Origin of the sequence: Streptomyces sp. NPDC049813 (assembly GCF_044465085.1) — a bacterium.
Lineage (GTDB): Bacteria > Actinomycetota > Actinomycetes > Streptomycetales > Streptomycetaceae > Streptomyces.
This window is the reverse complement of record NZ_JBITLI010000005.1, coordinates 288,358-346,028: the sequence shown is the minus strand read 5'-3', so window position 1 is coordinate 346,028 and position 57,671 is coordinate 288,358. Positions and strand designations below refer to the sequence as shown.

44 protein-coding genes and 3 tRNA genes (2 of these 47 only partly in view) are annotated in these 57,671 nt (G+C 72.4%); 27 read left to right on the top strand and 20 right to left on the bottom strand.

The features are described 5' to 3' along the window. The 3 genes in view from ACIBW6_RS14205 to ACIBW6_RS14195 are tightly spaced (each overlapping or abutting the next) and all read left to right on the top strand, a layout consistent with a single transcriptional unit that may run on beyond the window. Positions 1–4,234, top strand: the 3' portion of a protein-coding gene (locus ACIBW6_RS14205) for a putative T7SS-secreted protein (protein ID WP_399059559.1). Its footprint begins 461 nt before the window's first position; the window shows 4,234 of its 4,695 coding nt (coding positions 462–4,695); its start codon lies off the left edge, out of view; its stop codon occupies positions 4,232–4,234. Next, positions 4,155–4,736, top strand: a complete 582-nt coding sequence (locus tag ACIBW6_RS14200; RefSeq protein ID WP_399059558.1) for an Imm50 family immunity protein — start codon at positions 4,155–4,157, stop codon at positions 4,734–4,736. The genes ACIBW6_RS14205 and ACIBW6_RS14200 overlap by 80 nt, the downstream gene beginning before the upstream one ends. Next, positions 4,723–5,085, top strand: a complete 363-nt coding sequence (locus tag ACIBW6_RS14195; RefSeq protein ID WP_399059557.1) for a hypothetical protein — start codon at positions 4,723–4,725, stop codon at positions 5,083–5,085. The genes ACIBW6_RS14200 and ACIBW6_RS14195 overlap by 14 nt, the downstream gene beginning before the upstream one ends. Before the next feature lie 220 nt (positions 5,086–5,305). On the opposite strand, the gene ACIBW6_RS14190 is transcribed toward ACIBW6_RS14195, so the two are convergent. From ACIBW6_RS14190 to ACIBW6_RS14180, 3 genes are all read right to left on the bottom strand, one after another. Further along, a tRNA-Ile gene (locus ACIBW6_RS14190) sits at positions 5,306–5,382 on the bottom strand. 187 nt (positions 5,383–5,569) lie between these two features. Next, positions 5,570–5,642 (bottom strand) — tRNA-Asn (locus ACIBW6_RS14185). A gap of 5 nt (positions 5,643–5,647) precedes the next feature. Further along, positions 5,648–5,720, bottom strand: a tRNA-Asn gene (locus ACIBW6_RS14180). Positions 5,721–5,865: 145 nt separating this feature from the next. Here ACIBW6_RS14180 and ACIBW6_RS14175 point away from each other — a divergent pair. The 4 genes from ACIBW6_RS14175 (at position 5,866) to ACIBW6_RS14160 (ending at position 11,450) form a co-directional block, all read left to right on the top strand. Beyond that, on the top strand, positions 5,866–6,168 hold the full coding sequence (locus tag ACIBW6_RS14175) for a YtxH domain-containing protein (RefSeq protein ID WP_399059556.1): 303 nt from the start codon (positions 5,866–5,868) through the stop codon (positions 6,166–6,168). A 72-nt stretch (positions 6,169–6,240) separates the two neighbouring features. Next, positions 6,241–7,671, top strand: a complete 1,431-nt coding sequence (locus ACIBW6_RS14170; RefSeq protein ID WP_399059555.1) for an FGGY family carbohydrate kinase — start codon at positions 6,241–6,243, stop codon at positions 7,669–7,671. Positions 7,672–7,782: 111 nt separating this feature from the next. After that, positions 7,783–9,522, top strand: coding sequence for an ABC transporter ATP-binding protein (locus ACIBW6_RS14165; RefSeq protein WP_399059554.1), 1,740 nt, complete (start codon positions 7,783–7,785; stop codon positions 9,520–9,522). Next, positions 9,522–11,450 carry an ABC transporter ATP-binding protein gene (locus ACIBW6_RS14160; protein WP_399059553.1) on the top strand — a complete coding sequence of 643 codons (1,929 nt, stop codon included), beginning with the start codon at positions 9,522–9,524 and terminating at the stop codon, positions 11,448–11,450. The genes ACIBW6_RS14165 and ACIBW6_RS14160 overlap by 1 nt, the downstream gene beginning before the upstream one ends. 130 nt (positions 11,451–11,580) lie before the next feature. Here ACIBW6_RS14160 and ACIBW6_RS14155 read toward each other — a convergent pair whose 3' ends face one another. The 5 genes from ACIBW6_RS14155 to ACIBW6_RS14135 form a co-directional block, all read right to left on the bottom strand. After that, complete coding sequence (locus tag ACIBW6_RS14155; protein WP_399059552.1) at positions 11,581–12,855, bottom strand: RNA polymerase sigma factor; 1,275 nt, start codon at positions 12,853–12,855, stop codon at positions 11,581–11,583. A gap of 156 nt (positions 12,856–13,011) precedes the next feature. Then, positions 13,012–14,919, bottom strand: a complete 1,908-nt coding sequence (gene dnaG, locus ACIBW6_RS14150; protein WP_399059551.1) for a DNA primase — start codon at positions 14,917–14,919, stop codon at positions 13,012–13,014. Between the two features lie 68 nt (positions 14,920–14,987). Next, entirely contained in the window at positions 14,988–16,262 is a 1,275-nt protein-coding gene (locus ACIBW6_RS14145) for an NAD(P)/FAD-dependent oxidoreductase (protein ID WP_399059550.1), read from the bottom strand. Between the two features lie 115 nt (positions 16,263–16,377). Then, positions 16,378–17,679 carry a deoxyguanosinetriphosphate triphosphohydrolase gene (locus tag ACIBW6_RS14140; RefSeq protein ID WP_399059549.1) on the bottom strand — a complete coding sequence of 434 codons (1,302 nt, stop codon included), beginning with the start codon at positions 17,677–17,679 and terminating at the stop codon, positions 16,378–16,380. 51 nt (positions 17,680–17,730) lie between these two features. Beyond that, the gene (locus ACIBW6_RS14135; RefSeq protein WP_399059548.1) at positions 17,731–18,585 is read right to left on the bottom strand and encodes a sirohydrochlorin chelatase; all 855 of its coding nucleotides are present in this window, start codon (positions 18,583–18,585) and stop codon (positions 17,731–17,733) included. 282 nt (positions 18,586–18,867) lie between these two features. Here ACIBW6_RS14135 and ACIBW6_RS14130 point away from each other — a divergent pair, with 282 nt between their 5' ends. Together ACIBW6_RS14130 and ACIBW6_RS14125 are read left to right on the top strand one after the other, a co-directional pair. Further along, positions 18,868–19,479 carry a vancomycin high temperature exclusion protein gene (locus ACIBW6_RS14130; RefSeq protein ID WP_399059546.1) on the top strand — a complete coding sequence of 204 codons (612 nt, stop codon included), beginning with the start codon at positions 18,868–18,870 and terminating at the stop codon, positions 19,477–19,479. 430 nt (positions 19,480–19,909) lie between these two features. Then, positions 19,910–22,021, top strand: a complete 2,112-nt coding sequence (locus tag ACIBW6_RS14125) for a molybdopterin oxidoreductase family protein (protein ID WP_399059545.1) — start codon at positions 19,910–19,912, stop codon at positions 22,019–22,021. Positions 22,022–22,045: 24 nt separating this feature from the next. Here the strand turns inward: ACIBW6_RS14125 and ACIBW6_RS14120 are convergent, their stop codons facing one another. Beyond that, positions 22,046–22,831, bottom strand: coding sequence for a sulfite exporter TauE/SafE family protein (locus ACIBW6_RS14120; protein WP_399059543.1), 786 nt, complete (start codon positions 22,829–22,831; stop codon positions 22,046–22,048). Between the two features lie 161 nt (positions 22,832–22,992). Between ACIBW6_RS14120 and ACIBW6_RS14115 the strand changes: the two genes are divergently transcribed. Genes ACIBW6_RS14115 through nirD form a run of 3 tightly spaced genes read left to right on the top strand, consistent with a single transcriptional unit; the run spans position 22,993 to position 27,168 of the window. Further along, a complete protein-coding gene (locus tag ACIBW6_RS14115; RefSeq protein WP_399059542.1) occupies positions 22,993–24,210 on the top strand; it encodes an NAD(P)/FAD-dependent oxidoreductase in 1,218 nt (405 codons plus the stop codon). A gap of 1 nt (position 24,211) precedes the next feature. Continuing rightward, positions 24,212–26,773, top strand: coding sequence for a nitrite reductase large subunit NirB (nirB, locus tag ACIBW6_RS14110; protein ID WP_399059541.1), 2,562 nt, complete (start codon positions 24,212–24,214; stop codon positions 26,771–26,773). Beyond that, the gene (nirD, locus tag ACIBW6_RS14105) at positions 26,770–27,168 is read left to right on the top strand and encodes a nitrite reductase small subunit NirD (RefSeq protein WP_399059540.1); all 399 of its coding nucleotides are present in this window, start codon (positions 26,770–26,772) and stop codon (positions 27,166–27,168) included. Before nirB ends, nirD begins: the two co-directional genes overlap by 4 nt. A gap of 164 nt (positions 27,169–27,332) precedes the next feature. Here nirD and ppdK read toward each other — a convergent pair whose 3' ends face one another. From ppdK to ACIBW6_RS14090, 3 genes are all read right to left on the bottom strand, one after another. Further along, a complete protein-coding gene (gene ppdK / locus ACIBW6_RS14100; protein WP_399059539.1) occupies positions 27,333–30,092 on the bottom strand; it encodes a pyruvate, phosphate dikinase in 2,760 nt (919 codons plus the stop codon). A gap of 649 nt (positions 30,093–30,741) precedes the next feature. Next, positions 30,742–31,881, bottom strand: coding sequence for a tRNA dihydrouridine synthase DusB (gene dusB, locus ACIBW6_RS14095; protein WP_399059538.1), 1,140 nt, complete (start codon positions 31,879–31,881; stop codon positions 30,742–30,744). A gap of 131 nt (positions 31,882–32,012) precedes the next feature. Further along, the gene (locus ACIBW6_RS14090) at positions 32,013–32,894 is read right to left on the bottom strand and encodes a helix-turn-helix transcriptional regulator (protein ID WP_399059537.1); all 882 of its coding nucleotides are present in this window, start codon (positions 32,892–32,894) and stop codon (positions 32,013–32,015) included. Positions 32,895–33,042: 148 nt separating this feature from the next. Between ACIBW6_RS14090 and ACIBW6_RS14085 the strand changes: the two genes are divergently transcribed. Continuing rightward, positions 33,043–34,518, top strand: coding sequence for an MFS transporter (locus tag ACIBW6_RS14085; protein WP_399059536.1), 1,476 nt, complete (start codon positions 33,043–33,045; stop codon positions 34,516–34,518). 12 nt (positions 34,519–34,530) lie between these two features. On the opposite strand, the gene ACIBW6_RS14080 is transcribed toward ACIBW6_RS14085, so the two are convergent. Then, entirely contained in the window at positions 34,531–35,412 is an 882-nt protein-coding gene (locus ACIBW6_RS14080; RefSeq protein ID WP_399059535.1) for a helix-turn-helix transcriptional regulator, read from the bottom strand. A gap of 112 nt (positions 35,413–35,524) precedes the next feature. Here ACIBW6_RS14080 and ACIBW6_RS14075 point away from each other — a divergent pair, with 112 nt between their 5' ends. The 3 genes from ACIBW6_RS14075 to ACIBW6_RS14065 all read left to right on the top strand — a co-directional run bounded on the left by ACIBW6_RS14075 (position 35,525) and on the right by ACIBW6_RS14065 (position 38,750). Further along, a complete protein-coding gene (locus ACIBW6_RS14075; protein WP_399059534.1) occupies positions 35,525–36,955 on the top strand; it encodes an MFS transporter in 1,431 nt (476 codons plus the stop codon). 150 nt (positions 36,956–37,105) lie between these two features. Beyond that, entirely contained in the window at positions 37,106–38,140 is a 1,035-nt protein-coding gene (locus tag ACIBW6_RS14070) for an aldo/keto reductase (protein WP_399059533.1), read from the top strand. A 22-nt stretch (positions 38,141–38,162) separates the two neighbouring features. Then, entirely contained in the window at positions 38,163–38,750 is a 588-nt protein-coding gene (locus ACIBW6_RS14065) for a TetR family transcriptional regulator (protein ID WP_399059532.1), read from the top strand. 190 nt (positions 38,751–38,940) lie between these two features. Here the strand turns inward: ACIBW6_RS14065 and ACIBW6_RS14060 are convergent, their stop codons facing one another. Next, entirely contained in the window at positions 38,941–40,323 is a 1,383-nt protein-coding gene (locus tag ACIBW6_RS14060) for a glycine--tRNA ligase (protein WP_399059531.1), read from the bottom strand. A gap of 169 nt (positions 40,324–40,492) precedes the next feature. Here ACIBW6_RS14060 and ACIBW6_RS14055 point away from each other — a divergent pair, with 169 nt between their 5' ends. The 4 genes from ACIBW6_RS14055 to ACIBW6_RS14040 are packed head-to-tail and all read left to right on the top strand — an operon-like array spanning position 40,493 to position 43,659. Beyond that, complete coding sequence (locus tag ACIBW6_RS14055) at positions 40,493–41,488, top strand: metal ABC transporter substrate-binding protein (RefSeq protein ID WP_399059530.1); 996 nt, start codon at positions 40,493–40,495, stop codon at positions 41,486–41,488. Positions 41,489–41,523: 35 nt separating this feature from the next. Beyond that, a complete protein-coding gene (locus ACIBW6_RS14050) occupies positions 41,524–42,291 on the top strand; it encodes a metal ABC transporter ATP-binding protein (RefSeq protein WP_399059703.1) in 768 nt (255 codons plus the stop codon). Between the two features lie 11 nt (positions 42,292–42,302). Continuing rightward, complete coding sequence (locus ACIBW6_RS14045) at positions 42,303–43,187, top strand: metal ABC transporter permease (RefSeq protein WP_399059529.1); 885 nt, start codon at positions 42,303–42,305, stop codon at positions 43,185–43,187. A 25-nt stretch (positions 43,188–43,212) separates the two neighbouring features. Beyond that, positions 43,213–43,659, top strand: coding sequence for a Fur family transcriptional regulator (locus ACIBW6_RS14040; protein ID WP_399059702.1), 447 nt, complete (start codon positions 43,213–43,215; stop codon positions 43,657–43,659). A gap of 204 nt (positions 43,660–43,863) precedes the next feature. On the opposite strand, the gene ACIBW6_RS14035 is transcribed toward ACIBW6_RS14040, so the two are convergent. From ACIBW6_RS14035 to ACIBW6_RS14020, 4 genes are all read right to left on the bottom strand, one after another. Continuing rightward, complete coding sequence (locus tag ACIBW6_RS14035) at positions 43,864–44,697, bottom strand: isoprenyl transferase (protein ID WP_399059528.1); 834 nt, start codon at positions 44,695–44,697, stop codon at positions 43,864–43,866. A 75-nt stretch (positions 44,698–44,772) separates the two neighbouring features. Next, positions 44,773–45,522, bottom strand: coding sequence for a DNA repair protein RecO (recO, locus tag ACIBW6_RS14030; RefSeq protein ID WP_399059527.1), 750 nt, complete (start codon positions 45,520–45,522; stop codon positions 44,773–44,775). 107 nt (positions 45,523–45,629) lie between these two features. Beyond that, on the bottom strand, positions 45,630–45,845 hold the full coding sequence (locus ACIBW6_RS14025) for a hypothetical protein (RefSeq protein WP_399059525.1): 216 nt from the start codon (positions 45,843–45,845) through the stop codon (positions 45,630–45,632). A 194-nt stretch (positions 45,846–46,039) separates the two neighbouring features. Further along, complete coding sequence (locus ACIBW6_RS14020; protein WP_399059701.1) at positions 46,040–46,783, bottom strand: FadR/GntR family transcriptional regulator; 744 nt, start codon at positions 46,781–46,783, stop codon at positions 46,040–46,042. A gap of 213 nt (positions 46,784–46,996) precedes the next feature. On the opposite strand from ACIBW6_RS14020, the gene ACIBW6_RS14015 reads away from it, so the two are divergent. Genes ACIBW6_RS14015 through ACIBW6_RS14000 form a run of 4 tightly spaced genes read left to right on the top strand, consistent with a single transcriptional unit; the run spans position 46,997 to position 52,667 of the window. Then, a complete protein-coding gene (locus ACIBW6_RS14015; RefSeq protein WP_399059524.1) occupies positions 46,997–48,625 on the top strand; it encodes an ABC transporter substrate-binding protein in 1,629 nt (542 codons plus the stop codon). Positions 48,626–48,664: 39 nt separating this feature from the next. Further along, entirely contained in the window at positions 48,665–49,624 is a 960-nt protein-coding gene (locus ACIBW6_RS14010; RefSeq protein ID WP_399059523.1) for an ABC transporter permease, read from the top strand. Continuing rightward, entirely contained in the window at positions 49,621–51,669 is a 2,049-nt protein-coding gene (locus ACIBW6_RS14005) for a dipeptide/oligopeptide/nickel ABC transporter permease/ATP-binding protein (protein WP_399059522.1), read from the top strand. Before ACIBW6_RS14010 ends, ACIBW6_RS14005 begins: the two co-directional genes overlap by 4 nt. After that, entirely contained in the window at positions 51,666–52,667 is a 1,002-nt protein-coding gene (locus tag ACIBW6_RS14000; RefSeq protein WP_399059521.1) for an oligopeptide/dipeptide ABC transporter ATP-binding protein, read from the top strand. Before ACIBW6_RS14005 ends, ACIBW6_RS14000 begins: the two co-directional genes overlap by 4 nt. 167 nt (positions 52,668–52,834) lie before the next feature. Here ACIBW6_RS14000 and ACIBW6_RS13995 read toward each other — a convergent pair whose 3' ends face one another. Both ACIBW6_RS13995 and leuA read right to left on the bottom strand, forming a co-directional pair. After that, on the bottom strand, positions 52,835–53,512 hold the full coding sequence (locus ACIBW6_RS13995) for a TerB family tellurite resistance protein (protein WP_399059519.1): 678 nt from the start codon (positions 53,510–53,512) through the stop codon (positions 52,835–52,837). Between the two features lie 207 nt (positions 53,513–53,719). Next, positions 53,720–55,441 carry a 2-isopropylmalate synthase gene (gene leuA, locus ACIBW6_RS13990; RefSeq protein ID WP_399059518.1) on the bottom strand — a complete coding sequence of 574 codons (1,722 nt, stop codon included), beginning with the start codon at positions 55,439–55,441 and terminating at the stop codon, positions 53,720–53,722. A gap of 290 nt (positions 55,442–55,731) precedes the next feature. On the opposite strand from leuA, the gene ACIBW6_RS13985 reads away from it, so the two are divergent. The 3 genes in view from ACIBW6_RS13985 to ACIBW6_RS13975 are tightly spaced (at most 60 nt apart) and all read left to right on the top strand, a layout consistent with a single transcriptional unit that may run on beyond the window. Then, positions 55,732–56,817 (top strand): M4 family metallopeptidase, encoded by a 1,086-nt coding sequence (locus ACIBW6_RS13985; protein ID WP_399059517.1) that lies wholly within the window; start codon positions 55,732–55,734, stop codon positions 56,815–56,817. 53 nt (positions 56,818–56,870) lie between these two features. After that, positions 56,871–57,137, top strand: coding sequence for a protealysin inhibitor emfourin (locus ACIBW6_RS13980; RefSeq protein WP_399059516.1), 267 nt, complete (start codon positions 56,871–56,873; stop codon positions 57,135–57,137). Positions 57,138–57,197: 60 nt separating this feature from the next. Beyond that, positions 57,198–57,671, top strand: the 5' portion of a protein-coding gene (locus ACIBW6_RS13975; protein WP_399059515.1) for a GNAT family N-acetyltransferase. 348 nt of this gene lie beyond the right edge of the window; 474 of the gene's 822 nt are visible here — the first part of the coding sequence; it begins with the start codon at positions 57,198–57,200; the stop codon falls past the right edge of the window.

The window sequence follows — 57,671 nt, the reverse complement described above, 5'->3', positions numbered from 1 at the left end:
GCTGGAGGCGTACGCGGACACCGTCAAGTGGGCGCAGGGCAAGGCGAAGGACGCCGTCGAGCTCTACAAGAAGGGCACGAAGGCCTCCGAGGACGCGGTCTCCGCCTACAACAAAAAGGTCGACGCCTACAACGGCAAGATCAAGGCCAACGAGGATCCCGGCCCGAAACCCGAGCCGTTCCAGGACCCCGGCAAGGCCGACATCAAGAAGGCCCACGAGACCCTCGCCGAGGCCCGCAAGCAGCGCAACACGGCCGCCTCCGACGCCCAGGGCAAGGTCAAGGCCGCCCTCGCGCACGCCCCGGCCGAGCCCCCGCCCCTGGACCGGCTCGGCAACAACCTCGTCGACGGCTACCAGGCCGTCAACACCGAACTCACCCACGTCGTCGGCGGCGCCGTCAAAGGCACCGCGGGCCTGGTCAACTTCGCCCGCGGCCTCAACCCCACCGACCCCTACAACCTCACCCACCCGGCCGCGTACATGCAGAACGTCTCCATGACGCTCTCCGGCCTCGTCTCCACCGCCGCCCACCCCGAACGCATCGTCACCGCCGCCGTCGACGGCTTCAAGAAAGACCCCTCCGAATTCGTCGGCCGCCTCCTGCCCGAACTCATCGGGACGAAGGGCGCGGGCCTTGCGCGGAGCGGGATCCGGCTGGGAGTGCGGAGCACCGAGCGGGCGGCGATCCGCGAGGGCGAGAACGTCGCCCGCAGGACGGCGACGAAGGAACCGCACGCCCACACCGAGGAACCGCCGAAGAAGTACGAGGACGACCCCAGCGACCCCATCGACCTGGTCAGCGGCAGGATGTATCTGCCGCAGACGGATGTGACGCTCCCCGGCACGCTGCCGCTGGTCTTCAGCCGCCGTCTGGAGTCGGGGTCGCGGCTGGGCCGCTGGTTCGGCCCCTCCTGGCTCTCGACGCTCGACCAGCGCCTGGAGATCGACGCCGAAGGCGTCATCTTCGTCACCGAGGACGGACTGCTCCTCACCTATCCGCACCCCGCGCCCGGCGTCCCGACGCTCCCCGCCCACGGGCCGCGCCGCTGGCCGCTGGACCGGGTCGACGAGGGGTACACGGTCACCGACCCGCACACCGGCCGCACCTGGCACTTCGCCGACCGGACGCCGGACCGGGCCGTCCTGGAGCAGACCGACGACCGCAACGGCAACTGGATCGCCTTCGAGCACGCCCCCGACGGCACTCCGCTCGCGCTCACGTCCTCCGGCGGCTACCGCCTCACCCTCACCGTCCAGGACGAGCGGGTCACCGCCCTGTCCCTGGCAGGCGCGGCCCCCGACGGCACGGACCAGCTGATCAAGCGCTACGCCTACTCCGGGTCCGGTGACCTGACCCAGGTGATCGACTCCGCCGGCCGGCCGCTGACGTTCACCTACGACGAGCGCGGCCGCGTCACGTCCTGGACCGACAGCAACGACCGCTCGTACACCTACGCGTACGACGACAAGGACCGCTGCGTCGCCGAGGGCGGCGAAGCCGGTCACATGGCGCTGCGCGTGTCGTACGACGAGGTCGACCCGGAGACCGGCCACCGCGTCACGACGGCCACCACCGGTGAGGGGCACACCCGCCGCTACCTGATCGACGCCGCGGACCAGGTCGTCGCGGAGACCGACCCGCTGGGGCATGTCACCCGCTTCACGCGGGACCGGTTCGGGCGGGTGCTGACGCGGACGGATCCGCTGGGACGCATGACGTCGTGCGCGTACGACGAGACGGGCAACATGGTCTCGGTGACCCGCGCCGACGGCCGCGCGGTGGCGGCGGAGTACGGCTCCTTCAGCCGCCTCACCCGGATCCGTGGCACGGACGGGAACACCACCCGCCACACCTACGACGCCCGCGGCAACCGCCTCACCAGCACGAGCCCGGCGGGGCACACGACGCGCTTCACGCACGACGAGGCGGGCCGCCTCACCTCCGTCACCGACCCGCTCGGCCACGTGACGACGGTCCACTGCGACCGAGCGGGCCTGCCGGTCCGGATCACCGACCCGCTCGGCGCCGTGACCCGCTACGAGCGGGACGCGTTCGGCCGGCCGGCCACGATGACGGACCCCACGGGTCTGACCACCCGCCTGGAATGGACGACCGAGGGCAGGCTCGCCCGCCGCACCTCGCCCGACGGCGCCGTGGAGTCCTGGACGTACGACGGCGAGGGCAACTGCACCACCCACACCGACCCCGTCGGGGGCGTCACCCGCTTCGAGTACACCCACTTCGACCTCCTCACCGCGCGCACCACCCCCGACGGCGTCCGCCACGAGTTCACCCACGACGCCGAACTCCGCCTCACCCGCGTCACCAACCCCCAGGGCCTGACCTGGGACTACGCCTACGACCCGGCCGGCCGCCTCATCTCCGAGACGGACTTCGACGACCGCACCCTCGCCTACGGCTACGACTCCGCGGACCAGCTCGTCCGCCGCACGAACGCGCTCGACGAGACGACCACGTTCGAACGCGACGAACTGGGACGCCCCACCCGCAAGAACGCCGCGGGCCAGGTCACCACCTTCGCCTACGACCTCACCGACCGACTGGCCGACGCGACGGGTCCCGACGGCACCCGCCTGACCATCGTCCGCGACCAGTACGGACGGGTCCGCACCGAGACCGTCGACGACCGCACCCTCACCTACGACCACGACGAACTCGGCCGCCCCACGGGCCGCACCACCCCCACCGGCGCCCGCACCACCTGGAGCTACGACGCGGCAGGCCGCCGGACGGACCTGGTCGTCTCCGGCCGCCAGGTCGACGTCGCCTACGACGGCGCCGGCCGCGAGCTCACTCGCGCAGTGGGCGACTTCCTCACCCTCAGCAACACCTACGACCCCATGGGCCGCCTCGCCACCCAGACAGCGACGGCGGACGGCCGGAACCTGCAACGCCGGGCCTACACCTACCGCGCCGACGGCAATCTCACCGCCCTCGACGACCACCTCGGCGGCCCCCGCACCTTCACTCTGGACCCGGCAGGCCGCGTCACCGCCGTCCACGCCTCCAACTGGACCGAGAGCTACGCCTACGACGCCGCGGGCAACCAGACCACGGCCTCCTGGCCCTCCGCCCACCCCGGCCACGAAGCCACCGGCGAGCGCACCTACACCGGCACCCGCATCACCCGCGCCGGCTCCGTCCGCTACGAACACGACCCGCTCGGCCGCGTCACCCTCCGCCAGAAGACCCGCCTCTCCCGGGGACCCGACACCTGGCGCTACACATGGGGCCCGGAGGACCGCCTGACGCAGGTCACCACCCCCGACGGCACCGTCTGGCGCTACACCTACGACCCCCTCGGCCGCCGCACCTCAAAACGGCGCATGTCCCCGGACGGCACCACGGTGACCGAACTGGTCACCTTCACCTGGGACGGCACCACCCTCTGCGAACAGACCACGGTGGCACCGGAGACCCCGAACCCGGTCACGCTCACCTGGGACCACCGCGGCCTCCACCCCATCACCCAGACCGAACGCGTCACCACGGCCGACGCCCCACAGCGGGAGATCGACTCCCGCTTCTTCGCCATCGTCACCGACCTCATCGGCACCCCACGCGAACTCGTGGGAGAGGACGGCGACCTCGCCTGGCACACCCGCACCACCCTCTGGGGCACCACCACCTGGAACGCCGACGCCACCACCTACACCCCGCTCCGCTTCCCCGGCCAGTACTACGACCCCGAGACCGGGCTCCACTACAACTACTTCCGCCATTACGACCCGGAGACGGCCCGTTACCTCAGCACGGACCCGCTCGGCCTCGCTCCCGCGCCCAACGCCGCGACGTACGTCGCCACCCCGGGCACCTCGTGCGACCCGCTGGGTCTGGCCCCGGACGACTACCTTCACAACAAACCGGTCGGCCGGGACCTGGAGGGCGCGAAACGGGATGCGCTCCGGGACGCCGGAATTCCAGAGGGAACTCCCCCGCTCGAAGTCCGCACGCATGTCCCCGCCACCACTCCGGAATGGCAGGGCGGAAAGCAACTGATGGGCGACGACCACCAGCCGATCTACTACCGCGAGGAGGTGTACGAACACCCCAATGGGAATGACCTGATCGTTTACCAGGACCACTGGTTCGGCCACCAGAAACCGGGAGAGCCCGGATATCAGCCCGCGCATGTCCACGTGCGCCCGTTCGAGAACACCCGCAACGGCCAGGTCCCCGGGTGTGAGGAACACTATTACTATGACCGCTAGCCTCTCCCCCCGGAACAGCGAGGTCCTTGCTCCGCTGTACGGATCCGCCCCCCTGGACCTGAGCGCCGTCCGACTCCGGTCCGTCCACCTCGACTGGCACGGACCCAGCGTGACTCTGCGGCTGGATCTGCCCGCGCCGCCCTTGCCGCTGCCGGAGGACTGGGCAGCCGCGGGCGTCGACACGGTGCAGGGACAGCTCCAGTTCCTCGCCGTGGAGGATCTGGAGCTGGACGCCTGGGAGCCCGGCCCGCCCGTCTCCTTCGAGCTGGAAACACTCAGCGAGAGCCGGCACCGGATTCGGGTCGCGGTGTCCCAGGGCGAGAATTCCGGCTTCCTCCGCTTCAGCGGAAGTGCCGATGTACTCGTCGGCCACGTCAGCGGATTCCAGGCCGGCCCGGAAGGCTCGGACAGCGGGCCACACCAATTCCGCAGCAGACTCGACGCCAGGCTCCACAGCACTGTTCCCGACCCGAGCGAGAAGACCTTCTATGAAAACCTCTGAGGGCGCCGCCGACAGCAATCCGGACATCCCGGCACTGTGCGCGCACGACGTCCTGAGCCAAAGCGACCTCTTCTACGTTCACTTCGACGAACGAGGCCGCTCCGCCACCCTTGGGTTCTCCCGTGTGGACGGCACCGAAGGCGTCGAGTTCTTTCTGCGCTTCCCTGAGGTACGGGATGTGCGGGTGCGGGGCTGGGGCGCCCCGGGCCGCAAGGACGTCCACGTCGACAGAGCAGCTGACGGCACGGTCCAGGTGTCGGCTTCCTCCGACGGATCGTCGCTGCGGTTCCGCGCCGCCGGCGTCGTCCTGTCCCGTGAACGTGACTTCCTGGCAGCGGCGCACGGTTGAGCGACCTCCCCGCGGCGCGGCGAGCCCTGCGAGCGACCAGTCACGGGCTCGCCCCCGCGGAGGACCGGACGACGATCCCGGTCGCCCAGGGTGCCCACGGCACGAAGCCGTGCCGGCCACCACCCCCACGCCGATCGGGTGACAACAGGGCCGCCACCGTTTCCGTGACGGCCCATCAGGTTACGTACGTCCTGGTCGCATCGTTTCTGCGCCACATGACTGGTGGGGCGGGTGGGACTCGAACCCACGGCCGACGGATTATGAGTCCGCTGCTCTAACCGGCTGAGCTACCGCCCCGTTACGGCGCGCCGCGCACAAATGTGCGCGCCGTCTGCCGCAGCATAGCCGCTCATACGATCTCCTGCCTCGAATGGTCCGGCTCTGCACGACCTTGAGGACTCCGCGGGCGCGCACGCGGTTCCACCAGGCAGGGAAGAGACAGGAAAAAGCCCTCCGGAGGGTCTCCGGAGGGCTCGTCCCGCTGCTCTCCCGACTGGACTCGAACCAGTAACCTGCCGGTTAACAGCCGGCTGCTCTGCCAATTGAGCTACAGGAGACCGAGCTCCCCCGACTGGACTCGAACCAGTAACCTGCCGGTTAACAGCCGGCTGCTCTGCCAATTGAGCTACAGGGGATCGATCATTGCTTCGAACGCACCTACCTGGGTACTTGCCAGGCGGCGGGCGCTCGCTGCGACACATACATTAGCGCAAGCAGGGGGGTGCTCCGCCAATCGGTATCCCCTCAGTGATCACGACTAGCTACGGAAGGGTGGCCGTCATGCGCTACCGGCTCACATTCATCGCCGGTCTGGCCCTCGGTTACGTGCTGGGGACGCGCGCCGGGCGCGAGAGGTACGAGAAGCTGAAGAAGACCGCTCGCGAGGTCGCCCAGAACCCCGCCGTGCGCAACACCGCGGAGTCCGCGGCGCAGCAGACCAGGACCTACGCGGGCAAGGCCTTCCAGTCGGTGAGCGAGAAGGTCGAGGGCCGGGTCCCGGAGTCGGTGGCGGGCCGGGTCCGCTCGCTGCGGGAGCGCGGCGGCCCGGCCGAGAGCGACGACTGGGGCACCAGCAACACCTGACGCGGCGGGGCGCACAGGCCGCGGCGCGAGCCGCGGTGCGCGACTCTTCGGCGGTGCGGCAGACTTTCCGTCATGGGGATAGTCGCCGGGCTGGACAGTTCGCCCGATTTCACGCGCATTGTGGTCTGTGACGCCGACACCGGAGCCGTGCTGCGGCAGGGGTACGCCCCGCATCCGCTGGACCCGGTGGAGGGCGGCGGGCGGCCCTCCGACGTCGACCCCCAGGCCTGGCTGCTGTCGCTGGGCGAGGCCGCGGGCGGCGGACTCCTCGAAGGCGTCCAGGCCATCGGGGTCTCCGCGCAGCAGAACGCGCTGGTGCCGCTGGACGCCCAGGGCAACACCGTGCGCCCCGCGCTGGTCGGCGGCGACAAGCGGGCGCAGGCGGCCGCCGCGGACCTGATCGACCGGCTCGGCTCGCGCGAGGCGTGGGCCGAGGCCGTCGGGTGCGTCCCGCAGGCGGCGCAGCCCGTGGCCAAACTGCGGTGGCTGGCGCGGACCGAGCCGGAGCAGGCCCAGCGTGTCGCGGTGCTGCTCCAGGCCCACGACTGGCTGGTCTGGCAGCTCCTCGGCCGGCCCGCGCGGCGCACCACGGACCGCGGCGGGGCCTCCGGCACCGGGTACTGGTCGGCGGCCTCCGGTTCCTGGCGGCCCGATCTCGTGGAGTTGGCGCTGGGCCGGCAGGCCCTCCTGCCGGAGGTGCTCGGCCCGGGCGAGGCGGCCGGGACCACCCCGGAAGGGCTGATCATCTCGGCCGGTACCGGCGAGACCATGGCCGCCGCCTTCGGGCTCGGCGTGCGGGCCGGGGACGCGGTGGTCTCGCTCGGCGCGTCCGGGTCCGTGATGGCCGTGCACCACGAGGCGCTGGCCGACTCCGGCGGCGCCATCACCTCCCTCGCCGACGCGACCGGCCTGCACCTGCCTGTCGTCCATACGTCGAACGCCGTGCGGGCGCTGCGCGGGACGGCCGAGATGCTGGGCCTGGACGGCGGCCTGGAGGAGCTGTCCGAGCTGGCCATGAAGTCGACGCCGGGCGCCCACGGGCTCGTACTCCTGCCGTATCTGGAGGGCGAGCGGACGCCGCAGCTGCCGCACACCGCCGGGACGCTCAGCGGGCTGCGGCGGGAGTCGATGCGGCCGGAGCACCTGGCGCGGGCCGCCTTCGAGGGCATGGTCTGCGGGCTCGCGGACGCCATGGACGTGCTGCGCGGGCGCGGGGTCGAGATCCGGCGGGTCTTCCTGCTCGGGGCCGCCGCCGAGCTGCACGCCGTGCAGGCCGTGGCGCCGATGCTCTTCGGGGCGCAGGTCGTGGTGCCGCAGCCCGCCGACTACGCGGCGATCGGCGCGGCCCGGCAGGCCGCGTGGGCGCTGAGCGGGCAGTTGCCGCAGTGGCAGGGCGCGGCCGCACAGGTCTTCGAGGCGGGTGAGGAGGCACCGGTGGGGCAGGCTGTGCGCCAGCAGTACCGGGCGGTGCGGGAGCAGATCCACCCCGGGGCGTTCTCGTAGCCCGGCCGGTTTTGGGCTGCTCTTGGGTTAATCGGTTGAGGTAACGCGGGTGGAGTGTCGGACGATGAGGGTCCATGCGTCCTGACGACCGCCGACACCGAGAGACCGAGCGTGCTCATACGACTCCTGCGGACCTACCTGGCTCCGTACAAGAAATCCATCGGGCTGCTGGTGCTGCTGCAGTTCCTGCAGACCTGCGCCGCGCTGTACCTGCCCACCTTGAACGCGGACATCATCGACAACGGTGTCGTGGACGGTGACACCGGCTACATCCTGGAGTTCGGCGCCCTGATGCTGGGCGTCACGGTCGTCCAGGTGGTGTGCAACACGGGTGCCGTCTTCTACGGCGCGCGGACCGCCGCCGCGCTCGGCCGTGACGTGCGCGGCGCCGTCTTCGACCGCGTGCAGTCCTTCTCCGCGCGGGAGGTCGGCCAGTTCGGGGCGCCCTCGCTGATCACGCGGACCACGAACGACGTGCAGCAGGTCCAGATGCTGGCCCTGCTCTCCTTCACGCTCATGGTGTCGGCGCCGATCATGTGCGTCGGCGGCGTCGTGATGGCCCTCGGGCTCGACGTGCCGCTGTCGGGGGTGCTGCTCGCAGTGCTGCCCGTGATGGCCGTCGTGCTGTCGCTGATCATCCGCAGGCTGCGGCCGCTGTTCCGGTCGATGCAGGTCAAGCTGGACACCGTGAACCGGGTGCTGCGCGAGCAGATCACCGGCAACCGCGTCATCCGCGCCTTCGTCCGCGACGACTTCGAGAAGGGCCGGTTCGGCGCGGCCAACCAGGACCTGACGGAGACCTCCCTCGCGACCGGCCGGATCATGGCACTGATGTTCCCGTTCGTCATGACGATCGTGAACGTCGCCTCGATCGCCGTCGTCTGGTTCGGTGCCCACCGCATCGACGGCGGCAGCATGCAGATCGGCGACCTGACCGCCTTCCTCGCCTACCTCATGCAGATCGTGATGAGCGTGATGATGGCCACGTTCATGTTCATGCAGGTGCCGCGCGCCGAGGTGTGCGCCGAGCGCATCCAGGAGGTCCTCGACACCTCGTCGAGCGTCGTCCCGCCGGCCCCGGCGAGCGCCGTCCGCGCGCTGCGGCGCCACGGCCACCTGGAGATCCGCGGGGCGGACTTCGGCTACCCGGGCGCCGAGGAGCCCGTGCTGCGCGGTGTCGACCTGGTCGCGCTGCCCGGCGAGACCACCGCGGTCATCGGCTCCACGGGCAGCGGCAAATCGACGCTGCTCGGCCTGGTGCCGCGGCTGTACGACACCACCGCGGGCGTCGTGTACGTCGACGGGGAGGACGTCCGCGGGATCGACCCGGAGCTGATGGCCCGCACCGTCGGACTCGTGCCTCAGAAGCCGTACCTGTTCTCCGGGACCGTCGCCTCGAACCTGCGCTACGGCCGGCCCGACGCCACCGACGAGGAGCTGTGGCACGCGCTGGAGGTCGCGCAGGCCAAGGAGTTCGTCGGCAGGCTGGAGGGCGGGCTCGACGCGCCGATCACCCAGGGCGGCACCAACGTCTCCGGCGGCCAGCGCCAGCGCCTGGCCATCGCGCGCACGCTCGTGCAGCGGCCGGAGATCTACCTCTTCGACGACTCCTTCTCCGCGCTCGACTACGCCACCGACGCCGCGCTGCGCCGTGCGCTCGGCGCAGAGACGGCCGAGGCGACCGTGGTGATCGTGGCGCAGCGGGTCGCGACCATCCGCGACGCCGACCGGATCGTCGTCCTCGACGAGGGCCGGGTCGTCGGCGAGGGCCGCCACCACGAGCTGATGGCCGGCAACGAGACCTACCGGGAGATCGTCCTCTCCCAGCTGACGGAAGCGGAGGCCGCCTGATGAGCGGGCCGATGGCGGCGCGGATGGCGGCCGGTGCGCCCGGTTCGCGCTCGATGGACTTCAAGAACTCCGGCAAGCGGCTGCTCACGCGGCTGGCCGCGCACCGTCCGGCGGTGGCCGCCGTGCTGGTCGCGGTGGTGATCAGCGTCGGCCTGTCGGTGGTGGGGCCGAAGATCCTCGGCCACGCGACCGACCTGCTCTTCGGCGGGATCATCGGCGGGAACCTGCCGGCCGGGCAGACCAAGGAGCAGGTCATCGCGGGCCTGCGGGCCAGGGGTGACGGCGGCATGGCCGACATGCTCGGCGGCGTCGACTTCACCCCTGGCCAGGGCGTCGACTTCGACGCGATCGGGCAGGTGCTGCTGCTGGCCCTCGCGGTCTTCGCGGTGGCCGGTTTCGCGATGATGATCGGCACCCGGCTCGCCAACCGGGTCATCAACCTCGCCGTGGCCCAGCTGCGCAAGGAGATGCAGGCGAAGCTGGCGCGGCTGCCGCTGTCGTACTACGACCGGCAGAAGCGCGGCGAGGTGCTGAGCCGGGCGACCAACGACATCGACAACATCGGGCAGACGCTCCAGCAGACGATGGGGCAGATGCTCAACTCGCTGCTCACCATCGTCGGCGTCCTCGTGATGATGTTCTGGATCTCCTGGCTGCTCGCGCTGGTCGCGCTGGTGACGGTGCCGCTGTCGGTGCTCGTCGCGGCGAAGGTCGGCAAGCGCTCGCAGCCGCAGTTCGTCCAGCAGTGGCGGACCACGGGCGTGCTGAACGCGCACATCGAGGAGATGTACAGCGGCCACAACCTGGTGAAGGTCTTCGGTCGGCAGAAGGAGTCCGCGGAGCAGTTCGCCGAGCAGAACGAGGCGCTGTACGAGGCCTCATTCAAGGCGCAGTTCAACAGCGGCATCATGCAGCCGCTGATGTTCTTCATCTCGAACCTGAACTACGTCCTGGTCGCCGTGGTCGGCGGCCTGCGGGTGGCCTCGGGGTCGCTGTCCATCGGCGACGTGCAGGCGTTCATCCAGTACTCGCGGCAGTTCTCGATGCCGCTCACCCAGGTCGCCTCGATGGCGAACCTGGTGCAGTCGGGCGTCGCCTCGGCCGAGCGGATCTTCGAACTGCTCGACGCCGAGGAGCAGTCGGCGGACCCCGTCCCCGGCGAGAAGCCGGCGGACCTGCGCGGGCACGTCGAGTTCGAGCACGTCGCCTTCCGCTACGAGGAGGACAAGCCGCTCATCGAGGACCTGTCGCTGACCGCGGAGCCGGGCCACACGGTCGCCATCGTCGGGCCGACCGGCGCGGGCAAGACCACGCTGGTCAACCTGCTGCTGCGGTTCTACGAGGTCACCGGCGGGCGGATCACGCTCGACGGGGTCGACATCGCGCGGATGGACCGGGACGACCTGCGGGCCGGGATCGGCATGGTGCTCCAGGACACCTGGCTCTTCGGCGGGTCGATCGCGGAGAACATCGCCTACGGCGCGGCGAAGGACGTCACCCGGGACCAGATCGAGGAGGCGGCGAAGGCGGCCCACGCGGACCGGTTCATCCGGACGCTGCCCGAGGGGTACGACACCGTCATCGACGACGAGGGGACGGGGGTGAGCGCCGGGGAGAAGCAGCTCATCACCATCGCGCGGGCGTTCCTGTCCGACCCGGTGATCCTCGTGCTCGACGAGGCGACCTCCTCCGTCGACACGCGGACCGAGGTGCTGATCCAGAAGGCGATGGCGCGGCTGGCGGCGGGGCGGACCTCGTTCGTCATCGCGCACCGCCTGTCGACGATCCGCGACGCGGACACGATCCTCGTGATGGAGAGCGGGGCCATTGTGGAGCAGGGCTCGCATGATGACCTGGTTGCCGCGGGTGGGGCGTATCAGCGGCTGTACGAGGCTCAGTTCGCTCAGGCCGTCGCTGAGATCGACTAGGCGCCGTAGGGGCGTGGGGTCGTTCGTCGTGTACCGGTCTCGTCGTGGCTGGTCGCGCCCGCGCGGCGGAGCCGCATATCGGCACAGCCCCGCGCCCCTGTCGGCGCGCCCCTTCGGGGCTGCCTCCCTCTCAGTCCAGGTAGCCCCTCAGCTGGTCCGCGAAGGCGTGGTCCCTGAGTTTGTTCAGGGTCTTCGACTCGATCTGGCGGATGCGCTCGCGGGTGACGCCGAAGATGCGGCCGATCTCCTCCAGCGTGCGGGGGCGGCCGTCTGCGAGGCCGTAGCGGAGCTGGACCACCTTGCGCTCGCGCTCGCCGAGGGTGGAGAGCACGGCCTCCAGGTGCTGCCTGAGCAGGAGGAACGCCGCCGACTCGACGGGGCTGGTCGCGTCGCCGTCCTCGATGAGGTCGCCGAGCGCCACGTCGTCCTCCTCGCCGACGGGGGCGTGCAGCGAGACCGGCTCCTGCGCGAGGCGCAGCACCTCGCTGACGCGCTCCTGCGGGAGGTCCAGGTGGGCCGCCACCTCCTGCGGGGTCGGCTCGTACCCGCGCTCCTGGAGCATCCGGCGCTGCACGCGCACGACCCGGTTGATCAGCTCGACGACGTGCACCGGGACCCGTATCGTCCGCGCCTGGTCGGCGAGGGCGCGGCTCATGGCCTGGCGGATCCACCAGGTCGCGTACGTCGAGAACTTGTAGCCGCGGGCGTAGTCGAACTTCTCGACCGCCCGGATGAGACCGAGGTTGCCCTCCTGGACCAGGTCGAGCATGGTCAGGCCGCGGCCCACGTACCGCTTGGCGACCGAGACGACCAGGCGCAGGTTCGCCTCGATGAGGCGGCGCTTGGCCATCCGGCCCATGACCACCAGCCGGTCCAGGTCGAGAGCGAGCCGGGAGTCCAGGTCGCCGGCGCGGGCGAGCTTCTCCTCGGCGAACAGGCCCGCTTCGACGCACCGCGCCAGCTCCACCTCCTCCGCCGCCGTGAGCAGCGGGATGCGGCCGATCTCGCGCAGGTACTGGCGGAACAGGTCGGAGGACGGGCCGCCGGTCTCCGTGCGGGTGCCGCGCACCGGCTCGGGCGGCTCGACCGGCTCGGTCTCGTCCGGTGCCCCGGCCGCGGGGGCGGCCTCGGGGTGGTGTGCCGCCCGGCTCTGCGGCGGGACCGGCGGGTGGGCGCCGCCGTCCGTGTCGCCTTCGGGGTCGGCGAGGGCCTGCGCTGTGCTGTCGCTCTGGCTGAGGGTCTGGGTCTGCACGGGGGCGACCTCCAAGGTGATCGCAGCTGAGGCGTGCGGCAGGGGGGCGGGGACCGCGGCCGCGCCGCTGTCCTTCCCGAACGCGATGAGCGGAACCGCGGGGGCGCCGGACCCGGTGTCCGGGGCCCGGCCGCGGTCCGGGGACTCAGGCACCGGACCCAGTGTGGAGTACGACACAGTGCCGCCACGAGGGGCGTGCGGCGACTTTCTGAGTCCGGTGCGTGACCGCACGGTTACCGAACCGTACGAGTGCCCGCTCTGCCCGGCCCCGAACGGGCCGAAACGGCGCGCGGCAGCGCGGACCGGCTCCTACAGCGCCTGCGCGCCCCGCTCGCGCAGCGCCTGGTCGTACTGCTGGAGCACCCACAACTCGTTCTGCACGGTCGCCAGTTGCGCCGGGTCGCCGCCGGAGCCGAGGCGGGTGAAGGTGCCCTGCACGTCGCGGATGCGACGCTCGACGGCCCGGCGGCGCACGGTGACGAGCTGCTCGCCCGCGTAGGCCTCGTCGACCGTCTTGCGGTGGATGGCCTCGACGGCCAGCTCCGTCACCATCGCCCGCACGGCGTTGTCCGGGGCCGCCTCGCGGACGCGGACGAGGTACTCGTGCGGGTCGTGGACGCCCTGCTCGGCGCCGCCCGCCTCCAGGACGGCCTGGCGCACGGCGGCGTAGGGCGCGGCGGTGAACTCGTCGATCCCGTACGCGTCGAAGGCCGGGGAGACCAGCTGGGGGTACTGGAGGGCCAGCTTGAGCAGTTCGCGCTCGGTCGCGTATACCGGGTTGCGCAGGGTGAGCGCCGGGCCGCCGAAGGCGGGGGCGGGCGCGGCGGGCGCCGGCTCCGGGCGGCCGCGGCCCGCGGGCGCGGGCGCGGGGCCCTTGCCGCCGCGGTCGCGGGCCCAGCGGGCCAGCTGCGCGACGCGCTTGACGACGAACTGGGTGTCGAGGATGCCGAGCATGCCCGCGAGCTGCACGGCGACCTCGTGCTGCGAGGCGCTGTTCTTGATGCGGGCGACGACCGGCGCGGCCTCGTCCAGGGCGGCGGCGCGGCCCGCGGGGGTCTCCAGGTCGTAGCGCCCGACGATCTGGCGCAGCGCGAACTCGAAGAGCGGGGTGCGCGGCTCGACCAGCTCGGCGACGGCCGCGTCGCCCTTGGCCAGGCGCAGGTCGCAGGGGTCCATGTTGTCCGGCGCGATGGCGATGTACGTCTCGGCGGCGAACTTCTGGTCGTCCTCGAAGGCGCGCAGGGCCGCCTTCTGCCCGGCCGCGTCTCCGTCGAAGGTGAAGATCACCCGGGCCGAGCCGTTGTCCATCAGGAGCCGGCGCAGGATCTTGATGTGGTCGCCGCCGAAGGCGGTGCCGCAGGTGGCGATGGCCGTGGTGATCCCGGCCAGGTGGCAGGCCATGACGTCGGTGTACCCCTCGACCACGACCGCGCGGGAGGTCTTGGCGATCTCCTTCTTCGCGAGGTCGATGCCGTAGAGGACCTGTGACTTCTTGTAGATCGGGGTCTCGGGGGTGTTCAGGTACTTCGGGCCGTTGTCGTCCTCGCGCAGGCGGCGGGCGCCGAAGCCGACGACCTCGCCGCCGATGTCGCGGATCGGCCACATCAGGCGGCCGCGGAAGCGGTCGATGGGGCCGCGGCGGCCCTCCTGGGAGAGCCCGGAGAGCGTCAGCTCCTTGTCGCTGAAGCCCTTGCCGCGCAGGAAGCGGGTGAGGTGGTCCCAGCCGGCCGGGCTGTAGCCGACGCCGAAGTGCGCGGCGGCGGCCTGGTCGAAGCCGCGCTCGGCGAGGAAGGCGCGGCCGATCTCGGCTTCCGGGGACTCCAGCTGCTCGGCGTAGAACTGCGCGGCGACCTTGTGCGCCTCGACGAGCCGGATGCGCTCGCCGCGCTGGTGCGAGGGGTTGTACCCGCCCTCCTCGTAGCGCAGGGTGATGCCGGCCTGGCCGGCCAGCCGCTCCACGGCCTCGGAGAAGGTGAGGTGGTCGACCTTCATCACGAACGTGATGGTGTCGCCGCCCTCCTGGCAGCCGAAGCAGTGGAAGAACCCCTTGCTCGGGCTGACCTGGAAGGACGGGGACTTCTCGTCGTGGAAGGGGCACAGCCCCTTCAGGTTCCCGCCGCCCGCGTTGCGCAGTTGCAGGTACTCGGAGACCACGGCGTCGATCGGGACCGCGTCCCGAACCGCCTTCACGTCCTCGTCATTGATCCTGCCTGCCACGCATGAATCCTACGGCCCGCCGCCGACACTCCCGCTCACCCCTCACGTACCCCTCGCCCGCCCCCCGCTCACCCCGGCAGGAGGTCGCCGAGCGGGACCGTCGGGTCGCACAGGCGGTCGGTGCCGGGCCGCGCGCCGGCGCGGATCAGCTGCTGGATCCGGTCCGTGACGTCCCACACGTTCACGTTCATCCCGGCCAGCACCCGGCCGTCCTTCAGCCAGAACGCGATGAACTCGCGCTTGCCCACGTTGCCGCGGAGCACCACCTGGTCGTAGCTTCCGGGGGGCGCCCAGCCCGAGTACTCCAGTCCCAGGTCGTACTGGTCGGAGAAGAAGTAGGGCACGCGGTCGTACGTGAGGTCCTTGCCGAGCATGGCGCGGGCCGCGGCCGGGCCGCCGTTGAGCGCGTTGGCCCAGTGCTCGACGCGCAGGGTGCCGGGCTCCGGCGCGAAGCCCGGGTGCGGGAGCGCCGCCACGTCGCCCGCGGCGTAGATGTCGGGGTCGGAGGTGCGCAGGGAGGCGTCGACGGCGATGCCGCCGCCGTGCTCGCGGGCGGCCAGGGTGAGGCCCGCGGCCTCGGCGAGCGCGGTGCGGGGGGCGGCCCCGATCGCGGCGAGCACGTCGTGCGCCGGGTGCTCCTCGCCGTCGTCGGTGTGGGCGGCGAGGACCATGCCGTCCTGGCCGCTGATCCCGGTGAGCCGGGCGCCGAAGTGGAAGCGGACGCCGTGGTCGCTGTGGAGCTCGGTGAAGATCTGGCCGACCTCGGGGCCGAGCACGGCGTGCAGCGGCGTCGGCGCCGCCTCCACCACCGTCACCTCGGCGCCGTACTCGCGGGCGGCGGCGGCGACCTCCAGGCCGATCCAGCCGGCGCCCGCGACGACGAGGTGGCCGTTGTCCCGGCCGAGCGCGGCCAGCACGTTCTTCAGGCGCTCCGCGTGGGCCAGGCGGCGCAGGTGGTGGACGCCGGCCAGGCCGGTGCCGGGGATGTCGAGCCGGCGCGGTTCGGCGCCGGTGGCCAGCAGCAGCTTGTCGTAGTTGATGGTGGTGGAGTCGCCGAGCCGCACGGTCCGCGCGGCGCGGTCGATCGCGGTCACCGTCTGGCCCAGGTGCAGCTCGACGTCGTTGCTCGCGTACCAGGCCGGATCGTGGACGAAGGCCTTCTCCCGCGCCTCCTTGCCCTGGAGGAACCCCTTCGACAGGGGCGGGCGTTCGTACGGGTGGTCCCGCTCGTCGCCGATCAGGATCACCCGCCCGGTGAAGCCCTCCGCGCGGAGCGTCTCGGCGGCCTTGGCGCCGGCGAGCCCTCCTCCGACGATGACGAACGTCTGGTCCGCGTCGACCACTTGATGCCTCCTCGTTGCGCTGCCGTCATATGCGAGCGTCCCGCACGCAGCGTGATGCGGGAAGGGGGCGTGGCCCGATCAGGGCAGCTTTCTCCTGCGATGTCCGCGAGATCCGTCACGCCCAGTGGTCGGCGACGAGGTGGGCGTGCAGGGACCGGGCGGAGGCGTCGGTGAGGGAGGCGATCTGGTCGACGATGACGCGCTTACGGGTCCGGTCGTCGCCCGCGTCGTCGAACAGGGCCCGGAACTGCGGGTCGAGGCCCTCCGGCGCGCGGGCCGCCAGCGCCTGCGCCAGCTCGGCGACGACGACGCGCTGGTCGGCGCGGAGCCGCTCCTGCTGCGGTCGCTGCATCACGTACCGGTCGGCGACCGCCTTGAGGACGGCGCACTCGTGGCGGGCGGCGCGCGGGACGACGAGCTCGGCGCCGTACCGAGTCAGCCGTCCCGTCCCGTACCGCGCCCGCGTCGCGGTCTCCGCGGCCAGGCAGAACCGGCCGATGAGCTGGCTGGTGGCGTCCTTCAGGCGGGCCTGGGCGACCGCGGTGCCGTCGTAGCCGTGCGGCCACCACTCCTGGTCCAGGAGCCGGTCGAGGGCGGCGGCCAGCTCGGCGGGGTCGGTGTCCTCGGGCACGTACCGGCCGCGGGCGACGGCGAAGATGTCGGCGCGCTCGGGCTCGGCGTGCAGCAGGTTCGGGTCCAGGTGGCCGGCGTGCAGGCCGTCCTCCAGGTCGTGCACGGAGTACGCGACGTCGTCCGACCAGTCCATGACCTGGGCCTCGAAGCAGACCTGGCGGCCGGGTGCCGCGCTGCGCACCCAGTCGAAGACGGGCCGGTCGTCCTCGTAGACACCGAACTTGGCGGAGGCCGGGTCGCTGGGGTGTCCGCCGCGCGGCCACGGGTACTTGGCGGCGGCGTCGAGGGCGGCCCGGGTCAGATTCAGCCCGACGCTGACCAGCTCGCCGCTGTCGGGCGAGCGGATGAACCGCTTGGGCTCGATGCGGGTGAGCAGCCGCAGCGACTGCGCGTTCCCCTCGAACCCGCCGCAGTCCTGCGCCACTTCGTTCAGCGCCTGCTCGCCGTTGTGCCCGAAGGGCGGGTGCCCCATGTCGTGCGCGAGGCAGGCCGTCTCGACGAGGTCGGGGTCGCAGCCGAGGGCCGCGCCCAGCTCCCGGCCGACCTGGGCGCACTCCAGGGAGTGGGTGAGCCGGGTGCGGGGGCTGGCGTCCCAGTGGCGGCTGCGGGTGCCCGGCGTGACGACCTGGGTCTTGCCGGCGAGCCTGCGCAGCGCCGAGGAGTGCAGGACGCGGGCGCGGTCGCGCTGGAACGCGGTGCGGCCCGGACGCTTGTCGGGCTCCGGGGCGAAGCGCTCGACGTCCGCTTCCTCGTACGTGCCGCAGCCTTCGTCCGTGGTCTTCATGCCCTGACAGTAAGGCCCGCCGCCGACAGCGTGGCGCGGGGCCCGGACCGGTCAGGCGGGCGCCAGGCGGCGGACGGGCGGCGCCGGGGCGCGCAGGGCGCTGTCGTAGCGGTGCAGGACGAGCCGGGCCAGGCCGGGGTGGGCGCCGAGCGGGGCCGCGACGAGCCCGTCGAACTTGGTGGCGGCCTCGGTGGCGAAGCGGCCCGGCGCGGTGAAGTAGGAGGCGAGCGCCGTGTGGTGGCGGCCCTGGGCGGCGAGGGCGCGGGCCGCCGCCGCGACGCCGGGGCCCGGTCCCGAGGCGTAGGCGGGCAGCACCGGGACGCCGAGGCGCCGGGCGAGGAGGGCCGCCGTGCGGCGGGTGTCGACGGCGGCTTCGGGGTCCCGGGACCCGGAGGCGGCGAGGACGACCCCGGTACGGCGCCGCTCGCGCTCGCCCGGCGCGTCGGGCAGGCCCGCCTCGCGGAGCCGGTCGTGCAGGGCGGCCACCAGCAGCGGGTGCGGGCCGAGCGGTCCGGTGACCCGGGTGCGCAGGTGCCCGGCGGCCTCGGCGGCGGCGGGCAGGTCGTGCTTGACGTGGTACCCGCGGGAGAGCAGCAGCGGCACCAGGACGGCCTCTCCGCCGGCGGGCAGGTCGGCCAGGACCTCCGGGAGCAGCGGTTCATTCAGTTCGATGTGGCCGAGGCGGACGGCGAGGCGCGGCCGTCGGGCGCGCAGCAGCCGCACCAGGGCGCGGACCGTGGCCAGGGCGCGCGGGTCCCGGCTGCCGTGCGCGACGAGCAGGAGCGCGGGGGGCTGCGAGCCGGGTCCGGACCGGGCGCCGGGCAGGTCGCCGCTCGTTTCGCTGATCATGGTGAGGTTCCCGCCGTCCTTGCCGCGTGGGTCGAGGTGTGCCGACGCGTCGGTCATGCGGCGATCCTGCCGCCCGGGCGTTGCCGGGCTGTTGCGCGGGGGTCACGACGGGTTGCGCGCGCTTCACGGCGGGCGGGGGCGCGGGGTGAGCGGCGCGGGTGGCGGGCGGCGGCCCGGACGCACGGGGGCGAACCGTTTCACCCCGTACGGCGTCTCCCTCCTGCGAAGACCGTCCGTCATCGCTGCCGACGTCCACCGGGGGTTCCCGTGCGCCTACGCCTGTCCCGCCCGCGCTGGTCCCGTACGCGCCGGGGCCGGCGGCGGGCGGTGCAGTGCTTCATGGCCGTCTGCGTGCTGGCGCTGTCCCCCTCCACGTGGCTGTTCGTGTCGACCGGCGACCGGCTGCGGTCGGTGGCCGACGTACCGCGCACGGACGTGGCGGTGGTGTTCGGGGCGGGCCTGTGGCAGGGCGAGCCGTCGCCCTATCTGGCGCACCGGCTGGACGCGGCGGCCGCGCTGTACCGCGCGGGCCGGGTCCGTGCCGTGCTCGTCACGGGGGACAACAGCCGCACCGACTACGACGAGCCGGACGCGATGCGGAGCTATCTGACCCGGCACGGGGTGCCGGGGCGGGCGGTGGTCAGCGATTATGCGGGCTTCGACACCTGGGACTCGTGCGTCCGCGCCAAGAAGGTCTTCGGGGTGGACCGGGCGGTCCTGCTCAGCCAGGGCTTCCACATCCGCCGGGCGGTGGCGCTGTGCGAGGCGGCGGGCGTACGCGCGTACGGGGTCGGGGTCGCCGAGCGGCACGACGTGACCTGGTACGCGGGCGGGGCGCGGGAGGTGCTGGCGGCGGGCAAGGCGGCGCTCGACGCGCTGGTCCGCCCCGACCCGCACTTCCTGGGCCCTCGGGAGGACGGCGTCCGCCGGGCGCTGACCGCACCCCGCTGACGTCACGGCGACCCGAACGGCGCCGGCCGCACCCCGCTGACCCCGCCGCGTCCCGGCCCCCGCGATCAGATACGCCGCTCACGCACAGCGGGTGACAGCCCGGAACCAGCCCCTTGCCCGAACAGGGGACCCCGATGCGGTCGCCGCGGCCCGCGCCCCGGGCAGTCGTACGTCTGCACGCACGTTGTGGATGGTCGCGCAGTTCCCCGCGCCCCTGAGACGCGCACTGCGTGCGCCGTCTCATCGGCGCCCATGGGGCTGTGGTGAAGCCGGGACCCCGGGACGGCTCCGCCGGCCCTGCCACGACCGCCCGGCGTCCGCCTGGCGCCGCCGACCTCACAGCGGTCCGCGGCGCAGTGCGAGATGTGCGTACCGGCCGTGTAACCGGCGCCGCCCGCGCCGCGTAACACGAGCCGCGCACCCTGGCGCCATGCCCACGCACGCCGCGCACCCGGCCACCGGACCCACCCACTCGCACTGCCCGTACTGCGCGTTGCAGTGCGGGATGACGCTGACGCCAAACGCGGCGGGCGCGGGTGTGACGGTCGCGGGGCGGGCGGACTTCCCGGTGAACCGGGGGGCGTTGTGCGGCAAGGGCCAGAGCGCGGCCCAGGTCCTGAGCGCGGGGGCCCGCCTGACGACTCCCCTGGTCCGCTCGGCCGCGGGCCGGCTGGAGCCGGCCGGCTGGGACGAGGCGCTGGAGGCGGTCGCGGCGGGCCTGGCCCGCACCCGGGCGGCCCACGGCGCGGACGCGTGCGCGGTCTTCGGCGGCGGCGGGCTCACCAACGAGAAGGCGTACGCCCTGGGCAAGTTCGCCCGCACCGTCCTCGGCACGTCGCAGATCGACTACAACGGCCGCTTCTGCATGTCGTCGGCGGCCGCGGCGGGCCTGCGGGCGTTCGGCCTCGACCGGGGCCTGCCCTTCCCGCTGGAGGACATCCCGCGCACCGGCTGCGTCGTCCTGGTCGGCTCGAACCCGGCCGAGACGATGCCGCCGGCGCTGCGCTACTTCGCGGAGCTGAAGGCCAACGGCGGCACGCTGATCGTCGTCGACCCCCGCCGCACCCGCACCGCCGACCTCGCCGACCTGCACCTGGCGCCGCGCCCCGGCACCGACCTGGCACTCGCCCTCGGCATGCTGCACCTGGTGGTGGCCGAAGGCCGGGTCGACGAGGAGTACGTGCGCGAGCGCACCGCGGGCTGGGAGCCGGCCCGGTCCGCGGCGATGGCGCACTGGCCGGAGTACGTGGAGCGGGTCACCGGTGTCCCGCTCCCCCACCTGCGCGAGGCGGTGCGCCTGTTCACCGCTGCCGGCCACGCGATGGTGCTGACGGCCCGCGGCCCCGAGCAGCAGTCGAAGGGCACCGACACGGTGGGCGCCTGGATCAACCTGGCGCTGGCCACCGGCCGCCCGGGCCGCCCGCTCTCCGGGTACGGCTGTCTGACCGGCCAGGGCAACGGGCAGGGGGGCCGCGAACACGGCCAGAAGGCCGACCAGTTGCCGGGCTACCGCAAGCTGACGGACCCGGCGGCCCGCGCCCACGTGGCGGAGGTCTGGGGCGTGCCGCCCGCCTCCCTGCCCGGCCCGGGCCGCTCGGCGTACGAACTCCTGGACGCGCTCGGCGACGACGTCCACGCCCTGCTGGTCATGGGGTCGAACCCGGTGGTGTCGGCCCCCCGGGCGGCGCACATCGAGGGCCGGCTGCGCGCGCTCGGCTTCCTGGCGGTGGCGGACGTGGTCCTGTCCGAGACGGCCGAACTGGCGGACGTGGTGCTGCCCGTGACGCAGTGGGCGGAGGAGACCGGCACGACGACGAACCTGGAGGGCCGGGTCCTGCTGCGCCGCCGCGCGCTGGCGCCGCCGCCCGGCGTCCGCTCCGACCTGGACGTGCTCCGCGACCTGACGGCCCGCCTGGCACCGGAGCGGGAGAAGGGCTTCCCGACCGACCCGCAGGAGGTCTTCGACGAACTGCGCCGGGCGTCGGCGGGCGGCCCCGCGGACTACGCGGGCATCTCCTACGCCCGCCTGGAGCGGGACGAGGCGCTGCACTGGCCCTGCCCGGAGCCCGGGCACCCCGGCACTCCCCGCCTCTTCCTCGACCGGTTCGCCACCGAGGACGGCCGCGCCCGCTTCGTCCCGGTGACGCACCGCCCGGCGGCGGAGGAACCCGACGCGCAGTACCCGCTCCACCTGACGACGGGCCGGGTCGTGGCGCAGTACCAGTCGGGGGCGCAGACCCGCCGCGTGGCCGAGCTGAACAAGGCGGCCCCGGGCCCGTTCGTGGAGCTCCACCCGCGGCTGGCCGCGCGCCTGGGCATCGCGGAGGGCGAGACGGTGACGGTCACCTCCCGGCGCGGCGAGGCCAGCGCCCCGGCCCGCCTGACGCCGGCGATCCGGCAGGACACGGTCTTCATGCCGTTCCACTGGCCGGGCCGGGGCCGGGCCAACACGCTGACGAACCCGGCCCTGGACCCGACGTCGGGGATGCCCGAGTTCAAGGTGTGCGCGGTCCGCCTGGAGCGCGCGCAGCCGCGGGACTGACGCGTCCGGGCCGCCGCACCCGGCTCAGGCCACCCACTGCTCGTACGCCATCTTCACCACCAGCGCGCAGACCACGGTGAGCAGCACGATCCGGACGAACCCGGCCCCGCGCTTGAGGGCGGTGCGGGCGCCGACCATGCCGCCCGCGAGGTTGAAGACGGCCATGAGCCCGGCGAGCTGCCAGTACACGGTGCCCTTCATGGCGAACATGGCGAGGGCGCCGGCGTTCGTGCAGCAGTTGACGATCTTCGCGGTGGCGGAGGCCGTGACCAGGTCGAAGTGGAGCAGCGCGGTCAGCGCGAGGACCAGGAAGGTGCCGGTGCCGGGTCCGATCAGACCGTCGTAGAAGCCGATGCCGAGCCCCGCGAGAGCGATCGCGGCGAGGATCCGGCGCGGCGGGACGGGCCCGGCCGCGGGGGCGGTGCCGAAGGCCGGGCGGAAGATCACGAACGCGCCGACGGCGACGAGCACCACCATCACGACCGGCTTGAGGACGTCCGTGCTCAGCCCGGCGGCGAGCAGCGCACCGCCGGTCGAGCCCGCGAGCGCGGCGAGGCCGATGCGCACGGCGAGGCGGACGTCGACGGGGGCCTTGCGGGCGTAGGTGACGGCGGCGCCGGTGGTGCCGACGATGGCGACGGCCTTGTTCGTGCCGAGCGCGTAGGGGCCCGCGCTCGCGGAGTTCGGCAGGCCGAGCAGGAGCGCGGGCAGCAGCAGGAGACCCCCGCCGCCCACCACCGCGTCGACCCAGCCGGCCGCGAGGGCGGCGACGCAGAGCACGACGACGGTGGTCAGGGATATGTCAGGCATGGGGCTGACCTTATGAGCCGCTCCGGCTCCCGCTGAAAGCGGCCCGGGGGGGGCGTCGGTCCGGCCCTCACATCCGCGCGGCGGCGCCGCTGAGCCCACCGTTCCTCCCGGGAAACCGACGGGACGCCACCGGGTAACACCCGCCCCGCAGGCTACGGAGCATGAATCGCGTCGTCGTCATCGGAACCGGCCTGGCCGGCACCCGCGTCGCCCGCCGGCTGGGCGAGCACGCGGTGCTGATCGGGGAGGAGCCGCACGCCCCGTACAACCGGGTGCTGCTCGCCGAGGTCCTGGCCGGCAGCTACGGCCCCGACGTCATCGAGCTGCCCGCGACCCCGGGGCCCCGGCTGCGCACCCGGGCCGTCCGCGTCGACCGCGCCCGGCGTCTCGTGCAGTGCGAGAGCGGCGCCGAGGTCCCCTACGACACCCTGGTCCTGGCCACCGGCTCGAACCCGGTGCTGCCGCCGCTGCGCGGCCTGTTCCAGCCGGGCGCCACCCAACTGCCCGGCGGCGTCCACGCGTTCCGCACGATGGACGACTGCCTGGCGCTGTCGCGGGCGGTGGCGCCGGGCACCCGGGCGGTCGTCGTCGGCGGGGGCCTGCTCGGCGTCTCGGCGGCCCGCGCGCTCGCCCGGCGCGGCGCACAGGTCGTCCTCGTCCAGCAGGCCGAACGGCTCATGGAGCGGCAACTGGACCCCGCCTCCTCGCGGTTGGTGGCGGGACATCTGACCTCGCTCGGGGTGGAGATCCACACCGAGTGCCGGGTGCGGGCCGTCGGGGTGGTCGACGGCCGGGTACGGCGCGTGGAACTCCACGACGGCTACGTGCTCGGCACCGACGTCACCGTCCTCGCCTGCGGCGCCCGGCCCCGGACGGGACTGGCGCAGGCCGCGGGACTCGCGGTGCGGCGGGGCGTCGTCGTCGACGACGAGCTGCGCACCACCGACCCGCGCGTCCACGCCGTCGGCGACTGCGCCGAGCACGCCGGCGCCGTCTACGGGCTCGCCACCCCGGCCCTGGAACAGGCGGACGCGCTGGCCGACCTGCTCACCGCGGCCGGGAGCGCGAATCCGGCGCGGTACACCGGGACCCGCACCCTGACCCGGCTGACGCTCCCGCACGCGGCGGACCCGCTCGACCTCGCCGCGTTCGGCGAGACGGAGCCGCTGCCCGGCGACGACGTGGTCCAGCTCGCGGACGCGACGCGCGGCACGTACCGCAGGGTCGTCGTGCGCGGCGACCGGCTGGTCGGCGGGGTGCTGGTCGGCGCGCTCGGCGGCGTCGGCGCGCTCGCGCACGCCTGGGAATCGAACGAAGCGCTGCCTGCCGACGACGGCGCGCCGCTGCTCCACCTGCTCACCCACGACGGAGGCCTCTGACATGGCGACCTCGAAGCCCACGCCCGACCCCGCTCGGCCCACGCTCGTCCTCGTCGGCCACGGCATGGTCGGCCAGCGCTTCCTCGAAGCGGCGGCCGAGCGCGGCCTGACCGCCACGCACCGTGTGGTCGTGCTGTGCGAGGAGCCACGGCCCGCCTACGACCGCGTCCACCTCACCTCGTACTTCTCGGGCACGACGCCCGAGGAACTGTCCATGACGGACCCGGAGTTCATCGACAGGCACGGCATCGAGCTGCACCTGGGCGACCCGGCGGTGGCGGTCGACCGCGCGGCCCGCACCGTGCGCGCCCGCTCCGGCCGCACCGTCTCCTACGACGCGCTGGTGCTGGCCACGGGCTCGTACCCGTTCGTGCCGCCGGTCCCCGGCAAGGACACGACGGGCTGCTTCGTCTACCGCACCATCGAGGACCTGTACGCGATCGAGGAGTACGCGAAGAACCACGCGTCCGTCGGCGCGGTGGTCGGCGGCGGGCTGCTCGGCCTGGAGGCGGCGGGCGCGCTCCAGGGCCTCGGCCTCACGACGCACATCGTGGAGTTCGCGCCGCGCCTGATGCCCGTCCAGGTCGACGAGGGCGGCGGCGCCGCGCTGCTGCGCACCATCACCGGCATGGGCCTGTCCGTGCACACGGGGGTCGGCACGCAGGAGATCGTGGCCGACGCGGAGCGCGGCGGCATCGTGCGCGGCATGCGGCTGTCGGACGGCTCCGAACTCGCCACGGACCTCGTCGTCTTCTCGGCGGGGGTGCGCCCGCGCGACCAGCTCGCCCGCGACATGGGCCTGGAGGTGGGCGAGCGCGGCGGCGTCGCGGTCGACGAGCGGTGCCGCACCAGCGACCCCGCGGTGTTCGCGATCGGCGAGTGCGCGCTGGCCGCGGACGGCCGGGTCTACGGCCTGGTCGCGCCCGGCTACGAGATGGCGGTGACGGCGGCTGCGGCCCTGGCGGAGCAGGAGAGCGCCGGGTTCACCGGGGCCGACCTGTCCACCAAGCTGAAGCTGCTCGGCGTGGACGTGGCCTCCTTCGGCGACGCGCACGGCACGGCCGACGGCTGCCTCGACGTCGTCTACTCCGACTCGCGGTCGGGCACGTACAAGAAGCTGGTCATCGGCGGTGAGGGCGAGCTGCTCGGCGGCATCCTCGTCGGGGACGCGGAGGCGTACGGCACGCTGCGCGCGCTGACCGGCACCGTGCCGCCGCTCGCGCCCGAGCAGCTGGTGCTGCCCGCGGGCGCGGGGGCCCCGGCGCAGCTCGGCCCGGAGGCGCTCCCCGCCGACGCCGTCATCTGCTCCTGCCACAACGTCACCAAGGGCGAGATCTGCGCGCACACCTCGCTGCCGGAGGTGAAGAAGTGCACCAAGGCCGGTACCGGGTGCGGGAGTTGCGTCAAGCTCATCGGGCAGCTGCTGCCCAAGTCCGGCGACGACGGCCTGTGCGGCTGCTTCCGGCACACGCGCCAGGAGCTGTACGAGATCGTGCGCGTCAAGCGGATCACCACATACGCCCGGCTGCTCGACGAGCACGGGCGGCCCGAGGCGCGCGGCGGTGAGGGCTGCGAGGTGTGCAAGCCGGCCGTGGGCTCGATCATCGCCTCGCTCGCGCCGACGATCGGCGCGGACGGCTACGTGCTGGAGGGCGAGCAGTCGGCGCTCCAGGACACCAACGACCACTTCCTCGCCAACCTCCAGAAGAACGGCTCGTACTCGGTCGTGCCGCGCATCCCGGGCGGGGAGATCACCCCGGAGAAGCTGATCGTGATCGGCGAGGTGGCCCGGGACTTCGGCCTCTACACGAAGATCACCGGCGGGCAGCGGATCGACCTGTTCGGCGCCCGCGTCGACCAGCTCCCGGCGGTCTGGGCCCGCCTGGTCGAGGCCGGGTTCGAGTCCGGGCACGCGTACGGCAAGTCGCTGCGGACCGTGAAGTCGTGCGTCGGGCAGACCTGGTGCCGGTACGGCGTGCAGGACTCGGTGCGCATGGCGATCGACCTGGAGCTGCGCTACCGCGGGCTGCGGGCGCCGCACAAGCTGAAGTCGGCGGTCTCCGGCTGCGCCCGGGAGTGCGCCGAGGCCCAGTCGAAGGACTTCGGCGTCATCGCCACGGCCAGTGGCTGGAACCTGTACGTGGGCGGCAACGGCGGCATGACGCCCCGCCACGCCGACCTGCTCGCCCAGGACCTGAGCGACGCCGAGCTGATCCGGCTGATCGACCGGTTCCTGATGTTCTACATCCGCACCGGGGACCGGCTGGAGCGGACGGCCGCCTGGCTGGAGCGGATCGACGGCGGCCTCGACCACGTACGGGACGTCGTCGTGCACGACGCGCTCGGCCTCTGCGACGAGCTGGAGGCACAGATGGCCGCGCACGTCGCGCACTACCGCGACGAGTGGTCGCAGACCATCGGGGACCCGGAGCGGCTGGCCCGCTTCGTCTCCTTCGTCAACGCCCCCGGCACCCCGGACCCGACGGTCCGCTTCGTCCCGGAGCGCGACCAGATCAAACCCGAACTGCCCCTGATCCCTCTGGAAGGACTGGCTGTCCGATGACGATGGCAATGCCGCTGACGACGACACCGCCGACGACGACCGGGCGCGCGCCCGGGCCCACGGCGGCCCCGGCGCAGGTCCAGCTCGACCTGGCGGGAAGCTGGTACCCGGTCTGCGGTCTCGACCGGCTGACGCCGGGCCGCGGGGTCGCCGCGCTGCTGCCGGACGGCCGGCAGGCGGCGCTCTTCCTGGACCGGGCGGGCCGGGTGCACGCGGTCGGCAACACGGACCCGTTCACCGGAGCCGCCGTGCTCTCGCGCGGGCTGCTCGGCTCTGCCTCGGGGCGCCCGTTCGTGGCGTCGCCCCTGCTCAAGCAGCGGTTCGACCTGGAGACGGGCGGCTGCCTCGACGACGAGACGGCGTCGGTGCCGGTGTACGCGGTGCGGGTGGGGTGACGGGGAACGCCCGCGCGGCGGAGCGACGGCCGGGGGCGTGAGCGCCGGGCCCGGAACCGAGAGGGCGGCACCCCCCGCACAGGGGTGCCGCCTTCTCGTCTCGTACCGGAGCCGCCGCCGATCGGTGAGGGTCGGGGACCGGCGACGGCTCCGGAGTCCGGGGGCTACCGGTGGTCGCTGCCCGCCGAGGTGGAGGCGGCGCGGCCCGCTTCGAGGCGGGCGACCGGGATGCGGAAGGGCGAGCAGGAGACGTAGTCGAGGCCGACCTCGTGGAAGAAGTGGACCGACTCCGGGTCCCCGCCGTGCTCGCCGCAGACACCGAGCTTGAGGTCGGGCCGCGTGGCCCGCCCCGCCTCGACGGCGCCCCGCACCAAGGAGCCGACGCCGTCCTTGTCGATCGTCTCGAACGGCGACACCCCGAAGATGCCCTTCTCCAGGTACGCCGTGAAGAAGCTCGCCTCCACGTCGTCGCGGCTGAAGCCCCAGACGGTCTGCGTGAGGTCGTTCGTGCCGAAGGAGAAGAACTGGGCGGCCTCGGCGATCTGCCCGGCCGTGAGGGCGGCGCGGGGCAGCTCGATCATGGTGCCGATGGCGAGCTTCAGCTTGACGCCGGTCTGCTCCTCGACCTCGGCGATGACGCGGTCGGCCTCCTCGCGGACGATCTCCAGCTCCTGGACGGTGCCGACGAGCGGGATCATGACCTCGGCGCGCGGGTCGCCCTTGGCGGCCTTGCGGGCGGCGGCGGCCTCGGCGATGGCCCGTACCTGCATGGCGAACAGGCCGGGGATGACGAGCCCGAGCCGCACTCCGCGCAGCCCCAGCATCGGGTTCTGCTCGTGCAGCCGGTGCACGGCCTGGAGGAGGCGCAGGTCGTTCTCGTTGTTGTCCTGCCGGGACTCGGCGAGGGCGACGCGCACCGACAGCTCGGTGATGTCGGGCAGGAACTCGTGCAGCGGCGGGTCGAGCAGGCGCACGGTGACGGGCAGCCCGTCCATCGCCTCGAACAGCTCGACGAAGTCCCGCTTCTGGAGCGGCAGGAGCTGCTTGAGGGACTCCTCGCGCTCCGCGTCGGTGTCGGCGAGGATCAGCTTCTCGACCATCTCGCGGCGCTCGCCGAGGAACATGTGCTCGGTGCGGCACAGGCCGATGCCCTGGGCCCCGAAGCGGCGGGCTCGCAGCGCGTCCTCGGCGTTGTCGGCGTTGGCCCGCACCCGCAGGCGGCGGACGCGGTCCGCGTAGGCCATGATCCGGTGCACGGCGCCGACCAGTTCGTCGGCGTCGTCGGCGCCCGCGTGCATGCGGCCCTCGAAGTACTCGACGACCGGGGACGGCACGACGGGTACCTCGCCCAGGTACACCTTGCCGGTGGAGCCGTCGATGGAGACGACGTCGCCCTCCTCGACGACGACGCTCCCGGCGGTCAGGCGGCGCCGCTTGGTGTCGACCTCCAGGTCCTCGGCGCCGCAGACGCAGGTCTTGCCCATGCCGCGCGCGACGACGGCCGCGTGCGAGGTCTTGCCGCCGCGCGAGGTCAGGATGCCCTCGGCGGCGATCATGCCGTCGAGGTCGTCGGGGTTGGTCTCGCGGCGGATCAGGATGACCTTCTCGCCGGAGCGCGACCACTTGATCGCGGTGTACGAGTCGAAGACGGCCTTGCCGACGGCGGCGCCCGGCGACGCGGCGATGCCGCGGCCCAGCTGCTCGACCTTCGCGTCCTCGTCGAACTTCGGGAACATCAGCTGGGCCAGCTGCGCGCCGGTGACGCGCTGGAGGGCCTCGGCCTCGTCGATCAGGCCCTGGTCGACGAGTTGCGTCGCGATGCGGAAGGCGGCGCCCGCGGTCCGCTTGCCGACGCGGGTCTGGAGCATCCACAACTGGCCGCGCTCGATGGTGAACTCGATGTCGCAGAGATCCTTGTAGTGGTTCTCCAGGGTCTCCATGATCTGCATGAGCTGGTCGTACGACTTCTTGTCGATCTGCTCCAGGTCGGCGAGCGCCACCGTGTTGCGAATGCCGGCGACGACGTCCTCGCCCTGCGCGTTCTGGAGGTAGTCGCCGTAGACGCCCTGGTGGCCCGAGGCGGGGTCGCGGGTGAAGGCGACACCGGTGCCGGAGTCGGGGCCGAGGTTGCCGAAGACCATCGAGCAGACGTTGACGGCGGTGCCGAGGTCGCCCGGGATGCGCTCCTGGCGGCGGTAGAGCTTGGCGCGGTCGGTGTTCCACGAGTCGAAGACCGCGTGGATGGCGAGGTCCATCTGCTCGCGCGGGTCCTGCGGGAAGTCGCGGCCCGCCTCGGTCTTGACGATCTTCTTGAAGCGGGTGACGAGCTTCTTCAGGTCGGCCGCGTCCAGGTCGGTGTCGACCGTGACCTTCTTGGCGCGCTTGGCCTTCTCCAGCTCCTCCTCGAAGAGGTCGCCGTCGACGTCGAGCACGGTCTTGCCGAACATCTGGATGAGCCGGCGGTAGGAGTCCCAGGCGAACCGGTCGTCGCCGGCCTGCTGGGCCAGGCCCTGCACCGACTTGTCGGAGAGGCCGATGTTCAGGACGGTGTCCATCATGCCGGGCATGGAGAACTTGGCGCCCGAACGCACCGACACGAGCAGGGGGTTGTCGGGCTGGCCGAGCTTCTTGCCCATCTTCTGTTCGAGGGCGTCGAGGTGCGTCCCGACCTCGTCACGCAGTGCCACCGGCTCGGCGCCGCTGTCGAGGTAGACCTTGCAGGCCTCGGTGGTGATCGTGAAGCCCGGCGGGACCGGAAGGCCCAGGTTGGTCATCTCGGCGAGGTTGGCACCCTTGCCGCCGAGAAGGTCCTTGAGGTCCTTGTTGCCCTCGGTGAAGTCGTAGACGAACTTCACGTCCTGATCGCCGCGGCCGGCGTGCCCGCCGGCCTGCTCGGTTACCTGAGGATCTTTGTTTTCCGACACGGGTCTCGACTCCTCGAGGCTCGGTGGCTGCCCTGACGGCGAGGAACATACCCAGATCCAAGGCTCCTGGGTACGTCCACTTTGCTGTCATGCGGCTGTAACCACCCGTCCGCCAGGAGATCGAAAGTGGGTGGGGTGGGCTGGGCGCCGGGCGACCGGGTTCATGTCATGAAGGCTTGACACCCGTAGACCCGGGGTTTTGCTCTTATGAGCGGCGCTCGCTCTCATGTGCGTTCACTTCATGAACGATCGAGCGATGGCACTGAGTGCCACGGCTTGGAGAAGTGCAAGCGGGGTTTTTGTGCTCATCTGAGCGCGGGGGGTATCAGAGGTGGCGAGAATCACGCGCCCGGGGTGTCACTATGCGGACGGGTATCGGGGTGGGGGGCGGAGCTGTATACCGGGTGCGACGCCGTCGTGGCTGGTCGCACAGTTCCCCGCGCCCCTGAGATGCGCACTTCGTGCGCGATCTCATCGGCCCCCACGACAGCGCGCCCCTGAGGCAGCGGCGAAGCCGCATGCGTCAGGGGCGCGGGGAACGGCGCGAGAAGCCCCACCGGCCGGGCGCCGAGGAACTGGCCATATGGGGACCGGCCCCACCGGGGAGGCACCGGGTCACATCATTCCGGGCAGGGCCGGGACGGCGGTGTCAGCCCCCGGACGTGTCGAGCTCCGCGTCCTCGGAGAGCCCCGCCCAGTCATAGGGATCCCGCAGCCACCCGTCCGGCAGGACGACCCGGTTGTTGCCGGAGGTACGCCCCCGGGGCCCGTCCGCCCCGAGCGGCCACTCCTGCTCCAGGTCCAACTCGTCGAGCCCGGCACGGAGTTCGGCGAGAGAAGACGTGACGGCCAGCCGCTTGCGCATCTCCGACCCCACCGCGAACCCCTTGAGGTACCAGGCCACATGCTTGCGGAAGTCGATGACGCCCCGCGCCTCGTCCCCGATCCACTCCCCGAGCAGCGTCGCGTGCCGCACCATCGCGTCCGCCACCACCGACAGCGTGGGCCGGACCCGCTCGGGCCGCCCCTCGAAGGCCGCGACCAGGTCCGCAAAGAGCCAGGGCCGCCCCAGGCAGCCGCGGCCCACGACGACCCCGTCGACCCCGGTCTCGCGGACCATGCGCAGCGCGTCGTCCGCCGACCAGATGTCGCCGTTGCCGAGGACGGGGATCTCCGGGACGTGCTCCTTCAGCCGCGCGATCGCGTCCCAGTCGGCGGTGCCGCCGTAGTGCTGGGCCGCGGTGCGCCCGTGCAGCGCGATCGCGGTGACGCCCTCCTCGACCGCGATCCGGCCGGCGTCAAGGAACGTGATGTGGTCGTCGTCGATGCCCTTGCGCATCTTCATGGTGACCGGCAGGTCCCCCGCCCCGGTGACGGCCTCCCGCAGGATGGCCCGGAGCAGGGGGCGCTTGTAGGGCAGGGCGGAGCCGCCGCCCTTGCGGGTGACCTTGGGGACGGGGCAGCCGAAGTTCAGGTCGATGTGGTCGGCGAGGTCCTCCTCCGCGATCATGCGAACGGCCTTGCCGACGGTGGCCGGGTCGACCCCGTAGAGCTGGATCGAGCGGGGTGTCTCGGTCGGGTCGAAGTGGATCAGCTGCATGGTCTTCTCGTTGCGCTCGACCAGTGCGCGCGTGGTGATCATCTCGCTGACGAACAGTCCCTTGCCGCCGGAGAACTCCCTGCACAGAGTGCGGAAGGGTGCGTTCGTGATCCCGGCCATGGGCGCGAGGACCACGGGCGGGACGACGGTGTGCGGTCCGACGGACAGGGGCGGGGTCGTAGCGGTCATGCCCCCATTCTCCCGCACGCCGGACGGGCCCCGGTACGGATGGCCCTGTGTCCGCGGCCACCCCGGCGCCGAAGCGGCCCGGGGGCCGTCCGGTCCAGCCGGCCCAGCCGGCCCAGCCCTCGGCCAGGGCGTCAGCCCGCCACGGCGGCGGCCAGCCCCTCCAGCCGCTCCTCGGTCTCGTCGTCGGCGGGCAGGTACGCGACGACCCGGTAGGCGCCGTTCTCCGGCGCCAGCCACATGTGGCGGTGCTCCAGGCGCAGCAACCCGGCCTCGGCGTGCTGGTAGCGCTTGACGTGGGAGACCATCGACGCGACCTCGCGCCGCTCCCACAGGGCGCGGAACTCGGGCGAGACGGCGAGGAGTTCGTCGACCGGCGCCTTCCAGGCGGGGTCGCCGATGTGCTCGGCCATCGCCTTGCGGTACTTGGCGATCAGCTCGGGCAGCATCACGTCCCGGTCGAGGAACCGCGTGCGCCAGCGGTCGTATCTGAACATCATCCACAGGGCGTTGCGGTGCGCGGGGTCGAGTTCGGCGGGGTCGCCGAAGACGGCCGCGTAGGCGTCATTGTGGGCGAGGACGTCGTACCGGGCGTTCTTCACCTCGGCCGGGTACGGCTCCAGGCGCTTGAGCAGGCGCAGCACCGTCGGCGTGACCGCCGGGCTGACCGGCACGGCGCGCGGATCGGCGGCCCCGGCGAGGGCGAAGGCGTGGGCGCGCTCGGAGGGGTCCATGCGCAGCGCGCGGGTGACGGCGTCCAGCACACCGGCCGAGACGTTCAGGGCGCGGCCCTGCTCCAGCCACGTGTACCAGGTGATGCCGACCGAGGCGAGGTGGGCGACCTCCTCGCGGCGCAGGCCCGGGGTGCGGCGGCGCGCAGTGTGCGGCAGGCCGACCTGGTCCGGGGTGACGCGCTCCCGGCGGCTGCGCAGGAACGCGGCGAGTTCGGCGCGGCGCAGCGCGTCGGCCGAGGGGGCGGGGGCGGCCCCGGCCGGGGTCCGTGTCTCGGTCGTCATGCTCTCAGGATGCTCCCGCGCCCATCCTGGTGCCAGGTACTGCCTGTAACACGATAAGGAGACTCTGGAACGCGGGCGGGCCGCGGCCGACCCTGGGGGCATGGTCTCCCCACTCCACTCCCGCCCCCTTCCGGCTACCGTCGACTGCATGCCCGGTACATCCGATTCCCTCTCGCACCGCAGGCGCCTGCTCGTCCTGGCGATCTGCTGCATGAGCCTGCTGATCGTCAGCCTCGACAACACCGTCCTGAACGTCGCCCTGCCCTCCATGGCGAAGGACTTCGGCGCCACGCTCTCGGGCATGCAGTGGACGATCGACGCCTACACGCTGGTCCTGGCCGCGCTGCTGATGCTGGCCGGTTCGACCGCCGACCGGATCGGCCGGCGCAAGGTCTTCATGACGGGCCTGGTGGTCTTCACGGCGGCCTCGGTGGCCTGCTCGCTCGCGCCGAACCTGGAGACGCTCGTCGTCTTCCGGATGCTCCAGGCGGTCGGCGGCTCGATGCTCAACCCGGTCGCGATGTCGATCATCACCAACACGTTCACCGATCCGCGGGAGCGCGCCCGCGCCATCGGGGTGTGGGGCGGTGTCGTCGGCATCTCGATGGCGGCGGGCCCCCTGGTGGGCGGGGTGCTCGTGGACTCGGTCGGCTGGCGCTCGATCTTCTGGATCAACCTGCCCGTCGGCCTCGCCGCCCTGCTGCTCACCTTGCGCTACGTCCCCGAGTCCCGGGCGCCCAAAGCCCGCCGCCCCGACCCGGTCGGCCAGCTCCTGGTCATCGCCCTGCTCGGCTCGCTGACGTACGCGATCATCGAGGCGCCGGACGCCGGCTGGACGTCGGCGCGGACCCTCGCCTGTGCGGCGGTCGCCCTCGCCGCGCTCGCCGGGCTGCTGCGGTACGAGCCGCGCCGCCCCGAGCCCCTCATCGACCTGCGGTTCTTCCGGTCGGCGCCGTTCAGCGGGGCGACGGTCATCGCGGTCTGCGGCTTCGCCGCGCTCGGCGGTTTCCTCTTCCTGTCCACGCTCTACCTGCAGAACGTGCGCGGCCTCGACGCGCTGCAGGCGGGTCTGTGGATGCTGCCGATGGCCGTGATGACGCTGGTCTGCGCGCCGCTGTCCGGGCGGCTCGTCGGCAGCCGGGGGCCGCGGCTCCCCCTGCTGGTCGCGGGCGTGATGATGACGGCGAGCGGCGTGCTGTTCGCGGTGTTCGACGCCGAGACCTCGAACACCACGCTGTTCGTCGGCTACGTCCTGTTCGGGATCGGCTTCGGTTTCGTCAACGCGCCCATCACCAACACGGCCGTCTCCGGCATGCCGCGCGCCCAGGCCGGCGTCGCCGCCGCCGTCGCCTCCACCAGCCGGCAGATCGGGCAGACCCTCGGCGTCGCGGTGATCGGCGCGGTCCTCGCGTCGGGCGTCGCCGGGTCCTCGTACGCCCGTGCCTTCGTCGGTGCGAGCCGGAGCTGCTGGTGGATCATCGCCGGGTGCGGGCTCGCCGTGCTGGTCCTGGGCGCGCTGACCAGCGGGCGCTGGGCACGCCGGACGGCCCGGACCACGGCCGAGCGGCTGGCGGAGCCGGACGACGCGGCGACGGCACGGGCGGCTGCCGGTTCCGGGTCATGAGACCCGGTCCCGTCAGGCCTCGGACCGGCCCACCGCGATCTCGTGGAGCCGGTCCAGGCGGGCCCGCGAGACGTCGTCGGCCGCCGTGTACGTCAGCAGCCGCGCCCCGCTGTCGCGGCCCAGCCACAGATCGGTGTGCACGACGTTGACGAGGCCGACGTGCGGGTTGAGGAAGTGCTTGACCTTGCTGGTCTGCGAGCGCACCACCTCGTGCCGCTCCCAGACCTCCCGGAACTGCGCGGACTCGTCGAGCAGCCGCTTGAGGACCAGTTTCCAGGCGGGCTCGGCGAGATGGTCGGCCATGCCCGCGCGGAACTTGGCGGCCATCAGGCGCAGCACGGCGTCGAGGTCGACGATGGCGGAGCGCCACGGCTCGTGCGTGAAGGCGAGGAACATCATGTTCCGGTCCTCGGCCGGGACCGCGTCCAGGTCGCAGAGCAGCTGCCCGTAGGTGCGGTTGTAGGCGAGGATGTCGTACCGGCCGTTCTGCACGCAGGCCGGCATCGGCTCCAACTTGACGAGCATCTCGCGCAGTTCGGGGGTGAGCGACGGGCAGTTCGCCGCCGGCGTCGGGTCGATCGCGCCCGCGAGGCCGAACAGGTGCGCGCGTTCGCTCGCGTCGAGCCGCAGGGTGCGGGCGAGGGCGTCGAGGACCTGCGCCGAGACCTGGATGGCGCGGCCCTGCTCCAGCCACGTGTACCAGGTGACCCCGACCGCGGAGAGCTGCGCGACCTCCTCGCGGCGCAGGCCCGGGGTGCGGCGGCGCCTACCGCGCGGCAGCCCCACCTCCTCGGGCGTGATGCGCTCGCGGCGGCTGCGCAGGAACCCCGCCAGCTCGTGACGCCGGATCTCGGCCGGCCGCGCCTGCGGCGTCATGATGGTCGTGGTCGTCATGGCTCCAGCCTCCACCCGTCCGGCGCCCGGGACCAAGCTGTTTCCGGGTAGCGGTTCTACCAGGATAAGAAGACTCTGGTACCCGCCTGGGCGACGGCGGACGCTCGGTGACATGACCACCCAGACGCACTCCCCGCCGGTCGCCCGCACCGTGGCGCCCGGGCTCTCGCTCGGCGGCCCGGGGCTGTTCACCGTGCTGCTCGGCGCCGCCCTGCCCCTCATCGACTTCTTCATCGTCAACGTCGCCCTGCCCACCATGGCCCGCGACCTGTCGGCGAGCGAACCGGTCCTCGAACTCGTCGTCGCCGGGTACGGCATCGCCTACGCCGTCCTGCTCGTCCTGGGCGGCCGGCTCGGCGACCAGCTCGGCCGCCGCAGGCTGTTCGTCGGCGGCATGGCCGCGTTCGGCCTGACCTCCCTCGCCTGCGGTCTCGCCCCGACCGCGGGGACGCTCGTGGCGGCCCGGATCGCGCAGGGCGCGGCGTCGGCGGCGATGCTGCCGCAGGTGCTCGCCACCATCCAGGCGACGACGGCGGGCACGCGCCGCGCCAAGGCCATGAGCATGTACGGGGCGACGGCGGGCCTGTCGATGGTGGCGGGCCAGGTGCTGGGCGGGGTCCTCGTCTCCGCGGACCTGTTCGGCTCGGGCTGGCGCGCGGTGTTCCTGGTGAACGTGCCGGTGGTGGCCGTGGCCCTCGTCCTCGCGCTCCGCACCGTCCCGGAGACCCGCTCGGCCCGCCCCGAGCGCGTCGACGTGCCGGGCACGCTGCTCCTCGCGCTCGCCCTGATCGCGCTGCTCGCCCCGCTGACCGAGGGCCGGGCGGCGGGCTGGCCGCTGTGGACCTGGCTCTCGCTCGCCGCGTTCCCGCTCCTCGCGTACCTCTTCTACGAGGTCGAGCGCCGGGCGGACCGGACGGGCGGCGCCCCGCTGATCCCGCCGTCCCTCTTCGCGCTCGTCCCGCTGCGCCGGGGGCTCGCCCTGGTGGTGCCCTTCTCCATCGGCTTCAGCGGGTTCATGTTCGTGATCGCGGTCGCGCTCCAGCAGGGCGAGCGGCTCGGCGCGACCGCGGCGGGCCTGGCGCTCGCCCCGATGGCGGCGGTGTTCTTCGCGACCTCGCTCGCCGGCCCGCGGCTCGTGGCGCGCTGGGGGGCGCGGGTGGTGACGGCGGGCGGTCTGGTCCAGGGGGCCGGGGTGGCGCTGATCGCGCTGGCGGCGCACGGGACGTGGCCGCACTTCGGAGTCCTCGCTCTCCTGCCGGGCGCGGCGCTCGCGGGCGCGGGGCAGGCGCTCCAGCTCCCGATCCTGTTCCGGATCATCCTCTCGGAGGTCCCGGCGGCGCGGGCGGGTGTCGGTGGCGGCGTGATGACGACGATCCAGCAGGCGTCGCTGGCCCTCGGCGTGGCCACGCTCGGCACGCTGTTCCTCTCCTTGGTCCCGTCGGTCGGCATGCGGGACGCGCTGGTCACGACGTTGCTGGTGCAGCTCGGGGCGGTGGCACTGACGGTGGGACTGAGCCTGCGGCTGCCGCGCGAGGTGGCCTGAGGGCACACCTGAGGGCACAGGGGCCACACCCCCGTCGACACCCCCGTCGGCACCCCCGTCGGCACCCCGGCCGCACGCCGGCCGCACGCCGACCGACATGACAGGTGACAGATATTGAAATCTGTCACCTGTCATGCCAAGGTGGAGGACATGAACCTCCCCACCGAAACACAGCGCCCCCTCGGCACCACCGGCCCCCGCGTCTCCGCGCTCGGCCTCGGCTGCATGGGCATGTCCGCGCTCTACGGCGACGCCGACCGCGCCGAGTCCATCGCCACGATCCACGCCGCCCTCGACGCCGGGGTGACACTCCTGGACACCGGCGACTTCTACGCCATGGGTCACAACGAGATGCTGATCGGCGAGGCCCTGCGCACGGCGCCGGCCGCGGCCCGCGAGGCGGCGCTGACCAGTGTGAAGTTCGGCGCGCTGCGCGACCCGGACGGCGGCTGGAGCGGCTACGACGGCCGCCCGGCGGCCGTGAAGAACTTCGCCGCGTACAGCCTCCAGCGGCTCGGCGTCGACCACATCGACGTCTACCGCATCGCCCGGCTCGACCCGGAGGTGCCCGTCGAGGAGACCGTCGGCGCCATCGCCGAGCTGGTCGAAGAGGGCCACGTCCGCCACATCGGCCTGTCCGAGGTGGGCGCGGAGACGATCCGGCGGGCCGCCGCCACCGCCCCGATCTCCGACCTCCAGATCGAGTACTCGCTGATCTCGCGCGGCATCGAGGAGTCGATCCTGCCGACCGTCAGCGAGCTCGGCATCGGCGTGACCGCGTACGGCGTCCTGTCGCGCGGTCTCATCTCCGGCCACTTCACGCAGGACCGCACCCTCGCGGCGAACGACTTCCGCGGCATGAGCCCCCGCTTCCAGGGCGACAACCTGCGCCACAACCTCGGCCTGGTGGAGCAGCTCCGCAAGATCGCGGAGCAGAAGGGCGTCAGCGTCGCGCAGATCGCCATCGCCTGGGTCCTCGCCCAGGGTGAGCGGCACGGGGCCGCCGTCGTCCCGCTGGTCGGCGCCCGCACCCGGACCCGCCTCACCGAGGCCCTCGGCGCGCTCGACGTCACCCTCGACGCCGCCGACCTCGCCGCGATCGAGGCGGCGGTCCCCGCCGACGCGGCGGCCGGCGAGCGCTACCCGGCGGCCCAGATGGCACACCTCGACAGCGAGCGCGGCTGACCCGCCCGGTACGGTCACGTACATGGCTCCGACCGAGACCCTGACCCCCGAGCGCATCCTCGCCGCGACCGAGGAGGTGCTGCGCCGCCACGGCGCCGCGAAGGCGACCGTGGTCGACGTGGCCCGCGCGCTCGGCGTCAGCCACGGCTCGGTCTACCGCCACTTCCGGACCAAGGCCGAGCTGCGCGGCGCGGTCACCCGGCGCTGGCTGGAGCGCACCACCGGGGTCCTGGCCGACGTCGTCGCGGGGGACGAGGCGCCCCCGGACAAGCTGCGGCACTGGCTGGCGGCCCTGTTCGAGGCCAAGCAGCACAAGGCGGGCGACGACCCCGAGCTGTTCGCCACGTACACGGTCCTCACGACCGAGAACAGCGACGTGGTCGACGAGCACCTCGACGAACTGCTCGGCCAGATCGGCGCGATCCTCCACGAGGGCGTCGCCCAGGGCGAGTTCGAGGCGCCGGACGTCCCGGTGACGGCCCGCGCCGTCCTGGAGGCCACCGCCCACTTCCACGACCCGGTGCACGCGCCGGAGTGGTCGAGGCCGGACAGCCAGGCGGCGTTCGACGCGGTGGTGGCCCTGGTCCTGCGCGGCATCGAGGCCCGCTGAGCCGCCTTTCAAGCCCCTGCGGCCTCTTCCAGCCCCTGCGGCGATTGAGCAGCGGGGTCCGGGGCGGAGCCGCCCCATTAAGCCCCTGCGGCGATTGAGCAGCGGGGTCCGGGGCGGAGCCCCGTGACAGGACGAAGGCCCCGGCCCACCGGATACCGGCGGACCAGGGCCTCAGCCACGTAGAGGAACGTCAGCAGCCGATCAGCCGCGACGCAAGGTACCCCTCGATCTGGTCGAGAGACACCCGCTCCTGCTTCATGGTGTCGCGCTCACGCACCGTCACCGCGTTGTCCTCAAGGGTGTCGAAGTCGACCGTCACGCAGAACGGCGTACCGATCTCGTCCTGGCGACGGTAGCGGCGGCCGATGGCACCCGCGTCGTCGAAGTCGATGTTCCAGTGCTGGCGCAGCGCCTGGGCGAGCCCCTTGGCCTTCGGGGAGAGCTCAGGGTTGCGGGAGAGCGGGAGCACCGCGACCTTCACCGGGGCGATGCGCGGGTCGAACCGCATGACCGTGCGCTTCTCCATCTTGCCCTTGGCGTTGGGCGCCTCGTCCTCGAAGTACGAGTCGAGCATGAAGGCGAGCATGGTGCGGCCGACACCGGCCGCCGGCTCGATGACGTACGGCGTGTACCGCTCGCCCTTCTCCTGGTCGAAGTAGGAGAGGTCCTGGCCGGAGGCCTTGGAGTGCGCGGACAGGTCGTAGTCCGTGCGGTTGGCGACGCCCTCCAGCTCACCCCATTCGCTGCCGCCGAAGCGGAAGCGGTACTCGATGTCGGCGGTGCGCTTGGAGTAGTGGGAGAGCTTCTCCTTCGGGTGCTCGAACCAGCGCATGTTCTCCTCGCGCAGGCCCAGGCCGGTGTACCAGTTCCAGCGCTGCTCCATCCAGTACTCCTGCCACTGCTCGTCCTCGCCCGGCTTGACGAAGAACTCCATCTCCATCTGCTCGAACTCGCGCGTGCGGAAGATGAAGTTGCCGGGCGTGATCTCGTTGCGGAAGGACTTGCCCATCTGGGCGATGCCGAACGGCGGCTTGCGCCGCGAAGTCGTCTGCACCTGGCTGAAGTTGGTGAAGATGCCCTGCGCGGTCTCGGGCCGGAGGTAGGCGACGGAGCCGCTGTCCTGGGTCGGGCCGAGGTGCGTGGAGAGCAGGCCGGAGAACTGCTTGGGCTCGGTGAACGTGCCCTTGTTGCCGCAGTTCGGGCAGGTGAGGTCCGCGAGGCCGTTCTCCGGCGCGCGGCCCTTCTTCTCCTCGTACGCCTCCTCCAAGTGGTCCGCGCGGAACCGCTTGTGACAGGAGGTGCACTCGGTCAGCGGGTCGGTGAACGTGGCCACGTGGCCCGACGCCTGCCAGACCTCCGTGGCCAGGATCACCGACGAGTCGATGCCGACGACGTCCTCGCGCGAGGTGACCATGTAGCGCCACCACTGGCGCTTGAGGTTCTCCTTCAGCTCCACGCCCAGCGGACCGTAGTCCCAGGCGGCGCGCTGACCACCGTAGATCTCGCTGCAGGGGTAGACGAAGCCACGGCGCTTGCTGAGGCTGACGATGGTGTCGATCTTGTCGGCGGCCACGGTGCTCTCTTCATTACGACGACGTTGAAGCTCGCTGGATACGCGCTCCGGGAGCGAATGCTTCAGGTTACCGGCGGGCCCACCCCTGCAACCAAATCGGTTCCGGGGTACAGAGCGGGACCGAGCGTGACGAACGCCTTGTTGACAATCGTTTCCAGTTTTGTTGAAAATGACTGTCATGAACGAACGCCTGGCCCGTCGCCCCCGCCGCCGCCTCATATCCACCGCCGCCGTCGCCGCCACCACGGTGCTCGGCCTCGTCGGCCTCTCCGCCTGCGCGTCCTCCGACGCGGCGGACGGCAAGAGCGACGGCAAGCTGGACGTGGTGGCGTCGTTCTACCCGATGCAGTACCTCGCGGAGCAGATCGGCGGCGACCACGTCTCCGTCCGCAACCTCACCGAGCCCGGCCAGGAGCCGCACGACCTGGAGGTCAGCGCCCAGCAGCGGGCCCAGATCGAGGAGGCCGACGTCGCCCTCCACCTGAAGGGCCTGCAGCCCGCGGTGGACGAGGCGATCGACCAGTCCGGCACGGAGACGAAGATCGACGCGGCCTCCCTGACCCACCTGGAGAAGCACGGCAGCGAGGTCGGCGGCCACGCCGAGGAGCACGCGGCCGACGACGGGCACGACCACGACAGCGAAGGTTCCGACCCGCACATCTGGCTCGACCCGGTGAAGTACGCGCAGGTCGCGACCGGTGTCGGCAAGGCGCTGGAGAAGGCCGACCCGGACCACGCGGCGGACTACGAGAAGAACACCGCGGCGCTGGTGAAGAAGCTGGACGGCCTGGACGCCCGGTTCCGGGACGGCCTGAAGGACACCGACTCCAAGGTCTTCATCACCACCCACGCCGCCTTCGGCTACCTCGCCGAGCGCTACGGCCTCACCGAGGAGGCCATCAGCGGCCTCGACCCGGAGAGCGAGCCCAGCGCCGCCCGCGTCAAGGACCTCCAGAAGATGGCGAAGGCAGACGGCGTCACGACCGTCTTCTACGAGACCCTCGTCAGCGACAAGACGGCCAGGACCCTGGCGGACGACGCGAAGCTCAGGACTGCCGTACTCGACCCGATCGAGGGCATCACCGAGAAGTCCAAGGGTGACGACTACCTCCAGGTCATGACGGCGAACTTGGCCGCGCTGCAGAAGGCCCTCGGCGCCAAGTGACGTACAAGAGCGATGAGTTGAAGGGCGGCAGCGAGATGAGCGAACCCGTCATCACCCTGCGCGGGGTGACGGCCGAACTGGGCGCGCGCCCGGTGCTGCGCGGTATCGACCTGACCGTGGGCCGCGGCGAGGTCGTCGCCCTGCTCGGCGCGAACGGCTCGGGCAAGTCGACGGCCGTGCGCAGCATCATCGGCCAGGTGCCGCTGACCGGCGGCGAGATCGAGCTGTTCGGCACGCCGCGCCGGCGCTTCAGGCAGTGGGCGCGCGTCGGCTACGTGCCGCAGCGCACGACGGCCGCGGGCGGCGTGCCCGCGACCGTCACCGAGGTCGTCTCCTCCGGCAGGCTCTCCCGGGCCCGGTTCGGCGTCCTGCGGGCGGCCGACCGGGCGGCGGTGCGCGACGCCCTGGAGATGGTGGGCCTCGCCGACCGCGCCAAGGACTCGGTCGACGCGCTCTCCGGCGGCCAGCACCAGCGCGTGCTCATCGCCCGCGCCCTGGCCGCTCGACCCGAGCTGCTGATCATGGACGAGCCGATGGCCGGGGTCGACCTGGCCAGCCAGGAGATCCTCGCCGCCACCCTGCGCGAGCAGGTCGCGGCGGGCGCCTCCGTCCTGCTCGTCCTGCACGAACTCGGCCCGCTGGAACCGCTGATCGACCGCGCGGTCGTGCTGCGCGACGGCTGCGTCCTGCACGACGGGCCGCCGCCGAAGGCGGTCGGGCAGCACGCCCTGCCGGGCCACGACCACGTCCACCCGCACGCCGCGGCGGACGCCGAACCCTTCCGTACCGGACTGCTGAGCTAGAGGGCACGATCATGGAATTCCTCGACTACGCCTTCATGCAGCGGGCCCTGCTCGCCGCCGTCCTCATCGGCGTCACCGCCCCCGCCATCGGCATCTACCTGGTCCAGCGCCGCCAGGCCCTGATGGGCGACGGCATCGGCCACGTGGCGATGACCGGGGTCGGCCTCGGCTTCCTCTTCTCCATGTCCCCGGTGTGGACGGCGATGCTCGTCTCCGTCCTCGGCGCGCTGCTCATGGAGCTGATCCGCTGGTACGGCAGGACGCGCGGCGACATCGCGCTCGCCATGCTCTTCTACGGCGGCATGGCCGCGGGCGTGATGTTCATCAACCTCGCGCCGGGCGGCTCCACCGCCAACCTCACCTCGTACCTCTTCGGCTCGCTCACCACGGTCTCGCAGCAGGACGTCGTCACGATCTGCCTGCTCGCGGCCTTCGTCGTGCTGGTCACCGTGGGGCTGCGCCGCCAGCTCTTCGCGGTCAGCCAGGACGAGGAGTTCGCCCGGGTCACGGGGGTGCCGGTGCGCGCCCTGAACCTGCTGATCGCGGTCACCGCCGCGGTCACCGTGACGGTCGCGATGCGGGTGGTGGGCCTGCTCCTGGTCTCGGCGCTCATGGTGGTCCCGGTGGCGGCGGCGCAGCAGCTGACCCGCAGCTTCCGGGCGACCTTCGTGGTCTCGGTGGCCATCGGCGTCGTGGTGACGCTGGGCGGCACCGTCACCTCGTACTACCAGGACGTGCCGCCCGGCGCGACGATCGTCCTGCTGACCATCGGCGTCTTCATCGCCCTGACGCTGCTCGCCGCGCCGCTGGCCCGGCGCCGGGCGCGGGCGGCGGCGGCCGTCGCGGGCGACCCGGCGGAGTGCTCGATCCCCGGGCAGGCCCCGGCCAGGATCTGACCCGGCTCCCATGCCGCCTGGCACAATGGCGGCCGTACGTACGTGGCAGGGATGTGAGGAGGAACCCGTGGCAGCCCCGGTTCGAGGCAGGTCGACCCGCCAGCGCGCGGCCGTGGCGGCGGCGCTCGACGAGGTGGACGAGTTCCGCAGCGCCCAGGAGCTGCACGACGTCCTGAAGCACAAGGGCGACTCGGTCGGTCTGACCACGGTCTACCGCACGCTGCAGTCCCTCGCGGACGCGGGTGAGGTGGACGTGCTGCGCACGTCCGAGGGCGAGGCCGTCTACCGGCGGTGCTCCTCCGGTGACCACCACCATCACCTGGTGTGCCGGGTGTGCGGCAAGGCGGTGGAGGTCGAGGGGCCGGCCGTCGAGTCCTGGGCGGAGGCGATCGCCTCCGAGCACGGGTACGTGAACGTGGCGCACACGGTGGAGATCTTCGGCACGTGCGCGGAGTGCGCCGGCGCGGGGTGACGGGGCGGTTTCATCGCCGGGTGCGGGCCGGTGGGGGCTTCTCGCGCAGTTCCCCGCGCCCCTGGAGCATGCGGCTTCGCCGCAGCTCCCCGATGAGATGGCGCACGAAGTGCGCATCTCAGGGGCGCGGGGAACTGCGCGAGAAGCCCCGCCGGACCCGCAGACCGCGGCGAAGCCCCGCCGCGCAGACGCGACCGGGGTCGGTCAGGCCCCGCCCTCCAGCTGGAGCAGCACCTCGTTGGGGGTCGCACCCCCGAAGCGCCGGTCGCGGGAGGCGTACTCCACACAGGCCCGCCACAGGTCCCGCCGGTCGAAGTCCGGCCACAGCACGTCCTGGAAGACCATCTCCGCGTACGCGCTCTGCCACAGCAGGTAGTTGGACGTGCGCTGCTCACCACTGGGCCGCAGGAACAGGTCGACGTCCGGCATGTCCGGGTAGTACAGGTACTTCGCGAAGGTCTTCTCGCTGACCTTCGCCGGATCGAGCCGCCCGGCCTTCACATCCTCGGCGAGCGCCTGCGCCGCGTCGGCGATCTCGGCCCGGCCCCCGTAGTTCATGCAGAAGTACAGGGTCAGCCGGTCGTTGTCCTTGGTCTGCTCCTGGGAGATCTCCAGCTCCTTGGCGACCGACTTCCACAGCTTGGGCATCCGGCCGACCCACCGCACCCGGATGCCGAGCGCGTCGAGCTGGTCGCGGGTCTTGCGGATGAAGTCCCGGTTGAAGTTCATCAGGAAGCGGACCTCGTCGGGCGAGCGCTTCCAGTTCTCCGTGGAGAACGCGTAGAGCGAGATCGCGCCGACGCCCAGCTCGACGGCGCCCTGGAGGACGTCCAGGACGCGCTCGGCACCGACCTTGTGCCCTTCCGTGCGCGGCAGCCCGCGCTCCTTGGCCCAGCGGCCGTTGCCGTCCATCACGATGGCGACGTGCCCGGGCACCAGCTCGCCCGGGATCTTCGGCGGCCGCGCGCCCGACGGGTGCGGTTGCGGTGTCTCGTACTCATGACGGGACGACCGTCCGAGGATTGAGCGACGTGCCATGTTCCGGGCCTCTCCCCTAGCTCAGTTAGCTCAGTTAGCTCAGTTTTTCCTGCTCTGACATCCAGCGCCGGCGCGCTAGCTCTTCTCCACGTAGCGCAGCGAACGCAGTCCGCGCTCCAGGTGCCAGTGAAGGTAGGCCGAGACCAGACCGCTGCCCTCCCGCACGAAGCGTGGTTCACTCGCGTCGGCCGTCTCCCAGTCGCCGCTCAGCAGCGCGGCGAGCAGGGTGAGGGCCCCGGGCGAGGGTACGACGCTGCCCGGTACCCGGCAGTCGGCGCAGACCGAGCCGCCCGCGCCGACCGAGAAGAACCGGTTGGGCCCGGGCATTCCGCACCGGGCGCAGTCGCCGAAGGTGGGCGCGTACCCGTTCACCGCGAGGGAGCGGAGCAGGAACGCGTCGAGGATGAGGTGCGCCTCGTGCTCGCCGCGGGCGAGGGTGCGCAGGGCGCCGACGAGCAGCAGGTACTGCTGGACGGCCGGTTCGCCCTCGTGGTCGGTGAACCGCTCCGCCGTCTCCAGCATCGCGGTGCCGGCGGTGTAGCGGGCGTAGTCGGTGACGATGCCGCCGCCGTACGCGGCGATGGTCTCGCTCTGCGTGCACAGCGGCAGACCGCGCCCGATCAGTTCGCTGCCCCGCGCGAAGAACTGCACGTCGACGTGGGAGAAGGGTTCGAGCCGGGCCCCGAACTTGGACTTGGTGCGGCGCACGCCGCGGGCCACGGCGCGCACCCGGCCGTGGCCGCGGGTGAGGAGGGTGATGATGCGGTCGGCCTCGCCGAGTTTCTGGGTCCGCAGGACGATCCCGTCGTCACGGAAGAGACTCATCGCGCACCCCCACGGGCGGCGGCGTCGTCTTCACGGAGCAGGGTCATCCCCCCATTCTGCCTCTCCACACCGGTCCCCCGTGGCCCGGGCTCCGTGTCAGGTGCCGCTCAGGGGACCTCGCCGCGGCTCCTGCGGTTGGCGTAGGCGGTCGCCGCGCGCAGCCGCTCCGTGGTGGTGGCCTCCCGCACCATGTCGGGCGAACAGTCCCACTCCCGGCCGCCGCCGAAGGGGCGCAGCTGCACGTACGGGCCCTCGTGTCCCATCACCCGTCCCACCCGGCCGGTGCTCATGTCGACCGCGTACGAACCGATGGCTGGCTTCATCGGGTGGCGCTCCTGTCCGGTTGTGCGTCCTGCGCGAGGGGGTGACGGCCGGGCGGTCGCCGTGTCAACCGGACAACGCCCCGATTCCGGAGATGGACACGGGGCGAACGGGGGCTCGCCGGGTGACCCCCTCGCCCCGATCCTATTTCACGCTTAGTGCCGCAGTGGTGACTTTGCGTCCCCGCGCCGGTGGTTCAGCCGACCCCGCGGGTCTCCTGCTCGGCGCGCTTGCCGATGCCGCGGAAGTGCGTGGCCATGGCGTGCTCGGCGCCGGCCACGTCGCGGGCGCGCAGCGCGGCCACGATGGCGCGATGCCGGTCGACGGTCACCTCGGGCGCCGGGTCCCCCGCCCACCGGCGGACCCCGGCGACCCGGTCGAAGACGTTCCAGAACGCGCCGAGCAGCTGCGGTATCAGCTCGTTGCCGAGCGAGCCGTAGAGCGTCTCGTGGAACGCGCGGTCCAGGTCGGCGAAGGGCTCGCCGGCCGCCCCCGCCTCCCCCATCTTCCGTACGATCGCGTCGAGTTGGTCCAGGGTTCCGGCGTCCGGCGGGGCGGCGGCGACCCGGCGGATCAGCCCTTCCTCCAGGATCTCGCGGACCTGGAGTATCTCGGCGAGGGCGTGCGCGTCGTCGGCGGGGCGCAGCAGGGTGCGGAAGGTGAGATTGTCGGCGAGCGGGGTCAGCGAGGCCTGGCCGACGTAGGTGCCGTAGCCGTGCCGGATCTCCACGATGTCGAGCGCCTGGAGGGCCTTGAGCGCCTCCCGGACCGAGTTCCGGCTGACCCCGAGGCTCTCCATCAGCTCGGCTTCGGTGGGCAGGAGCGCGCCGGGGCGCAGCCCCGCGTCGAGGATCTGTTGCATCACCGCGCGCTGGACCTGGTGGCCGACGCGGCGGGGGCGTACGGCGGGATTCCTGCGCTCCTCGGGCATGCGCCGCATCGTAAGTGCTCCGGACATCCCACGTCCCATCTCGGGGCGGAACTTCTTCGCGGGGGGTGGGCTGCGCACGCATGTGCGTTCTGCGCGATCTCTTGACCGCCTCAGCGGGGCCTCTTATGGTCACGTCGCTACCCAGACGTAGGACGTTGGATCTCCCGGCTTCGCGCATCGCCCCGGCCGGGCCGCCCCTTCACCGCAGTCACTGGAGGCACCATGAGCGAGCACGACGCAAGCGGCCGCCGCTCCTTCCTCGCGCACACCGGCGCCCTGGCCGCGGCGGCCGCCGTCTCCACGTCGCTGTCGGCCTGTTCGTCCGGGCCCAAGTCCACCAACGGCACCGGCGAGGACGGCGGCACGGGCGGCTCGGCCTCCCTGACGGCCGTCATCGGCTACGGCAACGACGGCAGCTGGGACCCGACGCAGACGGCGTCCGCGTTCGCGATGGCCGGCAACCAGCACATCTACGAGGGCCTCGTGGACACCGACCCGATCACCCGGGCCCCGTACGCGGCGCTGGCCACCTCGGTGCCGGACGAGACACAACTGAAGGGCACGTCCTGGAAGTTCACCCTGCGCTCGGGGGCCACCTGGCACGACGGGAAGCCGGTCACCGCCGACGACGTGGTCTTCGTCTTCGAGCGGATCCTCGACCCGAAGACGCAGACGCTCGCCAAGGGGTTCTTCGAGAGCTGGCTGAAGGAGGTCCGCAAGACCGGCGAGTCCTCGGTCGAGCTGCTCCTCAAGTTCCCCTTCCCGGACGGGGTCGCGCGGCTGACCCTCGCGAAGATCATGCCGAAGCACGTCTTCTCGGCGGCCGGCGCGTGGGACGAGGCGATGAAGGGCAAGGCGGTCGGCTCGGGACCGTACCGGCAGGTCTCGCACCAGCCGAAGACGAACACCACCTTCGCCGCCTTCGACGGCTACAACGGCCCGCGCAAGCCCGCCTACCGCTCGATGAACTGGCTGACCATCGTGGACGCGGCGCCGCGCGTCGCCAAGATCTCCGGCGGCAGCGCCGACGCGCAGATCGCCGACAACATCCCCTACGCCAACATCCAGCGCCTCGAGCGGGACGGGCTGACCGTCGAGGGCGGGGCCGGGATGAACAACCTCTTCCTGATGTTCAACACGGCGCACAAGCCCTTCGACGACGTCCGCGTGCGCCAGGCACTGCACTACGCCATCGACACCGGCAAGATGATCGAGGTCGCGCTCAAGGGCCACGGCAAGGCGGCGAGTTCGTTCCTGAACGAGCAGAACCCGAGCCACCGCCGGGCCGGGACGGTGTACGCGTACGACCCGAAGAAGGCACGGCAGCTGCTGAAGGACGCGGGCGTCAGCGGCCTGCGCGTCGACCTCATGGCGGTCAACGTCTCCTGGATCGTCGACTGCCTGCCGACCATCAAGGCCTCCTGGGACGCGATCGGCGTGCGCACCACGCTCGACCCGCAGGAGACCACCGCCGTCTTCACCAAGATGGACCAGAAGAAGGACTACCAGGTGGTGGCAGCCGCCTCGAACCCGAACCAGTTCGGTCTCGACGCCGACCTGATCATGCGCTACAACTACGGGCCGGCCAACCTCTGGATGGGCTATGCCCGTTGGGCGGGGAACACCACCGCCAAGCAGCTCTTCCGGCAGATGGACCAGGCCACCAGGGAGCCGGACGCCGCAAAGAAGAAGACGATGATCCAGGAGTACCTGGACACCGTCGCCGAGCAGGCCGTCATCTACCCCGTCGTGCACAACGAGCTGATGACCGCCTGGGACGGCCGGAGGATCACCGGGGTGCAGGCGCAGCCCTACCCCGGCATCAACGTCCTCAAGGCGCGCCCCGCGTAAGCCCCGCCAGCTGGTCACTACGTAAGGGAGTCCGTGCCCGTGGCCGTGATCGCCCGCATCCTCGCCCGCAGGCTCGTGCTGCTCGTGCCGCTGCTGCTCGGCATCGTCCTGTTCGTGTTCCTCGTGATGCGCTTCGCCGACATCGACCCGGCGTCCGCGTACTTCCAGGGCGCCAACCCGACGCCGCGGCAGCTGCACGACTTCCGCGAGCGCAACGGGCTCCTCGATCCGCTGCCGCTGCGCTACCTGCACTTCGTCGGCGACCTGCTCCGGGGCGACCTGGGGATCAGCGTGCTGACCCGGCAGCCGGTCGTCGAGCAGATCACCACCGCGCTGCCGCTCACCCTGCAACTGACGTTCCTGGGGCTCGGCATCGCCGTCGTCGTCTCCCTGACGCTCGGCATCAGCGCCGCCATCCACCGCGACCGCGCCTGGGACCAGGTCGTCCGGGTCGTCTCCCTGACCGGCGTCGCGGCGCCCGGCTTCTGGCTGGCCCTGCTGATGATCCAGTACCTCTCCGTGGACCTGGGCTGGTTCCCGACCGGCGGCTACGTCAACCCGGCCGACTCGCCGTCCGGCTGGCTGCGGACCATGACGCTGCCCGCGCTCGCGCTGTCGCTGCCGGTCGCCGCCCAGCTCACCCGGATCGTGCGCACGGCCGTGGTGGAGGAGCTGGACAAGGACTACGTGCGCACGGCCGTCGGCAGCGGGCTGCCACCGGCCGTCGTGGTCGGCCGCAACGTCCTGCGCAACGCCCTGATCAACCCGCTCACCGTGCTCGGGCTGCGCGTGGGCTATCTGCTGGGCGGGGCGGTGGTCGTGGAGACGATCTTCTCCCTGCCCGGGATGGGGAAGCTGATGATCGACGCGGTGAAGAACGGGGACCCGGCCGTGGTGCAGGGGGTCGTGCTCACCACGGCCGTCGGGTTCGTCGTGGTCAACCTGGTGATCGATGTGCTGTACCTGCTGGTGAACCCGCGGCTGCGGGGGCAGTCGTGAAGGCCGCGGGGCGCCGCCCCGGACCCCGCTCCCCGAACGCCGGGAGGGCCGGATTCCTGCGGCTGCCGTGGCTGTCGCGGATCGCACTCGGCGTCCTGGCCGTCGTCGTCCTCATGGCCGTCCTCGCACCGCTGCTCGCGCCGCACGACCCGCTCGACCAGCAGCCGCAGGTGGACGGCGTCGGGCAGCCGTCCGCCGCGCACTGGATGGGACAGGACAGCCTCGGCCGCGACATCCTCAGCCGGCTCATGTACGGGGCCCGCTGGTCGCTCGCCATCGGGCTCGGGGCGACGCTGCTCGCGCTCGTCGTCGGCGCGGTCCTCGGCGCGGTCGCGGCGACCTCCGGCAAGGCGGTCGACGAGACGCTCATGCGCTGCCTCGACGTCGTCATGGCGTTCCCCGGCATCGCGCTGGCCGCCGTCCTCGTCGCCGTGTTCGGCGGCGGCATCCCGGTGCTGATCTGCGCGCTCGCCTTCCTGTTCACGCCGCCGATCGCCCGGGTCGTGCGCGCCAACGTCCTCGACCAGTACGGCGAGGACTACGTCACCGCCGAGCGGGTCATCGGCGCCCGCACCCCGCACATCGTGCTCAAGCACGTCGCCGTCAACTGCGCGGCCCCGATCCTCGTCTTCTGCACCGTGCAGGTCGCGGAGGCGATCGTCTTCGAGGCGTCGCTCTCCTTCATCGGCGCGGGCGTGCGGCCCCCGGACCCGTCCTGGGGCAGCGTCATCGCCGACGGCAAGAACATGGTGCTGATCGGCGGCTGGTGGGCGACCGTCTTCCCCGGCCTGCTGATGCTGCTCACCGTCCTGTCGCTGAACGTGCTGAGCGAAGGCGCCTCCGACGCGTGGGCGGCGCCCGCCGCGCGCGACGTCCCCACGGCCGCGGAGCCCGACCGCCTGGAGGCCCCCGCGCCCGGCACCGGCCAGGTCCTCGAACTCCCCGGCCTCACCGAGGCCGCCGCCCGCCTGCGCGCCCGCGCCCGCCCCCTGCCCGACGCCCCGCCCGTGCTGTCCGTACGCTCCCTGGCCATCGGCTTCGAGGGACGGCACGGCGGGGTCGACATCGTCGACGGCATCAGCTTCGACGTCCGGCCCGGCGAAGTCCTCGGCCTGGTCGGCGAGTCCGGCTGCGGCAAGTCGCTGACCGCGCTGACCGTGATGGGCCTGCACCCCAAGGGCGCCCGGATCCGCGGCCACGTCACCTTCGACGGCCGCGAGCTGGTCGGCCTGCCGATGGGCGCGCGCCGCCGTCTCCTCGGCCACGACATGGCGATGATCTACCAGGACGCGCTGTCGTCCCTCAACCCGGCGATGACCGTACGCGCCCAGCTCAAGCAGGTCGTGCGGCGCGGCGGCCGCCGCTCCCCCGCGGCCCTGCTCGACCTCGTCGGGCTCGACCCGCAGCGCACCCTGCGCAGCTATCCGCACGAGCTCTCCGGCGGCCAGCGCCAGCGCGTCCTGATCGCCATGGCGCTCTCCCGCGACCCGAAGCTGATCGTCGCCGACGAGCCGACGACCGCGCTCGACGTGACCGTGCAGGCCCAGGTGATCGAGCTGCTGCTGCGCCTCCGCGCCGAACTGGGCTTCGCGCTCGTCCTGGTCTCGCACGACCTGGCGCTGGTCGCCGACGTGACCGACCGCGTCGTCGTCATGTACGGCGGCCAGATCGTGGAGACGGGCGTGACCGCGGACCTGGTCGAGGCGCCCGCCCACCACTACACCCGCGGGCTGCTCGGCTCGGTCCTCTCGCTGGAGTCGGCGGCGGAGCGCCTGACCCAGATCAAGGGCGTCGTCCCCTCCCCGGCCGACTTCCCGCGGGGCTGCCGCTTCGCCGACCGCTGCCCGCTGGCGTCGGAGGTGTGCCGCCAGAGGGCCCCGGAGCTGACGGGCGGTCCGGGTCACGCGGCGGCGTGCCACCACCCGGCGGCGCCCCGAAGGGGCGCGGGGAACGGCGCGAGCAACCACGGCGGTCCCGGCGCCGCGCACACCACGTCCGTACCCACGGCGCGCCGCGCGACCCCCACGGAGAGGGACCCGAAATGACCCATCCCCTGGTGGAGTTGGCCGACGTACACGTCGTGCACAAGGCCCGCTCCGGCGGCCTCTTCAGCCGCGACCACGTGTACGCCCTCACCGCCGCCGACCTCTCCGTCGCCCCCGGCGAGACGGTCGGCGTCGTGGGCGAGTCGGGCTGCGGCAAGTCGACGCTGGCCAAGGTCCTGGTGGGCGTGGAGAGACCGACCTCGGGGACGGTGACGCACCAGGGCGGCGACCTGTGGACCATGCCTCCCGATAGGCGCCGCGCCGCGCTCGGCACCGGCGTCGGCATGGTCTTCCAGGACCCGTCGACGGCCCTGAACCGGCGGCTGACCGTACGGCAGATCGTGTGCGACCCCCTGGACGTGCACCGGCGCGGTACGGCCGCGGAACGGCAGGCCCGGGTACGGGAGTTGCTGGGCCTCGTCGGCCTTCCCGCGGCCCTGGCCGACGTCCTGCCCGGCCAGCTCTCCGGCGGCCAGCGCCAGCGGGTCGCCATCGCGCGGGCGCTGGCCCTGGAGCCCGCGCTGGTCGTGGCCGACGAGCCGACGAGCGCGCTGGACGTGTCGGTGCGGGCGCAGATCCTCAACCTCCTCCTCGACCTCAAGGAGCGGCTCGGCATCGCCCTGGTCTTCGTCTCGCACGACATCCAGACCGTGCGGCGGATGAGCGACCGGGTCATCACGATGTACCTGGGCCGCATCGTGGAGGAGACCCCGGCCACCGACGTCCTCGACCGGTCCCGGCACCCGTACACCCGCGCCCTGTTCTCGGCGACGCCCGGGCTGCTCGACCCGGTCGACCCGATCCCGCTGGCCGGTCCGGTGCCGTCGGCGACGCGGCCGCCGTCCGGCTGCCCGTTCCGTACGCGGTGCTGGCGGGCGGACGTGACGTGTGCGGGGGCCATGCCGGGGCCGCGGGGGGCCGGGGGGCATGTCTTCCGGTGCCATCATCCGGTGGACGCGGAGCAGTCCACGCGGGATCTTGTCCGGGAGGCGTTCTGACGGGGCCCGCGCGAGGCGGGGCTCGGCCTGGGCTCGGCGCCCGGCGCTCGGCCTGAGGCCACGGGGCTCCGCCCCGGACCCCGCTCCTCAATCGCCGGAGGGGCTGATTTTTGCCCGGCGCTCTCCCCCGGGGCCCCGCTGAGCGCAGGCGGAGGCGGAGGCGGGACCTAGCTCGGGGTGCGGGCGGCCACCGTCAGGAGGCGGGTCACCTCGTCCGTGCACATGGTCAGGGCGGCGCCCACCGTGCCGAGCACGTCCCGCTCCGCCGCCGAGTACGGCCCGTCCGCCAGGGCGATCCGCGCGCCCTGGAGCAGGATCGACTCGCGCCCGGCCGGGGCGAGGTGCTGGGCGAGCGGGTCGAGCGCCTCGTGCAGCTCTATGGCCAGCCCGGCGCCGGCCCCGCAGTGCTCCGGCAGCCGGCCCGTGTCCAGCCGCAACGCCTCGACCAGCGCGGCCAGTTGCTCCTCCGAGCAGTCGTCGAACCCGGCGGCCCGCACGGTGCCGACGGCACACTCCAGCGCCGTACGGGAGGAGGCGTTGCCCGCGGAGAGCACCGCGAGCACCACGGTGTGGACGGCGTCGCGCAGCATGCCGGAGAAGCGGTGGGTGGTGGGGTGGTCGAGCGCGTCCGGGCCGAAACGGCCCTCGCAGGCGGCGCACTGGACGACGGGCCCGGTCTCGCCGCGCGGCAGCACCGGCACGCCGAGCACGGTGAACCGGCGACGGCCCGTACGGCGCTCGAAGTTGCGGTCGCCGCCGCAGCCCGGGCAGAAGAACTCGCCGTCGCCCACGGTGGTCCACGCGGTGTGCACGCCCAGAACCCGAGAGACCCCGGTCCGTCGCATACGTCCCCAGATCGGCAGCACGTCGCACACCTCCGTAACGGCACCGCAACATCGCGGCGTTGGCGTGATGTTAGCCACATTGTCGAGGCGGCGTCAGTACCTTGGTCACGCCGAGGTCACGGCAGGGGCGTCGGCTGGCCGAGACATGACGCGGCCCCGCGCCCCCACAAATGGGGTGCGGGGCCGCGAAAGTGCAGCTCAGCCGGGTCAGCGGGTGGCGCGGTTGACCGCGGAGACGACTGCCTGCAGCGACGCACGTGTCGTATTCGCGTCGATCCCGATCCCCCACAGAACCTTGTCGTCGATGGCGACCTCGATGTACGAGGCGGCGACCGCGGAGGCGCCCTCGCTCATCGTGTGCTCCTGGTAGTCCAGCAGCCGGGCGTCGATGCCGATGCCCTGCAGCGCGTGGAAGAACGCGGAGATCGGACCGTTGCCGGTGCCGACCAGGACCTGCTCGACGCCGTCGACCGCGGCCTCGACGGTCAGCGTGTCGACGCCGTCGGTGTCGGTGGTCGTCTGGCCCGCCTTGACCTGGATGCGGCCCCACGGGTTCTCCGGGTTGGGCAGGTACTCGTCGCGGAAGACACTCCAGATGTCCTTCGGCGTGACCTCGCCGCCCTCGGCGTCCGTCTTGGCCTGGATGACCTTGGAGAACTCGACCTGCATGCGGCGCGGCAGGTCCAGGCTGTGGTCGTTCTTCAGGACGTAGGCGATACCGCCCTTGCCGGACTGGGAGTTGACCCGGATGACGGCCTCGTAGGAGCGGCCGACGTCCTTCGGGTCGATCGGCAGGTACGGCACGGCCCACTCGATGTCGTCGACGGTCTTCCCGGCCTGCGCGGCGCGGTTCTCCATCGCCTCGAAGCCCTTCTTGATGGCGTCCTGGTGGGAGCCGGAGAAGGCGGTGTAGACCAGGTCGCCCGCGTACGGGTGGCGCGGGTGGACCTCCATCTGCGTGCAGTACTCGGCGGTGCGGCGGATCTCGTCGATGACCGAGAAGTCGATCTGCGGGTCGACGCCCTGCGAGAACAGGTTCATGCCCAGGGTCACCAGGTCGACGTTGCCGGTGCGCTCGCCCTGGCCGAACAGGCAGCCCTCGATGCGGTCGGCGCCGGCCATGATCGCCAGTTCGGCGGCGGCGACGGCGGTGCCCCGGTCGTTGTGCGGGTGCACGGACAGGCACACGTACGGGCGGCGCGTCAGGTGGCGGCTCATCCACTCGAAGCGGTCCGCGTGCGTGGAGGGGGTCGAACGCTCCACCGTGGCGGGCAGGTTCAGGATGATCTCGCGGTCCGGGCCCGGCTGCCACTCGTCGCAGACGGCCTCGCAGACCTCCAGGGCGAAGTCCAGCTCGGTGTCGGTGAAGATCTCCGGGCTGTACTGGTAGCCGAAGACCGTCTCGGGGCCCAGCAGCTTCTCCGCGTACTCCATGACCAGGCGGGTGCCGTCGACGGCGATCTGCTTGACCGCGTCCTTGGAGCCGCGGAAGACGACCTCGCGCCAGACCGGCGCCGTCGCGTTGTACAGGTGGACCGTGGCGCGCTTGGCGCCGACCAGGGACTCCACGGTCCGCGCGATCAGCTCCTCGCGGGCCTGCGTCAGTACGGAGATGGTGACGTCGTCCGGGATCGCGTCCGGGTCCTCGATGATCGACCGGACGAAGTCGAAGTCCGTCTGCCCGGAGCTCGGGAAGCCGACCTCGATCTCCTTGTAGCCCATGCGGACCAGCAGGTCGAACATCTCGCGCTTACGGGCCGGCGACATCGGGTCGATCAGTGCCTGGTTGCCGTCGCGCAGGTCGGTGGAGAGCCAGCGGGGGGCGGCGGTGATCCGGTTGTCCGGCCAGGTGCGGTCGGCGATGTCCACCTGGTCGTACTGACCGTACTTGTGGATCGGCATCGACGTGGGGCGCTGGAAGTTCGGCATGGTGCGTGGGGCTCCTCGAGGGTGGCCGGTAAGGCGGCCGACCGGCGCAACACCAAACTCCGCGGGGAGGGGGTCGGCCTCGACTACAGGCCCTCGCCGCGGCAGCTAAGGAGAAGCAGCCCGAAACGCATGATGCACCGCACCTTAGCCGAGTCGCGCCGGACGCGAGGACCCGTATCAGTATGCGGGACCGGTACGAGGTAACGGGTAAGAGGTGATCAATACCTCTATTTCACTAATCATGGTGGCAGGTAGTGACAGCACCATGACGCAGTGCCACATTGCCTCGCATGACCACCAACCTCACGGGGAACCCGGAAGGGTTCGAGCCCGTTTTCTGCACCATCGTGCCGCCCCACCTCCAGGACCGGGTCGCCCAGTCGGACGACGCGGCCGTCGCCGCCCGGGCCCGCAGGAGCCTGGAGCGTGACGCCCTGGAGCGCACCCGACGCCGGATGACCACCGTGCTCGGCGCCCCCGCCGCCGCCCCGGCGTCCGACACCGCGGACCAGCAGCCGCGGCGGACCATCTACGACGCCCGCCACGGCACGGAGCTGCCGGGCCACAAGGTCCGCGGCGAGGGCGACGAGCCCGGCACGGACGCCACCGTCAACCGCGCCCACGCCGGTCTCGGCGCCACCTTCGAGCTGTACCTGGAGAAGTACGCCCGCCACTCGATCGACGGCCAGGGCCTGCCGCTCGACGCGACGGTGCACTACGACGAGGACTACAACAACGCCTTCTGGAACGGCGAGCAGATGGTGTTCGGCGATGGTGACGGCGAGATCTTCCTCGACTTCACCCTCCCGGTCGACGTCATCGGGCACGAGCTGACCCACGGCGTCACGCAGTACACCGCGAACCTGACCTACTTCGGGCAGCCCGGCGCGCTGAACGAGTCGGTGTCGGACGTCTTCGGCTCGCTCATCAAGCAGTACACGCTGGGCCAGACCGCCGCCGAGGCCGACTGGCTGATCGGTGCGGGGCTGCTGGCGCCGCGCGTCACCGGTGTCGCCCTGCGCTCCATGAAGGCGCCGGGCACGGCCTACGACGACGACGTGCTCGGCAAGGACCCGCAGCCCGCCGACATGGCCCACTTCGTGAGGACGGGCCGGGACAACGGCGGCGTGCACATCAACTCCGGCATCCCCAACCACGCCTTCTACCTCCTCGCCGAGGCGCTGGGCGGGCACGCGTGGGAGCGGGCAGGGCAGATCTGGTTCGACACCCTCACCAGCGGCGAGCTGGCGCAGGACTGCCTCTTCGCCGACTTCGCCAAGGCGACGGTGAAGGCCTCGCAGGCCCGCTACGGCGCGGGTGAGGAGCACCAGTCCGTGCTCAAGGCCTGGGAGCAGGTCGGGGTCCCCACCCAGTGATGGCGGGTCTTGGCGGGTCCCGGCGGGCCCCCGACAGGAGTAGACAGGGACCCATGCGTATTCACGTCTCCCGCACGGGCGGGTTCGCCGGCATCGAGCGGCACGCGGAGGTCGACACCGCGGGCCGCGCCGATGCCCACGAGTGGCACGCCCTGGCCGAGCGGGCGGTGGCCGCGGGCCGGGGCACGCCGCCCGTCGGGGTCCCCGACGGCTTCAGCTACACCATCACCGTGGACGGCACCCGCGTGTACTGCGCGGACCCCCGCCTCACGGACGAGCAGCGCAGCCTGATCCGCCGCGTCCTCAAGGAGGGGGCGTGAGCGTGCGGGCCCGGGAAAATGACTCGGCGTGCCGGTGTCCCTGACGTAGCCTCCGCCGTCATGACCCCTGCCGACGCGCCCTCCCCTCTCCTCGGCCGCCTGGAGCGGTACTACGACGCGGTGCCGCGCGCCGCCGCCCGCGTCGAGGAGTACGGCTCGCTCACGCTCTTCGTCCGCGAGGGCCCGGGCTGGCCGTACTACGCGCGGCCCGCGCTGCGCCCCGACGCCCCGCCGCCGAGCGTCGCCGACGTACGCGCCGTCCTCGCGCGGCAGCGGGAGGTGGGAGCGCCCGCGGCGTTCGAGTGGGTGGCGGAGACGACACCGGGGCTGCGCGCGGCTGTGGAGGCGGCCGGGCTGCGCGTCAGCGCGCATCCGCTGATGGCGCGGGACGCGTCGGCGCCGCTGCCCGGGCCGCATCCGCTGGTCCGCGTCCTCGACGCGGCGGACCCGTTCCTGGCGGCCGCGCTGGCGCTGCCGCACGTGGCGTTCGCCCATCCCGGCACCGCGACGGGCCCGGCGGGCGCCGCCGAGCTC

Bases quoted from the DNA above. Each gene is read 5' to 3' on its own strand.
- ACIBW6_RS14050 (WP_399059703.1), top strand. From the start codon at position 41,524: ATGAGCGAACCCGTCATCACCCTGCGCGGGGTGACGGCCGAACTGGGC.
- ACIBW6_RS14000 (WP_399059521.1), top strand. From the start codon at position 51,666: ATGACCCATCCCCTGGTGGAGTTGGCCGACGTACACGTCGTGCACAAG.
- ACIBW6_RS14160 (WP_399059553.1), top strand. From the start codon at position 9,522: ATGAGCGGGCCGATGGCGGCGCGGATGGCGGCCGGTGCGCCCGGTTCG.
- ACIBW6_RS14135 (WP_399059548.1), bottom strand. From the start codon at position 18,585: ATGACCGACGCGTCGGCACACCTCGACCCACGCGGCAAGGACGGCGGG.
- ACIBW6_RS14045 (WP_399059529.1), top strand. From the start codon at position 42,303: ATGGAATTCCTCGACTACGCCTTCATGCAGCGGGCCCTGCTCGCCGCC.
- nirB (WP_399059541.1), top strand. From the start codon at position 24,212: ATGGCGACCTCGAAGCCCACGCCCGACCCCGCTCGGCCCACGCTCGTC.
- ACIBW6_RS14035 (WP_399059528.1), bottom strand. From the start codon at position 44,697: ATGGCACGTCGCTCAATCCTCGGACGGTCGTCCCGTCATGAGTACGAG.
- ACIBW6_RS14125 (WP_399059545.1), top strand. From the start codon at position 19,910: ATGCCCACGCACGCCGCGCACCCGGCCACCGGACCCACCCACTCGCAC.
- ACIBW6_RS14075 (WP_399059534.1), top strand. From the start codon at position 35,525: ATGACCACCCAGACGCACTCCCCGCCGGTCGCCCGCACCGTGGCGCCC.
- ACIBW6_RS14085 (WP_399059536.1), top strand. From the start codon at position 33,043: ATGCCCGGTACATCCGATTCCCTCTCGCACCGCAGGCGCCTGCTCGTC.
- ACIBW6_RS14070 (WP_399059533.1), top strand. From the start codon at position 37,106: ATGAACCTCCCCACCGAAACACAGCGCCCCCTCGGCACCACCGGCCCC.
- ACIBW6_RS13985 (WP_399059517.1), top strand. From the start codon at position 55,732: ATGACCACCAACCTCACGGGGAACCCGGAAGGGTTCGAGCCCGTTTTC.
- ACIBW6_RS13980 (WP_399059516.1), top strand. From the start codon at position 56,871: ATGCGTATTCACGTCTCCCGCACGGGCGGGTTCGCCGGCATCGAGCGG.
- ACIBW6_RS14195 (WP_399059557.1), top strand. From the start codon at position 4,723: ATGAAAACCTCTGAGGGCGCCGCCGACAGCAATCCGGACATCCCGGCA.
- ACIBW6_RS14080 (WP_399059535.1), bottom strand. From the start codon at position 35,412: ATGACGACCACGACCATCATGACGCCGCAGGCGCGGCCGGCCGAGATC.
- ACIBW6_RS14090 (WP_399059537.1), bottom strand. From the start codon at position 32,894: ATGACGACCGAGACACGGACCCCGGCCGGGGCCGCCCCCGCCCCCTCG.
- ACIBW6_RS14020 (WP_399059701.1), bottom strand. From the start codon at position 46,783: ATGCGGCGCATGCCCGAGGAGCGCAGGAATCCCGCCGTACGCCCCCGC.
- ACIBW6_RS14115 (WP_399059542.1), top strand. From the start codon at position 22,993: ATGAATCGCGTCGTCGTCATCGGAACCGGCCTGGCCGGCACCCGCGTC.
- ACIBW6_RS14015 (WP_399059524.1), top strand. From the start codon at position 46,997: ATGAGCGAGCACGACGCAAGCGGCCGCCGCTCCTTCCTCGCGCACACC.
- ACIBW6_RS14025 (WP_399059525.1), bottom strand. From the start codon at position 45,845: ATGAAGCCAGCCATCGGTTCGTACGCGGTCGACATGAGCACCGGCCGG.
- ACIBW6_RS14140 (WP_399059549.1), bottom strand. From the start codon at position 17,679: ATGAAGACCACGGACGAAGGCTGCGGCACGTACGAGGAAGCGGACGTC.
- ACIBW6_RS14175 (WP_399059556.1), top strand. From the start codon at position 5,866: ATGCGCTACCGGCTCACATTCATCGCCGGTCTGGCCCTCGGTTACGTG.
- nirD (WP_399059540.1), top strand. From the start codon at position 26,770: ATGACGATGGCAATGCCGCTGACGACGACACCGCCGACGACGACCGGG.
- ACIBW6_RS14130 (WP_399059546.1), top strand. From the start codon at position 18,868: ATGGCCGTCTGCGTGCTGGCGCTGTCCCCCTCCACGTGGCTGTTCGTG.
- ACIBW6_RS14120 (WP_399059543.1), bottom strand. From the start codon at position 22,831: ATGCCTGACATATCCCTGACCACCGTCGTCGTGCTCTGCGTCGCCGCC.
- leuA (WP_399059518.1), bottom strand. From the start codon at position 55,441: ATGCCGAACTTCCAGCGCCCCACGTCGATGCCGATCCACAAGTACGGT.
- ACIBW6_RS14055 (WP_399059530.1), top strand. From the start codon at position 40,493: ATGACTGTCATGAACGAACGCCTGGCCCGTCGCCCCCGCCGCCGCCTC.
- ACIBW6_RS14200 (WP_399059558.1), top strand. From the start codon at position 4,155: ATGTCCACGTGCGCCCGTTCGAGAACACCCGCAACGGCCAGGTCCCCG.
- dusB (WP_399059538.1), bottom strand. From the start codon at position 31,881: ATGACCGCTACGACCCCGCCCCTGTCCGTCGGACCGCACACCGTCGTC.
- ACIBW6_RS14040 (WP_399059702.1), top strand. From the start codon at position 43,213: ATGGCGGCCGTACGTACGTGGCAGGGATGTGAGGAGGAACCCGTGGCA.
- ACIBW6_RS13995 (WP_399059519.1), bottom strand. From the start codon at position 53,512: ATGCGACGGACCGGGGTCTCTCGGGTTCTGGGCGTGCACACCGCGTGG.
- ACIBW6_RS14065 (WP_399059532.1), top strand. From the start codon at position 38,163: ATGGCTCCGACCGAGACCCTGACCCCCGAGCGCATCCTCGCCGCGACC.
- recO (WP_399059527.1), bottom strand. From the start codon at position 45,522: ATGAGTCTCTTCCGTGACGACGGGATCGTCCTGCGGACCCAGAAACTC.
- ACIBW6_RS14170 (WP_399059555.1), top strand. From the start codon at position 6,241: ATGGGGATAGTCGCCGGGCTGGACAGTTCGCCCGATTTCACGCGCATT.